The following is a 57,671-nucleotide window of genomic DNA, read 5'->3' as shown; positions in this document are numbered from 1 at the left end:
CTCATGCTATTAAACTTGTAAGTAAGCGTAAGCAGGAAATACCTTTTCAGGGTGTTGTTTTGCACATCGTAAATAGAATTATCGCCGGCATAGCGGTATACGCTGGTATTTTGATTAAACAGATCATAGCCGGTTATTTTTATTTCGCCGCGATCTTTTCTAAGCATTTGCAGCGCTACAGAACTGCTTACTACATTGATACCCTTTTGAAAATTATTACTCACCTGCGAGTTGTAGTTAAAATCCTGCTTGGTTTCCCATATTATTCGTTTGGGCCAGCGTACCACCAGGTTATTACTCATATTAAAGTTATTGCTAAGTACCTTTTTATGATCACCATAATTATACTGTGTATTGTTTGTACGATAACCAACATTTGTGTTCAGCTCTATCTTATCATTCCAGTTTACGTTGATAAATTGACCAATTCCCGGCGAATAGCTTTTCTGCCAGCCATCTACACCGTTAATAATATTAAGGTTACGGCGAAAGTATCCGTTTAGCGAGGAGTTGGCGTTTAACGTCCATTTACCCATTTTTTTAAATTGCTTATACAAACCCATGGATAGGTTTACATTGAGTTGCCCATCGCGGTTTACAAAATTTGTAGCCTGTGCTCCATTAGCGGTGCTAATCTGCGTTTGCACAACCGCATTTTGCTCGGTTGAAAAGCTGCCATAAAAATAAATATTCACCTGCGATGCCTGGAAATACTTGTTATAGTTTGCATTTAAATTATCATAAGTAGTAGGCTTTAACAATGGGTTGCCGGTAAAGGTGTACAACGGGCTGTAAACAATGCTTTGAGGTTGTAATGACGATAAGCTGGGCAAATTGGCCGACCGGCTATAGCCAATAGATGCAGAGCCCAGTTCCAGCCTTACAGTTGGCAGCACAAAAAGATAATTATGATAATTGGTTTCGGTTATAAATTTATTTTCGGCCTGTTGCCAGTTAAATGACACGCCTGCAATTAGCGATATACTTTTGGTAGCCTGGTATGTTATACCCGGTTTCACATCCTCTGTAAATAAATTCCGTTTAAGATTGGTGCTTTGGCTTGGTAAATATATATCATAAGCCCGTGTGCTTTTATTGTAATCATAAACGTAACTCTCCTCTCCTGATCGGTTGAAATTACCCGACGTAGTGATATCGGCAATTATTTTTTTATTGAACGGATACCGGATACTGCCGTTTAATGCTGCCGAAAAATTAGTGCTTTTACCATTGCCCAGTCGCTTTAAGGTATCTGATTTCAGGTCGGATACAAAAGAGCGAAGATTGTTAACACTAAGGTTTTGTGAGTTATTGGGACTATACGCCAGGTTGTGACCAATATTTATAGATGCCCCTTTTTTGCCTTTAAAACGCGTGTTATAATAAAAATCCTGTTGAAATTCCGCACCATGCCCGCTATTGCTTGAACTACCGCTTGCAGTACTCAAATGACCATCAATATTGTTGAAGTTATCAGAGAACGAAGTACTTGACGAATTATCGCGCCTAAAGATAACTTTTGGCGCGTAGTGGATGGTATTGAGGGTATCGGGATTCCAATCCATTAAGCCGCTTATGGAATGTGAATAATTGTTTGACCGGTATTCACTGTTCGAGGTGGTGTGCAGGGTAGTATCGCCCAAAAACTTCTGCATAAATGCGGAATTTTGCGAGACATTATTTTTTTGACTGTAAAAATAAAGCAGGTTTAGCTTTAACTTTTTGCCGTAATCGGTATTGAGGTTAAAGCCACCCGATGTTATTTTTTCAATACCACCCCAATTTTGGCCACCGGTATTAACCGTGCCATTGTATAAACTGTTACCCCCACTACGGTTAAAGCCACCTTGTGAGTACAGCTCATCGTTTGAAAACGCCGTGCGGTTTAGGTTGTTGCTTAGCCCAATAATACTTACCTGCAAAGTATCGCGAAACAAGTTGAACAGGCCGCCGCTTTCATACCTGTCACGGGTACCTGCACCACCAAATACTTTACCAAACATGCTTCGTTTTATGGCCCTTTTAAGTTTAAGGTTAATTACCTTTTGAACTTTAGTATCGCTTATCAAATGGTCCGGATCATTCTCCCTGTCGTCATAAACCTGTATCAAAGCTACAATTGCGGCATCAAGGTTTTTGGTGGCTATTTTAAGATCACTGCCAAAAAACTGCTTGCCATCAATAAGTACCTTGCTTACCCCCTTCCCATTAACAGTTATGGATCCATCGCCGTTAACCTGCACGCCCGGCAGCTTTTTAAGCAGTTCTTCAACCACGGCATTGGGCCTGGTTTTAAACGCCTCGGCACTAAATTCAATAGTATCTTTTTTTACCGTGATGGGAACGCGCTCGGCCCTAACTACTACTTCGGCCAGCATTTTGTTGCTCAATGAAACGCTGCCCAGATCTACCGCCTCATTTTTTTGAAAGTTGAATACTTTAACAAAGCTTTTATGGGATGTGAAAGAGATAATCAGTTTTAACTTTTTACCGGCTGGCAGGCTACTGAGTTCAAACTCGCCTGTTTTTTTACTTAAAGTATAGGCAATTAACGAGGTATCCTTTACATCAACAGCGGCTACGGTACTAAGTTCTAAAGGTTTTCCATCAAGGGAATCAATAACCCGACCTTTAATGGACGCGTGATTTTGGGCAAAACCGATGGACACACCGGTTACAAGGAATAATAAGGTAAACAGGAATTTCATGCAGGTGAAAGGTGTTATAAGGTAGATAAGGCAAGGTGAAGCAAGGTATTCTGATCGAAATTTTTATGTCATAAATGAGGAAAAAAGATTTGATTACGTGAAGCAAAAATATCCCGGCAGGTATAATAAAATGAGGGCAGTTAATGTTTATTTCAAAAATATACGCAATAATCAGCCACAACAATGGATTATGTAGAGATCATAATGGATTATACTATTAATATTTCATCATTAACTACTTCCCGGTACATAATAAATTAGCTTTAGGTATTTTATAAATAAACTGGCTATCAAACGCCTATAGTTTCAAAGTATTATCTGTTGAATATTAAATTTTATCTGTTTTAATTATATTAGTTTATCCTATATCGTTAAACTATATATTTATCTATTAAAAAGAAAAACAAATAAACGTCCACCTTCAATTCATGCTTATTTTTCCAGGGAACAATTCTTTTTTACGGCGATTTGGCATAAGCAATTTTTTTGACCGATAATTGTACCGCCAACATCCAGTTACCTATTTAAATGACCGTTAATGACATTGTGCTTTGCGAGCGCCTAAAAGGCGGCGATGTAGATACTTACAGACAAATCTATAGTTACGCAATTGCAGCAGTACCGGAAATTTCTGTTCCTGCTTATTTAAACTTGCCCCCAACACTATATTAGGTTATATTCCATTTAAAAACACCACTATGAAAAAATCGTTATCCTTATTAATTCCCGGGTTGCTTATCTCGTTTGTAAGCTATAGTAAAGACAAAAACATCCCCCCTGCAAAAACCGCTATCGTTAAATCTATTGACAAGAATTTTACTACGAGCGATGCTGACCTTGCCTACAATGCTTTCAACAGTTACTTTTATAACCCCACAGCCAAATTATATTACGGTACAACCAAAAAGGATGGTGTAGCTGCCATTTGGGCGCAAGCTATTTATTGGGATATGGCTATGAATGTATACCAGCGTACCAAAGCCAAATCTCAGCTAACCATGATAAATGATATATACCAGGGCAACTATAATCATTACGATGCCTATAACTGGAGCAATAAGGCAGTATGGTTTATTTATGATGATATGATGTGGTGGATAATGTCGCTGGCCCGTGCCAACCAAATTACCGGTAACGCTATATACCTGGAAAAAGCCAAGGCCGGTTTTGATCATGTTTGGGCAGGCTCATATGATTCCGTTAATGGCGGCATGTATTGGGATTTTAATCACAGCGGTAAAAACTCATGCATTAATTATCCAACGGTTATTGCCGCTATGCGCCTTTATACCATCACCGGCGATGCCTCTTACTTAACCAAGGCTAAATCAATTTATGCCTGGAGCAAAACCAATTTGGTTGATGCATCGGGTAAAGTGAACGATAACAAAATTGGCAACGGTCCGGCAGGTGGCCAGGATTATACTTATAACTCGGGCACGGCTATTGGCGCGGCTTTGGAATTGTACAAGACAACCAAAGATGTTACTTACCTTAACGATGCCAAACTTTATACAGATTATGTTAAGAACAACCTATGCACCAACGGCATACTCCCAGCCGAGGGCGATTTTAATGAGCAAGGCGTGCTAAAAGCTATTTTTGCCCAATATGTGATGCAGTTAATAAAGGAGGGCGGCCAAACCCAATATTTAAGCTGGATACAGAACAATATAAATACCGCCTGGAAAAACCGCGATGCAAAGCGTAATCTTACTTATCGTAATTACGCGGTAAGCTGCCCTACCGGCGATATACAATCATACGAGGCCAGCAGCATAGTAACCTTTATGCAGCTTTGCCCACCCACAAAGTAACACGCTATCTGCACCTAAGATATAAACCAACGCAAAAAGCCTCCCGATAAATCGGGAGGCTTTTAAATAACCTGTGTTTAACAGGATTTTACTATTAATATAAAGTGAACTCAACCCTACGGTTAGCCTGACGACCAGCTGCAGTTTTGTTAGTTGCAATTGGTTGTGTTTCGCCATAACCTGTAGCTTCAATTCGTGATGCATTTGCACCTTTACTTACCAGGTAAGCTTTAATTGATTCTGCACGGTCTTTTGATAAACGCATGTTTAATTCATCAGCACCTGTGTTATCTGTATGTCCGGCTAATTTCAAGCTGAAGTTTTTGTCAACCAATAATCCGGCAACCCTATCAAGACTTGGAAATGAGTGCGCGCGGATTGTAGCTTTGCCTAAATCAAATTCCAGGTTTTTGATAGCATCTTTAACTACTTTCTTATCCTCTTCGGTAACATAAACCTTAACTTCTGGTTTTGCAAGCGGGCATCCAGAACCATCAACCTTTGTACCGGCTGGTGTGTTAGGGCATTTGTCATTTACATCTACAACACCGTCTCCGTCGCTATCAGTTGTTAATTTAGCAAGGTTTGCGTTAGTAGTGTTCAAATCATTCCTTAATTCATCATTTTTAGCTTTCTCTGCATCAATTTGTTTTTGCAAAGCAGTTTTAGTTTGTTCATTTTCCCATAAATACTCTGTACGCATAGATGCTACCGGGTTATGAGTAGCCATTTGTGGCTTTTTACGGCTGCCTAAAGCAAACTCTAAACCAATGTGTGCATAAGAGAATCTGTCATTTGTAGCTCCGAATTTGTAGCCATCAAAATTATCAGAGTTTACAAAATTAACCTGGTAACCTAAATCAAGGTTTACGCCTGGTGCAAGGTCGAATTTTAAACCAAGACCAACCGGAATAAACACTTCGTTTATTGATCCGTTGCCAGTGGTTTTAAAATTAGTTTGCTGGCCGCCGGTTTCAGTAATTTTAGGGGTGTAATTCATAGTACCAGCACCTACCGTTAAATACGGCTGGATAAATGGCTTTTCATGACGCCAGTTAATATTAGCCAATGTAATGTTGGCACTTAAACTTGCAGACCAGTTAATATTGGTTTCATACTGCGAGTAGGTAGATTGGCCTAAAGCATTTGTTTGGCTGCTGGTACCTTTAACTTTACCGCGAAGGAAATCTGCCTGCAGGCCAAAAGAAGGCAATATTTGCTTTTTAATATAAGCCCCATATCCTATTTGCTCTTGCGGATGGGTAAAATCCTGTTTGTTGTTACTGCCAAAAATAGTGAACGGAGTTAATAAACCGCCGTTAACACCTATTGACCAGGTGCGTAATTGATTGCCACCTGAGAACGGTTTAACATAGTCTTTTGCGGCTGTAGTATCAGGACTTTGAGCGAATAATCTACCACCTACCATAATTCCGGTAAGGAGTAAGGTGGCTTTTTTTAAATTTGTTTTCATATTATCATGTTTAATTATTAGTTTACTTTTCAGTAAAACATAACAACATGTTTTCAACATTAATGCCGCATATAATTTCCTCAGAGATAAAGGGAGTATCAACTTCCTAAATTGCAACAGGCCAAACATTTGCATAAGGCAACAGTAACAAATTTAACTTTTTGTACAAAACGGTTAATGGGTCAAAAACAGTACAATTTTGTATCATCGGTAATACTAAATGGCATTTTACCATAACAATTGTTTAAACCTTTAGGAAACTAATTAGTGAAAAACAACGTATACAAATCATTATAATCTTACTGTTTCTGCAGTATTTTCAATGTTAAATCACGTTCTATGCTAAGGTTGTTCCAAAACTATAAACTCATTGTTTGCTCTTTATTTTTAATTTGCATCCTAATGCCGTTTAATGGTTATGCACAAAACGAAAGCCTTAAGTTTTTGCATGTAGGTACTGCCGAAGGCTTATCGCAGATTAATATTAACTCCATTTTTCAGGATAGCCGGGGGTTTATGTGGATAGGTACCCGTAATGGTTTAAACAGGTATGATGGATACCAGTTTATAAAATACCGCTATGACTCCAAAGATAGTACATCCTTAAGTAACAACACGATAACCGATATTGCCGAAGATGACAATGGCAATATCTGGCTATCAACATCGGGCGGTTTAAACACGTACCAAAGAAGCACAGGCCGCTTTGTACGATATTTCCATGACGATAAAAACCCTAAAAGCATCATCAATAACATTATCAACCGCTTACTTTATGATAATGGCAACTTATGGGTGGCAACTCAAAACGGAGGCATTGACCGTTACAATCTGAAACGTAATATATTTGAGCATCATATGCATTCTGATAAGGATGCAGGCACTCTTAGCGATAATAACGCGCGCACTGTTTACAAGGATTCACAGCACAATATATGGGTAGGCACCGGTGGCGGGGGCTTAAACCTTTACAACAGCAAAACCAACAAGTTTTCAAATTTTCCCTATTATGACCCGGCGACTAAAGCGATCCGGGGTAACAACGTTGTAGCTATTTTTGAAGATAAGTTCCATCAGCTATGGATTGGTACGCAAGCCGATGGACTGTACTTATTTAACCGAACAGATAAAACATTCAAACGTTTTCTGCACGATAAAAATGATGCTGGCAGCATTTCAAGCAACACCATTTACAGCCTTAATAACGATGAGGATGGAAACCTATGGATTGGCACTGAAAATGGCGGCTTATGCGTATTAAATAGAAAAACCGGCAAATTTGTTTCCTATCAGCATGACGAGATTGATAACAATAGCATCAACGGAAATTCGGTTTATGGTATTTGCAGAGACCGGTCTGGAAACATGTGGGTTGGCGCGTTTGGCGGCGGCATCAATCTATCAAAAAAAACTACGGCAAGTTTCAACCTATACCGGCACAACAGTCACCAGGAAAGCCTGTCCAATAATTACGTACTTGACCTGGCCGAGGATAAAGACCATAAAATATGGATTGGGACAGATGGCGGCGGTTTAAATAAATTTGACCCGATAAGTAAAACATTTTCAAGCTTTAAACAACCAACCGATGGCAAAAATGGCATTACGGGCAACTACGTACTTACCGTAAAACCCGACGCCGAAGGCAAATTATGGATTGGCACCTGGGGAGATGGGTTCAGCATACTTGATCCTAAAACCGGCATTTTCACCAACTTTAAGCATAATCCGGCTAAGCCACAGGGAATAGGCGGCGATAATATTTATTTCATTTTACATACCCGCGATAAAAAAACCTGGTTAAGCACTTTTAACGATGGATTGGATTGTTATGATGACAAAACAAAAGTTTTTACCCACTATAAGTTCAACTTATATGATCCAAACAGCATTAGCAGCGACAGGATCTATTCGTTATTGGAAGACAGCAAAAACAATCTGTGGATTGGAACCTCTGATGGCGGCTTAAATTTATTTGATCGTAAAACAGGCAAGTTTAAACGTTTTGTTCATGACGAAAAAACCAATAGCATCAGTAATAATGGCGTAACCGATATTTTTGAAGATAGTAAAGGCCGGTTATGGCTCACTACCCTATCGGGCCTTGATCTTTTTGATCCGCTAAAAAAGCATTTCACAACTTTTACAAAAAAAGATGGCTTGCCAAGTGATATCATTTACTCCGTAAGAGAGGATGATTATGGCAAACTTTGGGTAAGCAGCAATGGCGGCTTATCTAAATTAGACCCCGACACAAAGTCTTTTTTTAATTATACCGTTGAAGATGGCTTGCAGGGTGATGAGTATAAACCACATTCGGCGTTAAAAACTTATGATGGAAAAATGTATTTTGGTGGTATTAATGGGTTCAATGAATTTACTCCAGACCAGATATTAAAAAAAGTGGGGTTTGCACCATTAGTCATTACCTCTTTCCAGGTATTTAACAAGCCGCTTTCCATTGCTGTAAATCCACAAGACCCCTCGCCATTAAAAAATGATGTTACCGATACCCGGAAACTGGTGCTTTCCTATAAACAATCTGTTTTTTCGTTTGAGTTCTCGGCCCTGGATTACGCCTCTCCTGATAGGAAACAATATGCCTATTATTTAGAAGGATTTGATAAGGAATGGAACTATATAGGTAATCACAACACAGCCTCGTACACCAATCTTTCGCACGGCACTTATCATGTACTGCTAAAATACAGAAACAGCCAGGGCTTGTGGTCGCCGGTTACCTCCCCGCTACAGATAACCATCGTGCCACCATTCTGGTTAACCTGGTGGTTTGAGTTGCTGGTTGTTTTATCTGTTGTGGCTGCCATTTACGGCTTTTTCAAATACCGCATGCGCACGGTGAGGCGGCAAAAAGAGCATCTTGAACAATTGGTAAAAGAACGTACAGAAAGTATTACACAGCTTACTATTGAAGAAAGAATATCACGTGAAGCGGCAGAGAAAGCCCGTGAGGAAGCCGAAAATGCCAACAAGGCCAAAAGCATTTTCCTAGCCACTATGAGCCATGAAATACGCACCCCAATGAACGGCGTTATTGGCATGGCTACCTTATTGGCCAATACCGACCTTACCGATGAACAGGCTGAGTATACAGAAACCATTAAGCACTCGGGCGATGCCTTGTTAACCGTTATCAATGATATCCTTGATTTTTCAAAGATCGAATCGGGTAATATGGAGCTGGAAGAGCATGACTTTAATATCAGGGATTGTGTAGAAAGCGTACTGGACCTTTTTGCTGATAAGGCATCGAAACTTAACATCGACCTGATTTACCAGATAGAACCCGGCGTGCCTGAACATATCATTGCCGATTCGATGCGCTTAAGGCAGATATTAATAAATTTAGTGGGAAACGCCATTAAGTTTACCCACGAAGGTGAAATATTTATTGATGTAATTGAAAACACCTTAAATAACAATGAGCTCGACCTGCTATTTACTGTTCGCGATACAGGCATTGGCATTCCGGAAGATAAATTATCAAGACTTTTTAAAGCATTTTCGCAGGTTGACTCCAGTACAACCCGCAAATATGGCGGTACCGGCCTTGGTTTAGTCATCAGCGAAAAACTGATCCATTTAATGGGAGGCGAAATTAATGTAACAAGCAAATTAGGATCTGGTACAACTTTTAGCTTTAATATTAAAACAAGCGTTGGCATAAAAACCCCAACTGCCTATTTCAATTTAGATGCAGCCGGCCTGGAAAATAAACAAATATTGGCTGTTGATGATAATGCTACCAACCGCAACATTATGGAAACCCAGCTAAGGCATTGGAAATTTACTCCTATAATTGCCCAATCGGGCGCCGAAGCATTAGCAATTTTAGAGGCTAACAACCAGGTTGCACTGGTAATTACAGATATGTATATGCCCGAAATGGACGGTGCCGACCTGGCCCGTAAAATAAAAGCCCTATATCCAGCAATGCCGCTGATATTGCTTAGCTCTGTTGATAAGCAAGGCAAAAGCGAGGCTAATTTATTTAATACGGTACTTACAAAACCGGCAAAACACAATGTTTTGTTAAAACACATTATTGATCACTTAAAAAATGATAGAAACACCCTTACAGAACATAAACTAAAAAAAGAGTTTTTATCAAAAGATCTGGCTATCCAATACCCTCTAAGCATTTTGATTGCAGAAGATAATATGATCAATCAAAAGGTAGCCAAACAAATTCTTCAAAAAATGGGTTACCTGCCCGATATCGCTATCAATGGCCTTGAGGTGTTGGATGCCGTGGCCGTAAGGAAGTATGATATCATCTTCATGGACGTTCAAATGCCCGAAATGGATGGCCTTGAAACTACCCGGTACATCAGGAAACACCTGCCAAGTCAGCCAATTATTGTGGCCATGACCGCCAATGCTATGGTTGAAGATAGAGAAGCCTGCATGCAGGCCGGTATGGATGATTATTTGAGCAAACCCATGAAACTGACAGAGATCATCGGTATTCTTGAAAAGTATGGAAAGAAGGTGAATGTACAGGCTTAACCTCTAAAACAAAAAAAAACTACCTTTTGTCCTATATTGAATTTCCCGGTCGTCATAGGGTTTTAATTCAATAAATTTGTAAAAAACAACACTTATGGCCCTACCCAATATTTTTACTAAACCGGTTGCTGATAGTATAATTAAAAGAATCAATACCCTTACACCAACAACAAGCCCGCAATGGGGCAAAATGGCTGTAGCGCAAATGCTTGCACATTGTTGCGTATCCTATGAGATGACTTATGAAGATAAGCATCCCAAACCAAAGGGCTTTATGAAGTTTGTACTGAAACTACTTGTAAAAAACAAGGTAGTAAGCGAAACACCCTATAAACACAACGGCCCTACTGCACCTGCATTTATCATTACAACGGCTAAAGATTTTGAGGAAGAAAAGGCCAGGCTGATAGCCTTTATCCAAAAAACACAGCAGTTAGGCGAGAAAGAGTTCGATGGCAGAATGTCACATTCCTTTGGCTCGTTAAGCATAACCGAATGGAACAATATGTTTTATAAACACCTGGACCATCACCTTACTCAGTTTGGGTGTTGATTGCTTTAGGTTGAAAAGTTTTAAAAGCATCATCGTCGGCTTTTCCTTTACATCTCCCCTGGTTTTATTAAAAAAGGCCAGGGGATTTTTGTTTAGGCACAGCCAAATACCATAAGTTTATGTATCGAGGCAACCCCATGAATACGGCAAACGTAGTTTATATAACGCCCTTAATAACAATGGGGTTATATTCATTAAAATATTAAAAAATAAATCTCTTATGAAAAAGACCATGTATCCCTTACTAATGCTGCTTATCATCAGCATTTCGGCTTTTGCTTTCACATTAATAAACTACAAGGTTAAAAGCCCATACGAAGTGAAATTTGCAGGCGGCAAGATCCACGGCATATTTGAAACACTAAGGGCCAATATCCAGTTTGATAAAACAGATCCCGAGCAATCAAAAATTTCTGCAACCATTGATGTTGAAAGCATTGCTACAGGTTTTTTCTTAAAAAATATGCATGCCAAAAGTGCGTTGGATGCCGATAATCATCCAACCATTACATTTGTGGCCTCGTCGGTTACTAAAAGTAGCAGTGGTTACCAGGCCGCGGGCAAACTCACCATTAAAGGAATTACAAAACCTGTTACCATCAGTTTCACTTTTGATGATAAAGGCAATGAAGGCCTCTTTAAAGGTAGTTTTAAAATAATACCCAAGGATTTTAACATCACCCGCAGCGGCACCCCCGATGAACTTACCATCAGCCTTACTGTTCCGGTTACTAAAGCCTGATCCCGGCGCAACTCATAAACCAGTTTTTAATTAAACTAAAAAGGGCAAATGATATAATGATCATTTGCCCTTTTTAGTTTAATTATTCGTCTTTGTGTTGGAACTATAACCCTATCCCGTAAGCTAAGCGCAGACCTACTAAACCAGAATGATAATCTTTCATATAAAAATCTTCATACCTTACGCCAATATCCCAGTGCTTAGTGGCATAACCCACCCCACCTGATAGGTCGCGTCTGTGAAATGGTGCCCAACCCTGGCCAGCCTCCAACTTTTCCCAGACAAGGCCGCCTTCTGCAGCAACATATATGTTTGGCACAAAAAACTGCTTAATACCAATTTTAACAGGGATCTCACCATAGCTTTCGTACCTTTTATTTGTGCCCGGTTTTATTTTTTGAAAAAAGTGATAACCACCTGTAGTAAGCATCAGTGCAAAATTATCGGTTAAACCATATTGCAACCGGCCGGTAGCGCCTAATGTAAAATTTGTGCCCAGTCGCGATACACCGGTTGGTACACCAACTTCGGCACCTAGGCCAAGGTTAAATTGGTTTTTCGCTGTAGTTTGAGCTTTTAGGTTTGTTGCAAAAAACATAGCTGATGCCGTAATTGAAACGGCTATTAATCTTTGTAAAATTTTCATTTTTTTGATTTTAGTTAATAATCACTTATAGATATTACAGTGACTTTGACAAATACGTTGCCTCTGATGTTAATTTTTTCTGGTTAAAGGCTTATCATTATAATAAGCTAATAATTAGGCAACATTGGACAGGTAATTTTGTGGAAACAAAAAAGTTATCGATGCCAACAGCATTTTATTGCCCCAAGCACCTTAAATTCTTGTTCCTGTTTCTGCTGATCTCCCTCGGTTATAACTCCTACTCCCAAAATTTAAGGCTTGTAAATGGATTTGCCCACAATGATTACTGGCATAAACGGCCTTTGTATGACGCCCTTGATAACGGGTTTACCCATATTGAAGCCGATATATATTTAAGAGGGAACAAACTCATCGTAGCACACATCCTCCCCATTTTTAAAAAACAACGAACGCTGGAGCGCCTCTATTTTAAACCGTTGATGGAATGTATTGAGGGTAATAACAAAGAAATTAAATGCCCGGTTTACCCGCTTACATTAATGATTGATATAAAATCTGATGCAGATAAAACTTACCAGGCGCTTGAAATTTTACTTGAAAAATATCGGCCAATATTATCAGGCTACAATAATGGGGTTTATACTCAAAGGCAGGTAACCGTAGTTATAACCGGGCATAAACCCTCTGAAATGATTAAAACGCAGCAAAACCGCTTAGCTTTTATTGATGAGGACCTGATGCAGTTAAAACAAGATACCATTTCAAAAAATCTATATCAAACGGCAAGCTGCAAATACTCGCACTTATTAAAATGGGATGGCAGAGGCGATTTCTCGCCTATTGAAAAGAAACGTTTGTGTACATATGTGATGCTGGCGCACAGGTTTGGTAAAAAAGTAAGGCTTTGGGCTTCGCCAGAAAATGAAGCCGTATGGAAAGAATTACTGAATTGTGGTGTTGATCTCATCAACACCGATAAACTGGTGGAGCTCAAGAATTTCCTGACTTCGGGCCCTAAAAGTTATGCAAAGGTTGATTAAACTTTACTGATGTAAAAAAAACAGCACTAAAAACTTACTCCTTAATAATTTGATAACGTTGGCTTCTCTTTATCTAAAAGTAGCGGGGTTACTTTTAACAAAAAGTAAAACTTTGTAACAGCGGCCCGATATAATTGAAAGTTAAAGGATGAAGAAAATATTATTCATTACGGGTTCAATTAACCAAACAACCCAAATGCACCAGATTGCAAATGAGTTACCCGGGTATGATTGCTGGTTTAGCCAGTTGTTTACAGATAATGCACCGCTTAAATACCTGTTAACCAAAACACCGATATTCAACGGCACGGTGCTCTCACGCAAATTCAAGCTAAAATCTGAAAGATACCTGTACCAAAACTCACTGCAAATTGATTTCGGTGCTAAAAAAAACAAATACGACCTGGTAGTTTATTGTACAGATATGATCATTCCTAAACGGATGAGGCAATACAAAACCATTTGGGTACAAGAGGGAATGATTGACCGGTATACCCTGTGGAGTAAAATAGTGAGAACGCTAAGGTTACCATCTACCCTTTGTGGCAATACCTCCTTAAACGGTGCATCAAATATCTGCGATGTTTACTGCGCTGCTTCCGAAGGTTACAAACTGCAATTTGCCGGTAAAGGTACAGAGCAACGGAAGATTGTGGTTACCGGGATGCCAAATTATGATAACCAGCAACAGCATCTGAATAATGATTTCCCCCATCATAATTATGTATTGGTTGCCACTACAGATATGCGGGAAACCTTTAGACTGGAGAATAGGGTAGCATTTATAAAAAAAGCTGTAAAAATAGCCAACGGAAGGCCTTTGCTATTTAAACTTCATCCCAACGAAAACTTTAAAAGGGCCGAAAAAGAGATTCTTAAGTATGCTCCGGCTGGTACCATGATATATAAGCAAGGCAACACCAGCCACATGATAGCCAATTGCTGCGAGCTGATAACCCAATACTCAACAGTAGTATATACGGGTATAGCTTTAGGTAAAAAGGTACACTCCTGGTTTAATATCGATGAGCTTATAGGGCTTGCCCCGATACAAAATGAAGGCACATCTGCCAAAACAATTGCAGCGCTATGCCGCGATTATTTAAACCACAAGGGTGATAAGAAAAGTTTTGATCCGCAAATGTCCATGTCTGAATTTCAGCGTCAGGAAGCGGAGCCGGAACTAAGCAACGAATTAATAGCAAACTGGTAATAAAATTTAATACCATGACAGAAAAAATTGTAATTATAGTACAGGCCCGCATGGCATCAAGCCGTTTACCGGGCAAAGTAATGCTTCCTATACTGGGTAAAAGCCTTTTGGCCAGAATGATTGAGCGTTTACAGATGATTCAGCATAAAGCTGATATCATTATTGCCACCTCAGAAAACCAGGAAGATGACGTTATAGTAAATGAAGCTTTGGCTATGGATATTCCCTATTATCGTGGAAGCCTGGGCAATGTACTCGATAGGCACTACCAGGCGGCAAAGTTGTTTAAAGCCGATGTTGTACTCAAGATCCCGTCTGACTGCCCGCTGATTGATCCGCGTATTGTTGATTATACGCTCGAATACTTTTTTGACAACCGGGGTAAATACGATTATGTAAGCAACCTGCACCCTGCTACTTATCCCGATGGCAATGATGTAGAAATAATGACGATGGCCTGCCTGAGGCAGGCATGGGAAAATGCCGGCAGGCCTTTAGAGCTCGAACATACCACGCCTTATATATGGGAAAACCCGCTTATATTTAGTGTTGGCAATGTAACCTGGCCAACCGGTATGGATTTCTCCATGTCGCACCGTTTTACTATTGATTACCCGGAAGATTATTATTTTATTGAAAGGGTATTCGCTGAGCTTTATCCCATCTGTAACCAGTTTTCGTGCCAGGATATCCTTAACCTTTTAAACCGCAAGCCCGAAATTTATCAGCTTAATGCGCAGTATGCAGGTGTAAACTGGTATCGTCATCACCTGGGCGAATTACAAACTATCTGGCCCGATCAAACCAGGCGGGCACCGCAGGAAAATTCATCCTTGTTACAACAAAGCGAAGCATAGCCATGAATAATTTTGACCAACAGGAACTTAAGGCTATAGCTTTAAAGGTCCGGGAACATATCGTGCGCATGTCAACAGATGGTGGGTGCTTTACAGGAGCATCCCTATCGGCGGTCGACTTGATCGTTTACCTATATACCAACTTTTTAAACATCAATCCATCAAACCTTAATGATCCCGGGCGTGATTACCTTTTCCTTTCAAAAGGCCATGACGTACCCGCTTTATATGGCACACTCGCAGAGCTGGGCCTTTTAGAAAAAGAGCGCCTTAAAAATCATCTTTCGCTTAATGATCATATTTACTGGCACCCCAATACTAACATTCCCGGCATAGAATTTCATTCGGGTTCGTTAGGGCACTTGCCATCAGTAGCTATTGGTGTTGCTATGGATCTTAAAATAAGCGGCAGCAACAACAAAGTGGTGTGCATTTTAGGCGATGGTGAGCTAAACGAAGGCACCTGCTGGGAAGCTATTTTAGTAGCAAACGCCTATAAACTGGACAACCTTCTTTTTGTAATCGATCGTAACCAGTTCCAGGCTAATGTACGTACCGAGGACTTGATTCCCCTGGAACCTCTTGCAGATAAATTTAAAGCTTTTGGCGCTGCCGTTATACGTATAGACGGGCACAACTTTACCGACCTGCACCAGGCCTTCACTGCCTACCCATTTCAACAAGATAAACTTAATGTAATTATTGCCGATACGGTAAGAGGCAAAGGCCTGCCGAGCATTGAGGAACGGGCCGACCGCTGGTTCTGCAATTTTAATGCCGGCGAAATTGGCCAGCTATTGCTTGAATTACATGGCGAACACGATACCTTATTAACATCAGAAACTTTAGTAGTGAGATAATATGACCTACGAAGAACTATTAACAGAGATGGCCCTGGCCAACGAAAGGATTATTGTGATGACGGCCGAAAACCGTGCGCTGGTACGCAACCTGCCGGGCATATTAGGCAAACGTTTTATTGATACCGGCATTACCGAGCAAACCATGATCGGCGCATCTGCCGGTTTGGCTCTGCGTGGCCGCGTACCCGTAGTGCATGCGCTGGCAGCGTTTTTAACCATGCGTGCCTTTGAGTTTGTGCGCACCGATTTAGGTATAGCAAACCTGCCGGTTAAGCTAAGCGGATTTATCCCCGGCCTTTTATCTGATGGTAACGGCCCTACTCACCAGGCAATTGAAGATATTTCTATCATGAGGGGCATCCCCAATGTAACCGTATTTGCGCCTGCCGATGAAGATGACCTTGTTAAAATGCTGCCGCAGATATGGCAAAGCAAACAACCAGCCTATACCCGCATAAATACCCGTAAAACAGGTTATGAGCATGAGCCTTTTACTATGGGCAAAGCCGAAGTTATTACCGAAGGCAACGATGTTACCATTTTAACCTATGGTTTACTTTTTGAACAGGCACTTATCGCGGTTGAGATTCTGAAAAGCGAGGGCCTTTCTGTAGGATTGGTTAACATGCGCAGTCTTAAACCCGTTGATGAGCAGGCTATATTAAAAGCATCGGCCCAAAGTAACCTGGTGGTAACGCTCGAAGATCATTTTTTAACAGGTGGCCTTTACAGTATTGTTGCTGAGGTGTTATTGAAACATCAAACAACGGCAAACGTATTGCCCATCGCCCTCAACGAAAAATGGTTCAGACCGGCATTACTGCCTGACGTTTTGCAGCACGAAGGTTTCACAGGCAAACAAATTGCCGAAAGGATATTAGGTTATAAAACCACCTACCATCAACCACAAATTTTAACACCTGAATTTTCAGAATAAAACACGACTCCAATGGCTAATAAAATAGCATTCAACAATAATTTTCCCAACATCAGCGAGTCTGATAAAATATATGACCGCGCTTTAAAGGTACAAAAGCCGGTTACTCAAACATTAGCCAAAGGGCCTGGGCAATTTACCAAAGGCGTGGCCCCCAAGTATATTGTTAAAGGCAAAGGATCACATGTGTGGGATGCCGATGGCAATGAATTCATCGACCTGAATTCTGCTATTGGTCCTATATCTTTAGGATATGCCTACCCGGTGGTTGATGATGCCATCCGCAGGCAACTGAATGATGGAATTACCTTTTCGCTGATGCACCCCTTAGAGGTTGAACTGGCAGAGCTGGTGCAGGAAGTTGTACCTAATGCAGAAGCGGTAAAGATCTCAAAAACTGGGGCTGATGTATGTTCGGCTGCCATACGTGTTGCCCGCGCCTTTACCGGCAGGGATAAAATATTTTGCTGTGGCTACCATGGCTGGCATGATTGGTACATAGGCATCACCAGCCGTAACGCCGGTGTGCCCGAAGCTATTCAGGATTTAACCTACACTTTTGAGTATAACGACATTGAGGCCGTAAAAGCCGCGTTGGATGAAACTGTTGCTGCTGTAATCCTGGAACCATTTATTTTTGAAGCCCCAAAGCCCGGCTATTTACAGGAACTTGCCGAAGTATGCAAAGCAAACGGCACCCTGTTGATATTTGATGAAATGTGGACTGGCTTCCGCGTGGCCCTTGGCGGCGCGCAGGAATACTTTAATGTTAAAGCAGATTTGGCTGTATTTTCAAAGGCATGCGCCAACGGTATGCCTATAGCCTTGCTTACCGGTCGCGCCGATGTAATGGAGCTCTTTAACTCCGCGGTATTTAGCTATACAACATTTGGCGGCGAAGCATTATCATTGGCAGCCTGCATTGCTACCATAAATGAGCTACGCGATAAAAACGTACCACAATACCTGGATGAGAATGGCGCATTGCTAAAAAATGGCTACAACCACATTGCCATTGAAACCGGGATGGATAAGTACACCCAATGTGTAGGTTTTAACTGCCGCAGCATGGTAACCTTTAGGCCAGAGGCCGGTAACGCCCTGGAAGTTAAAACGCTAATGCAACAGGAAATGATAAAACGAGGTGTATTGTGGGCAGGTTTTCATAACATGTGCTACAGCCACACTACCGAAGATATTGATTACATTTTATTGGCATACCGCGATGTTTTGCCTTTAGTAAAAGAAGCTATAGAAAGTGGCAATATTAAAAATTATTTAAAGGGCGAGGTGCTGGAAGCTGTTTTCCGCAAGGTGAGCAACTACAATATTAAACCTAAAAGCATCATAGCCGACTAATGATGAACCTTTTTGCATTAAACCAAAAAACGGCTTTAGTTACAGGTGCGCTGGGGCTTATCGGAAAAAAACATTGCGAAGCGCTTGCAGCAGCCGGGGCCAATGTAATAGTTGCCGATATTAATGTTGACGAAGTACAGCAATTTGCACAACAATTGGGTGATAACCATTTAGGATTAGCGGTAGATGTTACCAGCAAGCAATCGCTGATAGATGCGCTTAATACTATCCTGGATAAATACGATTCGCTTGATATATTGGTGAACAACGCGGCCATCAACGATAAATTTGAAGACCCGGCCATGGCTAAGGAGCTATCGGCCTTTGAAAATTATCCCCTGGAAGCTTTCCAGCGGTCACTAAATGTAAATATTACGGGCGTATTTTTAAGCTCGCAGATATTGGGTACGCATATGGCGCTTCAGGGAAGTGGCAGCATCATCAATATTGCCTCAACTTATGGCATGGTTGGTCCCGATCAATCCATATACCGCAACGCCAAAGGCGAGCAAACCTTTTACAAATCGGCTGCTTACCCCGTAACCAAGGGGGCTATTATCAATTTTACGCGCTTTTTGGCGGCTTACTGGGGCAATACCGGTGTAAGGGTAAATACACTATCGCCGGGCGGAGTTGAAAACGGACAAACCGAAGATTTTATAGGTAACTATTCAGCAAAAACATTATTAGGCCGTATGGCCAAAGCATCTGATTACCAGGGCGCACTTGTATTTCTTGCCAGTGAGGCATCGGCTTACATGACGGGGGCTAACCTGGTGGTAGATGGAGGATGGACAGCAATTTAATTCACACATAATTATGAATGAAATTTTAAAACAAAAAGCGGCCGGCATTAAACTATTGCTAACCGATAACGATGGTGTATTAACAGATGCAGGTGTTTATTACAACACCGATGGCGAGTTGTTAAAAAAATTCAACATGCGCGATGGTATGGGTGTGGAGCGTTTGCGAAAATTGGCAAATGTTGATACCGGTATTATAACCGGTGAACATTCTCCTTCGTTGATTAAACGGGCCGAAAAACTTCAGATAACTGAACTGCATTTAGGTATAAAGGATAAGGTTTCTACTTTTAACGAAATCTGCCACCGTTTAAATTTATCCGCACACGAAGTTGCCTATATAGGCGATGACTATAACGACCTGGAAGTTTTGAAACTTGCCGGATTAACCGCCTGCCCTGCCGATGCATTGCCATTGGTTAAAGCGCAAGCCGATTTTGTAAGCTCACTAAACGGTGGCGAAGGTTGTTTCAGGGAGTTTGCTGAATTTATCATCGAATCAAAGAATACCGCTATTACATCCGGTAACCGCAACGGCACAATAACATTACAAAACGGTCGTGTAATAGGTAAAGGACAGGCCAGCTACATCATAGCCGAAATTGGTATTAACCACAACGGATCATTGGAAACCTGCAAAAAACTGATTGACGAGGCTGTTGCAGCCAAAGCCGACGCGGTTAAGTTTCAGAAAAGGACACCTGAAATTTGCGTACCCAAAGACCAATGGGAAATAATGCGTGATACCCCCTGGGGAAGAATCACTTATATAGATTATAAACGCAAAACTGAGTTTGGCATTGCCGAATATGCTACAATTGATCAATATTGCAAAAAGTTAGGCATTGATTGGTTCGTTTCAGCCTGGGATGTTCCATCGGTTGATTTTATGGAAAGGTTTGATACTATATTGTACAAACTGGCATCAGCTTCATTAACAGATTTTGATCTGATACAACGCATCCTGGAAACCGGTAAACCTTTAATGCTGTCAACAGGGATGTCAACCATGAAAGAGATTGAAGCGACCATGAACTTTGCGAACGCGTTTGATGAAAACTATCCTTTGTTCATCGCTCATTCAACCTCAGCCTACCCATGTAGCCCCCAGGAGCTTAACCTTAAAATGATCCAAACGCTTGAGGCCAAATATCCGGGCATTCCAATTGGCTACTCGGGTCATGAAACCGGACTGGCCACTACTGTAGCCGCTGTAAGCCTGGGCGCTACTTTTGTTGAACGCCACTTTACACTTGACCGTGCCATGTGGGGATCAGATCACGCTGCATCAGTTGAGCCGCAGGGCTTACAACGCATGGTACGCGATATCAGGGATGTAGAAATCGCTACCGGCGATGGTTTTAAGCGGGTTTATGAATCTGAACTGGCACCTATGAAAAGGTTAAGGGTAAACATAAGTGATGAATATAAAGAAAAGCCTTTAGTTTAGCAATGCCACAGGAAAACGTACTTACCATTACTTCCATTATCCTTGCCTGCTGGGTAACTTTTATCATCGGTTGGGAGCGGATCTCCCCCTATCGTAAAGGTTTAGCCTTTTTTAGGGAAGGGTTTTGGATTGATCTGGTATGGTACACCCTGATACAAAGCTATTTTTTGAAGATCCTTATTTTTGATTATATAATTATGCCGCTGCAAAGGCATTTTGATCTATCACATCTTCAACTTATTACACATTGGCCAATTGCTTTACAGGTATTGTTTTTTGTGGTTACACATGATCTTTATATCTACCTGTTCCATCGCTTTCAGCACTCCAATAAGGTTTTCTGGCGCATCCATGAAGCGCATCATTCTGGTAAGGAAGTTGATTTTTTAGCCGGATCAAGATCGCACATCATGGAGATCATTATTAACCAAACTATCGAGTTTGCTCCTATTATACTTTTAGGAGCAAACCCGGTTGTTGTGCCTATCAAAGCTTTGATAGATGCCATGTTCGGTATGTTTATCCATGCCAACGTTAAGGTAAATATGGGCAAGCTTAAATACCTCATCAATTCGCCCCAATTACATTTGTGGCACCATGCCAATTACCAGGAGGTTTTCCACGCCAACTTTGCAACCAAGTTAGCGGTATGGGATTACCTTTTCGGCACCGTTTATGATCCCGGTCATGCCCCGGGTAATAAGCCCGAAAACTGGGGGCTTTACTATGATTATCCTAAAGATTACTTTTTACAGCATGCCTTCTCGATAAAGCGTTTTGATGAAAAAAGTTTGCTTAAATATTCCTGGTTTAAATGGTATTATACATTAAGATTCAGGGTCATGGACCAGCTTAAAAAATTATTCCCTACAAAATCCGAAGAGCCCGAAATTCATTTCCAGCCTACTTTACCATCAAATAAAGTGCACGAAGAAGATAACATATTACAATAAAACTTAAAAATTTGGCCTGGTTATATCTCATTATCGCGGCTGGCTTTGAAGCCGCCTGGACATTTTCGCTTAAACTGATGAAATTCAGTGACTTGAAAGCATTGCGATGGAACTCTGCCTTAAGTATGCAGCAGGGCTTACCAGCATGGATACCCTTTGCAGGTTATATTCTTTTCGGAATTGGAAATATCTATTTCTTTTCCTTAGCGATAAAACTGGTACCAACAGCCATTGCCTATGCCGTTTGGACAGCCGTAACTTTAGTATTAATTAAGGTATGCGAAATGACTTTATTTGATCAAAAACTATCATGGCAGGAGTTTCTCTTTATGCTCATGATCATGACCGGTATCCTGGGATTGAAATTTTACGGAACAGAAATAAAGTAATAAGCAGAGTCCAAAACAGTTTGCTAAGAGACTGTCTAATACGTCCAATGAAACACATATTTACGCGTCATTGCGAGGAACGAAGCAATCTCTACATAGGCAAATCGACCCTGCAAAGCCTCTCTGTACAGCAAAGAGATTGCTTCGTACCTCGCAATGACGGTCGTTTTTTTTGCAAACACCCTCGCAATGACGATCTATTTGTTTTTTTGAAACCCTCTAAGATTTTACCAGGTATTTATCAACTGCCACTTCCTTAAAATCATCTTTGCCGGCTCCGCAAGTTGGGCATTCATAGCTATTTAAAGCGGCAAATGCCGTGCCCGGCAAAACACCGCCTTGTTCATCTCCATATGTTTCATCATAAATGGTAAAGCAGTTGATGCATTGATAAACATGTTTTTGGCTAACGGGTTCCGCATCGTCTTTAATAATAGTTACAGGTGCCTGGCGCGCGGTACTTTGTAATTCATAAAATGCATCACAAAGAGCTATCAGATGCCCGCTCAAATCTGCCTTTGCTACCCCTTGCTTATAAACCACAAATTCACGCGTATTATGGTTAAAATCACGGGTGTGCACAATCTCAAATTTATCAGGCTTACGTTCACGAATCACGATGGAAGCATAGATACCTGATTGTGGCGTTCTTTTGATGGCAAAGCTTAAGCGATAAGTGCGTAAATCAGCCTCCTCAAATTCGCGAACCAGCTGTTGTTTAAGATCCAGGCATTGGTTGCATAGGTCTTCTACCTGCCAGTTTAGCTCGTTTGATGCATGCCTGATATTAACCCTGTATTTATTTAACAGGTTTCCCCATAAAGGCCTGTGTTTGGCCTCAATATTTTTTATCAATAATGATTTCCACGGACTGATGTAAAGCTGCCCTACCCTGGTTTGCATACACAGGTTGCAGATCTCCTTTAAAAACTCAATATCAAATAACTCATTGCGCCTGTATACGCCTAACCAATATTTGTTCCCCTGCTTATTAAAACCCTCGTAATAAGGCAACTGAAATTCAGGTATCTGCAATGGCTGCTCTATTTGCTGAATAACAAACTGGTTCCCGGGAGTAACAAGCTGATGCAGCAAATCGGGATTAACCTCGGCCTGGTTATAAAACAATTGTTTATTGGCAAAGATCACGTCCTGTATAACTTTGCTTATGGCCGGGATATCATCAGAATAAACCAACACGGGCCAGCAATACAGGATATTAGTTTTTGGAAATCTTACATACAAATACCAATAATTACTCACCGGCGATGAGATAAAATTAAGATTCCCGGTAAAAAACGGAACAAAGGTTTGGTTGCTATCAACCAAATTAATTTTAAGTAATGGCTGATGATCAAACAGGTCGAAAATATCTTTATAAACCCCTTCTTTAAGCCAGTTTTCCTGGTTAAAAATACCATCGGCGATGTATGAGCTGGTAATATTGGGGTTAATATCGGCATCAATTTCATAGTCGATACCAGCGCCCAGCATATCAAATTCCAGGTCTTCTAAATGTTCGGCATCGGTTTCAAAATAAAGCTGCTGCCGGTTACCAAAACGAATGTGTTTTGCACCAGCGTTTTGCGCTATGATAAGTATCTCGTAAAAATCGCCTGCAGATGCTACCCCTCCCGGTAAGTTTATCTTGATCAATTGCCTGCCTTTATCTTTCATATTTTTAAGCATTCATTAATTGTTGCTTTAAAACTTCATCCATCAAACGTTTAACCTCTGGCTTGCATGAACCGCAGCCTGTTCCAGCTCCTGTTGATGAACAAACATCTGCCAATTGGGAACAACCAGAAGCTACCTTGTTGCGGATATTATCGGCACCCACATTATTGCAGCTGCACACCAGCTTACCCAACACAGGCTGGGCGGTTTTGCCGCTGCGCAATAGCTTAAGGCGCTTATCGCTTAGCTCTGTTTTGTTGGCTATCAACTCCTTAAATTCCTGGAACTCGCCCTTATCTCCTATCAAAATAGTACCTACCAGCCTGTCCTGGTGAATGATGCATTTTTTATAATAACGTTTGGCTTTGTCAATAAATACGATCTCTTCATAATCCTTATCATCAGGGCATTCTGACAGACCGATACTGCACAAATCAAACCCATGAATTTTGATGATGTTCATGAACAGGCTGCCTTTATAATAGCTGGCAATATCACCGTTCATATAACCGGCTACTACCGCGGCCTGTTGCTCGGCAGCGGCGGTTATTCCATATAGTGTTCCGTTAAACTCCGCAATTTCACCTATAGCATATATAGATGGATCGCTGGTGAGCAGCCGCTCGTTCACGATAACGCCGCGTTTGCAATCCAATCCACTCTCTTTGGCAATTTCAAGGTTGGGGGTTGTACCTATTGCCAGGATCATGGCATCGCAATCAATTTTGCGGCCACTTTTTAAACCGATACCGGTTAATTTAGACCGGCCATAAAAAAGCTGTACCTCATCGTCATAAAAAATATCGCAACCCTGATCGGCCATCTCCTCGTGCAACAACCTGCTGCCCAACTCATCAAGCTGCCGGTTCAAAAACCTTGATGTACGCTGAATAATGGTGATGGTGATGCCCATTTCGCGCAGGGAGGCAGCCATCTCCAGGCCCAACAGGCCTCCACCAACAATAACAACATGCCCATTCTTGGGCAGATGTTTTTTAAAGTTATCGGCATCATTTCGGCTACGCATACTAAAAATACCCTGCAAGGCAGGTACGTTTTTAGGTATGGCCGCCCTGCTGCCGGTAGCAAGCAGCAAAACATCATAATAAGTTTTTACCCCGCGGCTATCCAGTACGTATTTATTAACTCGGTCAATTTTCTCGATGCTAACACCGCGGAGTAATCTTATTTTAAATTCGGGTTCCTCTTCATCAGTCATTTTCACCAGCTGTTCCCAACTTTGTTCGCCGCTGATGTAATCGGGCAGCATTACACGGTTATAAAATGGGTGGTCCTCTTTGCTAAAAATGGTAATTTCATCATCCTTGTTCAGCTCACGGTATGATCGTACAAAGCCGTGCGCCCCTGCTCCTGCACCAACAACTACGATGCGCTGAAATGGCTTTTTATATTTTTGAACGCTTACCGCGCAGTATTTAAAATCCGGTTCTTTTGATATTGGGTCAAGTATATCATTGGTAACATTGTTAACCCGGTGCATATCATTATTTAAAATTTTTCCCCAATGCATCGGCATAAAAACAACACCCTGTTTTATTGCTGTTGACATTTTGGCCTTTACCCTTACCTCTCCTCTGCGCGATGTAATGATGGTAACATCGCCCTCCTGTATGTTCAGCTTAATGGCATCCAGGGGGTTTATCTCCATAAAAGATTCCTTGATATGTTGGTTTAGCTTATTTACCTTACCTGTTTTGCTCATGGTATGCCACTGATCGCGAATGCGGCCGGTAGTCAGGATAAACGGATAATCATCATTAGGCATTTCGCTGGTAAGCTTATCAGGCACAGCGCTGATCAAGGCATTGCCGCTTTCAGTATAAAATTGCTTATCAGTAAATAAACGGGGGGTACCAATGCTTACATTCCTCTTTTTATATGGCCATTGTACAGATCCCTGTTGTTTGATGATATCATAGCTTAATCCGCTGATATCAATATTGGTTTTGGTTGTGAGTTTAGCATGCTCGGCATAAATTTCGGCAGCATTTTTAAAGTCGAAGCCTTTATAACCCATTTTTTTGGCAAAGCGGCAAATGATCTCGCTATCGGCGATAGCCTCGCCGGGGGGGTCCAGTACTTTATTCAGATAGCTAATGCGCCTTTCAGAATTGGTCATGGTGCCTTCCTTTTCGGCCCAGGCGGCGGCGGGGAGTATTACATCGGCGTAAGCCAAAGTTTCTGGCTTATTGCTGATCTCCTGCACTACCACAAATTTTGCTTTTTTTAGCGCCTCCTCTGCCAAACGTACATTGGGCAAACTGGTTAGTGGGTTGGTACACATAATCCAGATGGCTTTTAAGCGGCCATCGTTCAATGCCTCAAACATTTCGGTAGCGGTTAGGCCAGGCTTTGCGGCAATTTCTGTTCCGCCCCAAAACTTTTGTACCTCTGCCCGGTGCAGCGGATTTGCCAAATTGCGATGGGCCGGCAGCAGGTTGGCTAAACCACCAACTTCGCGCCCACCCATAGCATTTGGTTGCCCGGTTAATGATAGCGGGCCCGAGCCCGGCTTACCAATATGACCAGTTATTAAATTGAGGTTTATAAGGCTTAAATTTTTGTTTACCCCAATGGAACTTTGGTTAAGCCCCATTGTCCACATAGAGATAAATCCCTTTGCTTCGCCGATGTATTTGGCGGCAAGGCAAATATCACTTTCGCTCACACCACATATCAGGGCCGATTCGGCCAGGGTGCGTTCAAATACTATTTTACTGTATTGTTCAAAACCATCGGCATGGTGGGTTACAAAATCAATATCAATATCGCCATTTTCTATCAATACCCTGCCAATGGCATGGTTAAGGGTGATATCGGTACCGGGGTTTATTTGCAGATGCAAATCGGCAATGCTGCAGGTATCTGTAGCCCGCGGGTCAACCACTATGATCTTTACATGCGGGTTTGCTGCTTTATGGGCCTCAACCCTCCGCCATAAAATAGGATGGCACCAGGCCGGGTTGGCTCCGGTAACATAAAAGCAATCGGCCAGTTCAATATCGTCATAGCAAAGCGGCACGCTGTCTTCTCCCAGCGCTATCTTGTATGCCGCTACTGCGCTACTCATGCAAAGGCGCGAATTGGTATCAATATTATTACTACCGATGAAACCCTTCATCAGCTTGTTTACTACGTAGTACTCCTCGGTAAGGCATTGCCCCGATGCATAAAACGCTACCGAGTCTGGCCCGTATTTATTGATAAAAGTTTTAAAAACGGCTGCTGTACGCTCCAATGCATCATCCCAGCTTACCCTTTGCATAGGCATGCTTTTGTTGTAACGCATCTGTGGGTACAACAACCTGTCTGTTTTATCATTTGCCGTGTAGTGCAGGTTTAATCCCTTGCTGCACAGCATCCCCTTGTTTACCGGGTAATTTTTATCACCCTCAAGGGTAATACTTCCATTTTTCTCTTTATTTATAACAACGCCGCAGCCCACCCCGCAATAACAGCAGGTACTTTTGTAGGCATTACCAGATCGTTTGTTTATTGACATCTTTTTATAGCTAAAAGCTTAAGGCCTAAGGCCAAAAGCTTTATTTGAGCTGAAAGCTAAAAGCCTTCTTAAATTCTATTTTTATTTGAAGCTTAAACTAAAAGCTTTGAGCTTTCCGCCTTTAGCTTTTAGCCTTTTAGCTTACACTATGCTACCGCGATCATTGGTTCTTCGACCTCTTCTAAAACCGGTTGTTTTTGGAAACGCGTTAATAATACAATTACCGATACCACCATAACCATAATGCCGATATAGGTAAATGCCTGTACATAAGTAATGGTAGATGATTTGAATAAAAAGCCGAACATCATACCACCCAGGTTACCACCTGCGCCAACTATACCGCTTACCATACCAACATTTTTACTGTTGATGAACGGTACAATACCATAAGTAGCACCGTTTGACATTTTAAGGAAAAGCGCGAATGAAAGCATAGAAATAATAGCAGCAGTAAGGTTGCCAGAGCTGGCAAACAGAATAAGCCCTGCACCTTCTAATAGCAATACGCCGGCAAGCAACAAACCTTTGCCGCGCATCCCGAATTTGCCGCCTACTTTATCTGATACAATACCACCTAAAGCACGGGCAAAAATGTTCATGAACCCAAAAATACCGGCCCAAAAACCTGCCGAACTTTGCGACAGATGAAATGTATCTACAAAATGTAGTGAGGCCACGTTATCAAAAGTGATTTCCATACCAAAGCACATCGCATAAGCAAGGGTCAGTGCCCAAACGCGCCAGTCGCTCAATATGGACCAATCTGTTTTGGTAGAGTTGGTTTTAGAATAGCCTACTTCATCGTAGTTTCCATTGGGGGTATCCTTGGTATATTTCCAGTATAAAAAGGCAATAACCAGCATCATTACACCTGGAAATATCATTGCATAGCGCCATGCTTCGGCTTTGGTATAGCCAAAACCTACTATCGCAGCAAAGATCAATGGCATCACCATATTGGTAACACCTCCGCCCAAATTGCCCCAGCCACCGGTTACCGCGTTTGCCGTACCTTTTATATTAGGTGCAAACATCATAGAGGTATGAAACTGCGTGATTACGAACGATGCCCCAATTACACCTATTGCTAATCTGAATAACAAAAACGAGGTATAATCATGCGCCAGGCCTACAAAAAACACAGGTAATGAGCCTACCAGCAATAGCCTGATGGCCGTTTTGCGTGGGCCCCATGTATCGCAAAGTTTACCTATAATTAAGCGTGCTATAATGGTAGCCGCTACAGAAGCTATAATGGTATTACCTACCTGCCCTTTGCTTAGGTGCAATTCTGCACGGATGGTAGGCATCAGTGGCGCCAGGCCAAACCAACCAAAAAAGCACACAAAAAACATGAGCCATGTGGTGTGGAAGGTGCGCATTTGTACACCTTTTAATGAAAATATATTGAGTTTGGTAAGTTGTTTTTCCATGATCGTTTTAAATAAAAGCAGGGATTACTAATAAATTAATGGTCAATATTTGCTTCCGGCTTTGTGCCTTCGGCTTTTAGCTCACAGGTTACTTATTCAAAAATTCGGGTTTAATATTCAATTGCAAATAAGCCCAAACCGGATGAAGCCTGGAGCTTCCGGGTGTTAAAGCCTTGGCATATTCCATACTGCTTGTTGCAGCCATGTATGACAGGCCCAGATCAACAGCGGTAAACTTGTTAAGCTTATAGCTGTTGGTTAAATCAAACTCGGTACCCAGGTATTTGCCAATAGCCTGGCCCGTTGCATTCTTTTGATCTTTAGCCAGCAGAAAATAATGATTGGCCAGTTCGGTACTGAAACGTTTGTTATCAGATGCGTACTTTATTTTTAAATAAGGATTGCTTAAGCCGCCTGTAGGTGAACCACTGCCCGCATAAAAATAATCCATAGATCCCCAAAACTTGTGCGGCGTTCCGTATAATGGATCAAACCGGTGATTGGTTTTTGAAGTTGATAACGCATCATTGCCCGATAAATAATCCCAGCCAGCGGTATAACTAAGGTTGCTGCCTTTATATAATAAAGCTATAGTATAGGTATAAGCACTCAAGTCAAGGCCATCCTTATCATGGCCGCCCTGGTAGTAAAAACCACCGTTTACACCCCATTGATCTTTATCGCCAAATACCGGGTTTACCAGTAAGCCGGTAGTATATCGTGTGTTTACGCCAGCCTGATTAAAGCGGCGGCCGTAAATGTAACCTTCGTCTGTGCCAGATACATTTTTTACCGAATCGAGCTTATACTTGCCAAATTGGTCTGCCAAAAACAGACCTGATATTTTTGTTTTGTTGATTTTTTTGGCAACATATAAATATTCAAGCGACTTATAATTTTGATTTAAGCCGTTGGTTCCCGGTGGGTTTAAAAATGATGGGCTTCCTGTTTTTGAGCTGATACCAGCGGCATTAAGCAGCGGGATAAGTCCGGCGGGGGTATTTGCCAAATTGCCTTTGCTATCCTTTACCGTAGCAGGCACATTTGCCGGAGTGTAATAGGTACCATTATAATTTATAGCATCTGAACTTTGATTAAAAGCTAAGCCGAGATCCAATTGCCATCCCGATTGCAGCAGTTTAAAAACAAGGGCATCGTGTCGGCGGCCTTGCTGTAACCAGTCTAATCCTCCCAATAGGCGTTCATCGTCATAAACAAGCTCCTGACGACCTGCCTTAATTGCGAAATAATCAAATGGGGATGATTTGAAAGAAGTATCTTTTTTGTTGGATAAGATTAGCTCGGCCCAGGCTTCATGTAATCCTAAACGATTACCATCGTTTATAGTAATGGTTGATGCATCCTGCCCCCAAAGCCTTACATCCTGTACAGATGCCTGAAAAATAAGCCGGCTGCTTTTATAATTAAAGGTAAGCCTCGTTCGTTGTGAAACAAAGGCGGCATTTTTGTTACCTATTGGCTCTAAAGTTCCATAACCATCACGTAATTCGCCCCTTGTTTTTAACTGTCCTGTAATGGATAGCTGTGCAGAGGCATTGTATGAAATAAAACATGATATAATTAATAGAATTTTGCCGATAGTGTGTTGATTACATACATTTTTGTACATTTGAATTGGTTTTTTATTTGTTAAAGCGATTAAAAACTGTTTAACCCTGTCTGGGAATGCGACCTCCCGGCAGGGCTTTTTTTATATATTTTTTATTTTCATCATAGGCACAAGTTTTTTTTTAATAACTAAGCATTTAATTAGCATAAATATATCTTATTTAATGAATAAATACAAATAACAACACTTTAAAGTTAATTTTTATGATTAAAATCATGTAAATATGCTTTTTTTATGAAAAACTTAAATTTTACCAACTTAAAAAATGCCAAAATGCGCTTTTGATAATTTTTAAATCAACATAAAATGATTTATTCTCAATTAAATCGATATAAAATCAATATTTTTCAAAAAAAATCTACTTAAATCTTAAAAAAATCACAACAAACGCAATTCACATCGTTATTTTTAATAAAATCAACAGATATTTACGCAGCAAATGAAAAAAAATACCCCATGCGATAATCAAACTTGTTTTTTATGCAAAAGCTGCATTAAAGAATGGCTACCCGCCGTTGCAGCTAACAAAAAAAACCTTAGCGTAAAAAAGGGACAAGTTATTTTTAAAGAAGGCGATCCGGTTAAAGGGATATACTTTGTATACGAGGGAATTGTAAAGGTCCATAAAAAATGGGGCGCCGATAAAGAACTCATTATTCGCTTTGCCAATAAGGGAGCCATATTTGGACACAGGGCATTAGGCAAAAAAGCCACCCATTACCCTATTTCGGCAACAGCACTTGAAGCAGGAGTTATATGCTATATGGATATGGATTTTTTTGAGGCCACCCTGAAGGTTAACCCTAATTTCACTTATCAGCTTATGTTGTTTTTTGCTGACGAACTACAGGAGGCAGAAAAGAAGATGCGCAACCTGGCGCATATGCCCGTTAAAGGCCGCGTTGCTCACGCTTTAATATCACTAAAAAATCAGTTTGGTATTAATCCCGACGGGCACATTGGTATTGAATTAACCCGCCAGGACCTGGCTTCATTTACAGGAGCAACCTACGAAACCGTTTTTAGAGTAGTAAACGAAATGATACAGGAAAGCATCATTACCACCAATAGCAAAAAAATAATTATTATTGATGGAGAAAAATTATTTGCATTAACCCAGGATACTAACCTGTAACTTAGGCAATACCTACAAAAACTTTACCATCAGCCACTTTTACAGGGTAGGTTTTAATAACAAGCTCCTCCTCACCCAAACATTCGCCCGTAAGTAAAGAGAATGCCTTTTTATGAAACGGGCAAGCTACCTTTGGCTCGCAGCTCTCTCCGGCGCTACCTATCATTCCCCGCGAAATAGCCATTTGCTGTTTATGCGGACAAAGATTTTGGGTAGCATACCATTCGCCCCTGCGGGTAAAGTTAAAAATAGCTATCTGCTCCTCGCCATGCTTTACGCATGATCCACCATTTTCGGGCACATCATCTACATAACAGGCCATAATCCATTGTGTTGCTATTGTTGTTTCCATTGTGTTATATTTTTATCAGCTCAACACGCCTTTATAAAACATGCCCGCCTTTTTTTTTGACTTTTGACTTTTACCTTAAAAACCTACCATTCTTTAGCCCGTACCTGCTCGCGCATTGGTTCAAACTGCGCATGCGGGTCTTTTTCTTCGGGAGCATTTATGAAGTGAGCAAAACGCTTACGCATTCCAGGACTTTCAATAACTTCTTTCCACTCACAGTGATAAGTATCTACAAGGGCCTGCATTTCTTCTTCCAATTGCCCGGCCAAACCAAGACTATCATTTACAATTACATTTTTCAGATAGCTCATACCGCCATCCAGCTTATTTAACCAGGTTGCGGTACGCGTTAACTGATCGGCAGTTTTGATGTAAAACATCAGGAATCTATCCAGGTATTTAATACAAGTTGCACTATCAATATCGGTAGCCAGCAATTGCGCATGCTGTGGCTTTGAACCACCGTTACCGCATACATATAAATTCCAGCCTTTTTCTGTAGCTATAATTCCAAAATCCTTTGATTGCGCCTCGGCACACTCCCGCACACAACCGCTTACACCGCCCTTAAGTTTATGCGGGGCGCGAATCCCTTTATACCTGTCCTCTATCTCAATTGCAAAAGTTACACTATCATGCAAACCAAACCTGCACCAGGTGCTACCCACACAGCTTTTCACTGTACGCAGCGCTTTACCATAAGCATGCCCGCTCTCAAAACCGGCATCTATCAGCTCCTCCCATATTAAAGGCAGATCGCTCAAATGCGCGCCGAACATATCTATACGTTGCCCGCCGGTTATTTTTGTATACAGGCCATATTTTTTGGCCACCTGGCCTATCACGATCAGTTTATCCGGCGTTATCTCGCCGCCAGGAATACGTGGCACTACGGAGTATGTACCACCTTTTTGAATATTAGCTAAAAACCTATCGTTACTATCCTGAATAACTTCCTGTTTAACAATTACATCATTCCAGAGACTTGACATAATACTGGCTACAACCGGCTTACAAACCTCGCAACCATCACCTTTGCCATAATGGTCAAGCACCAGGTCGTAATTTTTAAGTCCGTTTATTTTTACCAGATCAAATAACTCCTGGCGCGAGTAATCAAAATGCTCACAGATCACATTTTTAACATACTGGCCATTTGCTTTCATGGTGCCGGCAATCAGATCTTTCACCATTGGCACGCAGCCACCGCAACCCGTCCCGGCCTTGGTGCATTTTTTCATGCCATCTATACCGGTTACGCCACCTTCACTTACCGCCGAGCAGATTGCCGATTTGGTCACCGCCTCGCACGAACAAATAAGCGCATCATCGGGCAAACTCATTACACCCGCACCCTCACTTGCAGCTCCACCTCTTGAACCCAGGATAAGGTCTTCAGGATCTGGCGGAAGAACAATTTTATTATTTACCGTTTGCAACAGCATATTGTAAGCATCGGCATCACCAATTAATATACCCCCCAATAAATTTTTACCATCATTGGTAATGTTTATCCTTTTATAAATACCCTTATGGGTATCCTCAAACAAAATAGTGCGACAATCAGGCTCGGTTATAAATGCATCGCCAAAACTGGCCACATCAACACCTATAAGCTTTAACTTGGTACTCATATCGTACCCGTAGAATGATTTATCAGCCTCGGTTAAATGAGCGGCCACAATATCAGCCATCTCATAACCGGGCGCAACCAAACCATATATCATTCCATCATACAAAGCACATTCGCCAATGGCGTAAATGCTTTCATCGCTGGTTTGCATTTTTTCGTTTACAACAATACCGCCACGGGTACCTACATGCAAACCGGCAAGCTTTGCCAATTCATCGCGAGGACGGATACCGGCAGAGATCACCAGCATATCAACCGGAAGTTGACTATCATCATTAAAGCGAAGCGATTCGATCTTTTTTTCGCCAACAATAGCTGCTGTACTTTTATTTAAGTGAATATGCAGCCCCAGCTGACTCAGCTTCAACTGCAGCATATTACTACCGGCCGAATCTATTTGCCTCGGCATTAATCGCGGAGCAAATTCAATAACATGCGTTTCGGCAATACCAAGATCTATCAAAGCCTTAGCCGCTTCCAACCCAAGTAACCCGCCACCCATCACTGCACCACACTTTGCGTTGGTAGCGCAAGCCTTTATCAATTCCAGATCCTCAATGGTACGATAAACAAATACACCTTCTTTTTCAATCCCCGGAATATCGGGCACAAAAGCCGATGAACCGGTAGCTAAAACCAGGCAATCATATTTCAGCGTTACGCCTTTTAAGGAGTGGATAGTTTTTTGGGAACGATTGATTTCCTGGATAGGATCATCAAGATGAAGCGCGATACCATTATCGGCATACCACGATAAAGTGGAGAGCGACAGATCATCGGCGGTTTTACCATTAAAATACTCGCTCAGATGCACCCTGTCATAAGCATGGCGGAGCTCTTCACCAAAAACAATTATTTGGAACTGGGTTGATCTGGCTAAAAGTTTCTCACAAAACTTATAACCTACCATACCGTTGCCAACAACAATAATGGTTGGTTTTGACATATCGAAATTTTTTAAATGTTAAAGCAATTTTCAAACTAAATACACTCAACTGCGACCCTGATTGTATTTCATTACAATTATAACTCAAAAAAACATCAAATAAAAATTTAAATTCATTTTTTTATTAAATAAATCATGTTTATTGGCATTATAATTCATAATTTAGTGCTATTGATATAATATAAATCAATATTTAACCTTAATTTATTGATGATTTTACAATTTAAGCAAAAATCATTAAAACAAAACGGGCAAATACTTGATTTTTTAACGTCAAATTTGAAAATATGCAAAATAAAATACAAATTCCGGAATTATTTGTGATTGGAGCAGGTCCAGGAGACCCAGAATTGATAACAATGAAAGGATATAAGGCACTTCAACAAGCAAATGTGATATTATATGATAACCTTGCCAATAAAGAGTTGCTGGATATAAGCCGGGAGGATTGCGAAAAAGTATATGTTGGCAAACAACCCTATGGCGATTATACCCCCCAGGAAACCATTCACGAACTGATAAAACATTACGCATTTACCAAAGGCAGTGTGGTAAGATTAAAAGGCGGCGATCCATTTATATTCGGGCGCGGGTTTGAGGAGATCATTTACGCCCGCCAGCATGGCATTACTACACACTATATACCGGGCATTACCAGTATGCAGGCATCCGGCCTGGAAGATATTCCTTTAACCCACCGCCTGGTAAGTGAAAGCGTATGGATGGTTACGGGCACTAAAAAGGACGGACGACTATCTGCCGATCTTGCCTGCGCCATGCAAAGTAATGCCACTGTAGTTATATATATGGGCATGAAAAAACTCGCGGAAATTGCACTTACTTATGTAACTGCTGGCAAGGGCGATACGCCGGCAGCTATTATACAACATGCTTCGCTGTCAAAACAAAAATCGGCAAAGGGAATGGCTAAGGACCTTGTGGCAATTGCCGCAGAACACCAACTTACCTACCCGGCCATCATCATTATTGGCGATGTGGTTAACATAAAAAACTAAGAATCAGGTATGAAGATCAGGATAAAAGGAAATTCCCTACGGTACAGGCTTACCAAAACCGATGTTGAACAATTTAACAGGGATGGCTATGTTGAAGAAACAACCACTTTTGGCACACAACTATTTAAATATGCCTTGCAACGCTCCAATGCCGAAGTTTTAACTGCGAGCTTTAATAATAACACTATTACCATGTACATGCCGGCAACTATGGCCAACCAATGGACAAGTACCGACCGCGTAGGATATGAAAGCAACATCAATTCCTTATACCTACTGATTGAAAAGGATTTTAAATGCCTGGACAATGTAGCCGAAGACCAGAGCGACAATTACCCAAACCCTTTAGCCTTTAAAGGCTAAAACCGCTATTTAGAATAGTAAACAGATCAGGGAAGTTTAACAGCCTGCCGGGCCAATAATTGCCATTCGGATTTATTTTTTACCCATACCAGCAATATTCCAATTTTAACCTTGCCGGGGCCTTTACCGGCATCGTTGGTAGTTGCCGACAAAACATGCCTCACAATGGCCGTATTACCTGACAGGGTGATCTTTTGCTCAGACAGATCGATGGTAACAAAATCCGACACCCCACTGGCTATACTATGTATAAATTCCGCTTTACTTTGCAGTACACCACTCGAATGACCATAACTCAGACCACCTGCTGTTAACTTATCAAGCGCCAGGCTATCAGCATCAACCATTGCTTTACGCAAACTCTCTACCACTACGGCAACCTCATCAACTGATTTTTTCGACTGGGCTTTTACCAGTTGTGGCTTTACGCTGTTTATCATAATCAAGCAAAACAAAAATTTAATTCCCGAACTAATTTTCATGGCCTTATAAATTGGTTAATAAAATTTTCAAAACGATGTACTATTCTTTCCTACCTGCCGGAACCTGCTTTAAAAGCCATGCCGATATATCGTTTGCCGCCTTATCGTTTTCGTATCCAACGGGTAAACGCCCGTTTGTATATTCATTATAAAGCCAGGGATCGCCAATGGCTAAAACTGTTCCCTTACCATACTTTGTCATAGCAATTAATGCAAATGAATTTTTACTTAAAACAGCCTTCGCCCGTCCTTGTAACGTAATAGAACAAACATCTTTCATAAATATCTGGTTGGCGGTTTTAAAAATAGGGTTCCCCCTGGTTTCAATGGCTCCATCTGCAAAATGACTATCATCAATAACATGATTTTGCAGATCGTTATTAAAATGCATACCAAATTTTGCTGCCAGCAGATTAAAATGAGGTAACTCCACATTGGCGCTATCATTAGCCAGCATTACCAGCACACCACCGTTTTTCACCCATAAAGCTACAGCTTCCGCATCTGTTTCGGTTATATAATTAGGGTTTGGATTTTCCTTTTTGGTATCGGGATCAACAATAATGTATATAGCAGTTCCCTTTAAATTAGCCTGAGTGGGTGCCGACGTAAGTGAATCTAAGGTCGCACCACATTTCTTAAATGCATCTCCCCATATGGAATAGCCGGTATTTTCTTTTTCATCCCACAGGTAATGAAATCGCTGCGATTTCCCGGCAACTTGATGCACCTCATGATTATAATAATAATCTAATTTAACAACCTGCGATTTTGCTTCATATACCGCCGGACAGAGCAGCAATATGCATATCAACCTTTTTATAAACATCCTGTAACCCATCATAATTAAAAAAGCGTTAACCCCTGTTGTTGATTAATAATTGGTTACCAAATGTATTGCCGAATGCCGTTTTTTACATCATCAGGACAAAAAATATTTACTACATCGATGGAGTAAAAAATAATGAGTAGTTGGAGGCAGTAAAATAATAACAAAGTTAAAAGCAAAGCCTATGGCTATTGGCTAATTGGGCTTGATGAATTGCGTATAAAAACCTGGGTAGGCAATACTACAGTTTCAAATCCGGTGACATTTCTTCTGCTTTCAATTAAGCTAATAAGCATTTCTGTTGCTTTTTTACCCATCTCAAAGCCGGGTTGGTAAACCGTACTTAATGAGGGGCTTAATACATCAGCCAGTTGTGTATTGGTAAAGCCAAGCAAGGCAATATCTTCGGGGATTTTAAAACCTAATTTATGCAGCAACAGCAAGGTTGTAGTGGTAATCCTGTCCGAAGCGGTAAAAATAGCATCGGGACGGTTTGGCGACAGTAAAAGCTCATTAAGCGCCTTTTCTATTTCATCAAGATCCTTACCGCCGTGAAGGCAATATTTTATATATCGTTCATCAGGTTTAATGTCATTCTCTTCGAGCGCCAGCAGGTAACCCTTTAATCTTTCGGCGGTGATAGATACGTTTACAGAACTTGTAATGTGCGCGATTTTCCGGTATCCGGCATTTATCAATGCTATAGTAGCTTCATAGGCGCCCTGAAAATTATCCGCAATCACTTTGTGGGTTTCAATTTCATCACTTACCCTATCAAAAAAAACAATGGGCAGGCCCTTTTCGTGGAGCTTTTTAAGATGATCAACATTATTTGTTTCTGTGGATAAGGATATCAGCAACCCATCAATTGAGCGGTAGATTAAATGATTTACATTTAACATCTCCAGATCATAGGATTCGTGGGTTTGCGTGATAAATACATTGTAGCCTTTGCTATGCGCAATAAATTCTATCCCGTTAATAACCTGGGAAAAAAAATGATTATCAATGGTAGATACCACAATTCCTAAAGACCTACTGTTTCCCTGCTTTAAGCTTTGGGCCATGGGGTTAGGCTGATAATTGAGCCTTTTAGCACATTCCAGGACCCGTTGTTTGGTTTTCTCCCCAATTTCATGACTATCCTTTAACGCTTTGGATACTGCTGAAGTGGAAATCCCCAATTCTTTGGCAATATCTTTTATAGTGACCGCCCCCAAATTCATACTTATGCAATTACTTAGCTATGTTTACTACAGTTAACAAACTAATCTGTAGTAAACATAGGTAAATTAACGAAAATATAAATCCGGCATTGGCCAGGAATTAAACAAACTGATTAAACGCCACCAAAAATAGAAAACCCGCCATCTACACAAATCATAGATCCGGTTACAAATTTGGATGCATCACTTAACAGCCACACCAGCGCGCCTATCAATTCATCAGGATGACCGAAACGCTTGAATGGGGTTTGCTTTATCACCAGCTCCCCTCTCTCTGTATATCCGCCCTCGGGTTTGGTAAGCAAGTTCCGATTTTGCTCGGTGAGGAAAAAACCAGGCGCCAAAGCATTCATTCTGATGGAATCGCCATACCGGTTGGCTAATTCCACCGCGAACCATTGGTTATAACAATCAACCGCAGCTTTGCCAATATTATAGCCCAATACCTTGGTAATGGCTCGTTTGGAGTTCATAGAAGAAATATTGACGATGCTGCCTTTACCCGTTTGCGCAATGGCCTCGCCAAATACCTGTGTAGGGATAATAGTTCCCCAGGTATTTAGATCCATTACGGATTTCATACCGGCAATATTCATTTTAAAAATATCCTCATCGGGTTGCAAAACGCCTTGCGGCATGTTACCACCTGCACCATTCACCAATCCATCCAGCCTGCCGAAAGTATCCATCAGCTTAACCTTCGCTGTTTGCAATTCCGCTTCGTTTAAAACATCAGCCACCAGCGCAACCGCTTTGCCGCCATTTTGGTTTATGGCAGCTGCACGCTCCTCGGCTATATCTGCATTTCTGCCTAATATGCCCACCGCGCCCCCTGCCTCTACAATACCGTTTATAAACGAATTACCTAATATGCCTGTACCGCCCGTAACTACAATTACTTTACCGGCCAATGAGAAATTGTTTTCCAATGTATTATTCTTTTTTAATTGATTATCGGATATCTGGAATAGCAATGGGGTCCATATCGGTGTAATCGAGATTTTCCCCTGCCATTCCCCATATAAAGCTATAGCTTGCTGTTCCACTGCCTGCGTGAATACTCCAGGGTGGCGAAACCACCGCGTCGTAATTATTCATAGTGATATGACGGGTTTCCTGCCCCTCACCCATATAATGAAATATTTTTTGCCCCTGTGGTACATCAAAATAAAAATAGGCTTCCATACGGCGGTCATGTACATGGGGCGGCATAGTATTCCATACGCTGCCATCATGCAAAATGGTTAAACCCATTACCAGCTGGCAACTTTTTATACCCTCCAGGTGGATGTACTTATTGATAGTACGATGATTGGCTGTGGATGCTGAGCCCAGCGTAACTTTTACCGCATCGGCATGTGTTAACAGGGTTGTTGGATGCTGCGCATGTGCCGGTGCCGAAAGCATATAGAACACGGCTGGCTCATCGGCGTTTTTACTGGCGAAATGCACACTTTTTATGCCTTTTCCAATATACAAACAATCCTGTTTTTTAACGTCGAATGATTGCCCGTCAGCTACGATAACACCGTCACCGGCAACGTTGATAATACCCATTTCCCGGCGTTCCAAAAAATATTCAGCCCTAAGGTTGGGGTAATTTGGCAACAAGACTTCTGTATTCACCGGGTTGGCAAAACCAACAATCATCCTGTCGTAATGTGTATAAGTGCAATTAATATCACCGGGCTGCACCTGGTTTTCTATTAAAAAACGACTTCGCATGGTTGCTGTATCGTAGCGTTTAAAATCCTCCGGATGTACACTGTGTAATACTTTCAAGGTTATATATTTTAGTTTAAATCTCTGCAATTCTACAACCCAAACCACGCATTTTAAAAAAATAGCGCGCTTATTTTTACTTCAACGTTGTAGTAAAAAAGAATATTTCAATGGTTTAAAGCCGCTAAAGTTGGCATAGAAAAATTCCTGGTGGTGAATTTAGGCAAAAAAAAACGGGACAAACGATCAAAATTTGATGTTGTCCCGTTTAAGTTTTCCCACATGGACTCGAACCACGATTGTCTGAACCAGAATCAGAAGTGCTACCATTACACCATAGGAAAATACATAATCAGCAGGATCTGGCATCCCGTTTCAAATGCAAATATAATACGTAATGCCTTATTTAACAAAAAATAGTTTCCATTACCCTTTCCCAATTTATGCCTTTGACGCCTGTCCGGTGCTTTCTATTCCGATGCAAACTCTTTTTTCATCACTTATTTGCTTCGGCATATTTTTTAAAGTTGTCAAGAATTGCCTGCCATCCTCCCCGTTGCATTTCTATGGGATTGGTAGTTTCGGGCTCAAATGCTTCTATTACCCGGGTTGAACCATCCTGGCTAATGAAATCAATTTTCACTTTCCGGTCATCATCCATTGTGTACTCAATCAGGCTGTATTCCTTTACGTTAGTATAAACGCCTCCAAAATCAAAACTGAAACTACCATCTTTGGCAGCCATGGTAGTTTTAAACTTACCATCCTTGCGCAGGTCATTATCGGCGTAAGGAGCATGCCAATCGTCAGATGCATTACACCATTTGGTAATGTGTTCTGGTTTTGCCCAAAATTCCCAAACTTTTTCAACAGGAGCGTTTACTATGCACTCCACTGTGATGGCTGTTTTATTTAACGTTTCCATTTTTCAATTTATTAAGATGATTTTCCTTTTGATAAAATTAGGGCATTTTTTCAAAGTCTTAAAGTGCAAATGCGACATTTAGGGGGTGTAAATTACCATGGGGGAAAACACATAAACATCCGTTATTGCGAGTCATGAAGTAATCTCTACGTAGGCAGATCAGCTTCAAAAATTTAACTTATTAGCAACAAAAAAGCCGCCTGTAAAAACAAGCGGCTTTCTTAATACAAGTGAATACTCCTTAGTCCTCGTTTACAAACGAGCGCAGCATCCAGGTATTTTTTTCGTTGAATTGCATAAAGCGGTTCACCATATCGTTGGTGCCATCGTCACCTGCTTCGGCGGTGATGTCTAATATTTCTCTTTCTTTAGCAATTAAAGCAGCCAGGTCTTCAATAATGGCTTTCACCATCAAGGTGTCTTTTAAGCCTATGGTTTGTATTTCTTTAATCTGTGATGTGGTGATATAATCTTTAAAAGTACTATAGGGAGGCTTACCTAATGACAGGATTCTTTCGGCCAGCTCATCAATAGTTAGTAAAGCCGCGGTGTACAGTTCCTCAAACTTTATGTGCAGGGTAAAAAAGCTTGGGCCTTTTACATTCCAATGGCAACCGCGCAGTTTCTGATAATGAATATGGTAGTTAGCCAACAGATCATTAAGATGGTCAACAACGGGTTTTACTTTTACTTCTTCTAAGCTTATTTCTTCAGCATTCATATTAATAGTGATTTAGTTTTTTAACACAGGCGTGGTAGCATTGTTTGGTAAAATTAAACAGTTTTGAATATAATAAATCATATTTGTAAACTTTATGACAAAGCTGCTACCATTCATACAACATCAATGTAAACACCCCATCTGGCGTATGGAAATTGATGAAATAAGCAACATTATATTCCTTGAAGTACGGAGCAGCGAGGATAAAAAAGTAAGTTTCACCTCAATAGATCTGGGCGATGGACGCATCCACTTTACAGAGCTTAGCACGCCAGAACGCTGGCTCACCGGTATCGAGGCTGCTCACAATGGCGTGCTGCTCACCCACAATTACCAGTCAGAAAAAGGACCGGTACACAAAGGCCTGGTCAGCATTGATGGGGTTGGCGGGCAAACGCTTTGGAGTAATTACACTTTGGCCTTTGACCACCTCTCGGTAAACGGACCAGTAGTTTACAACGCACAAATTCAGCCTAAGAAATTATTTTTGGCTGATATAAAAACCGGATCAACGTTAAGGGCTTATCAACCCGTTATCGATACACAATTGGATAACCATATTGTAAGCGCCCAATTACTGCCTTATTCGTTTTTAAAACACATTGCTTTGCCCGCAGAGCCTTACGGAAATACCGTGCACTACATGGAGCACAATAATTATAGAATTGTATCTTTGCACACATTTTTGGATGAACAACTGGAGCAGCATCTTTATATTTATAATGATGAAGATGTTATTGTTTATCACGATTTGTTGCAAACCAATATACAAAAATTGCAGCCCGAGGCGTTTGTATTGAATAAGAATAAACTGATCTACCTCAAAAACAGGTCGGAATTAATTGTTTTAAATTTATAAAATACTGTATTATAACATATTATGAAATTAAAGATCCTTTTATCGATCGCTCCCCTACTCACATTTTCTTTATCCGTTTTAGCAAATACCGCCGTTGATTCTCTAGGCGTTGAAAACCTTAACGGCAAAAAAATCATCCTTCACAAACTTGATCCAAAAGACAATTATTACTCCATAGGCAGACGCTATAATGTAAGCCCAAAAACTATTATACAGTTTAACAATAACGCCACGCTAAAAATTGGCGGCACTATTAAAGTACCTACCGAGCGACCATTTGTTGAAACAACCGCACAAACACCGGCTCCTGTACAACAAACTAAGCCAGTCATTCAAACTCCTGTTGTGCAACAAAAAACACAGGTACAACAACCTGTTGCCAAACCACAGGTGCAAGCCCCGGTAACACAGCAACCCGTTACCCAACAAGCATCACCTGTTGTGCAGCAACCCGTAAGCAATGCCCCAAAAACAGCTGCACCTGCCCCTCAGCAAGCTACTGATACTAATATGGATAACGTTCAACAGTACAAAGTATCTGCAGGCGAAACGTTAACTTCAATAGCCAAACGCTTTAATACTTCAGTTGATGACATTAAGACCCTTAATAACCTGAGCGCTGATGATCTTAAACCAAACCAGATCATTAAAGTACGTACCGGTTTGCCTCCCGAAGACAGGACTGTGGCCAAACAGGATGCGCTGAAAACAGATTCATCAACCATGGCAATTGATAGTGCTGATGCTAAGTTTAAGGCCAACCGTTTTGGATTGTATGAAAAAAACGAAAAGGGTGTAGCAACCTGGGTTGATGATACCAGCCTTGACCCTAAAAAAGAATTGGTTTTACACCGTACAGCCCCTATTGGTACCGTTATTAAGATCACCAACCCAATGAATAACCACACCACCTATGCCAAAGTTGTTGGCAGATTTACGGATAGCGAAGCTACCAAGAACGTGCTTATTGTAATGACCAAGAACACCGCCGATGCTTTGGGTGCTTTGGATAAACGTATTAATGTAAATATCAGCTACGGCAGCCCGAATGAATAAACCTTATATTGTTGGAATTGCCGGTGGAAGTGGCTCTGGTAAAACCTTTTTTTTGAAATGTTTCCTGGAGCATTTTACACAGGATGAGGTGTGCCTGGTATCACAGGATGATTATTATATTCCTGTGGCCCATAAGATGACCAAAGAGGAGAACAAACTGTACAATTTTGATTTGCCAGATACTATTGACCATCAGCACTTTCAGGAAGATATCAGCAAATTATTAAATAAGGAAACCATTCTTAAGCACGAGTATACTTTCAATAATCCTGATGCTATTCCCAAAGTGCTTGAAATTAAGCCTGCTCCAATTTTAATAGTGGAAGGCTTGTTCATCCTGCATTTTAAAGATATAGCCCAACTATTGGATATGAAGGTGTTTATTGAAGCAGATGAAGATATAGCGCTACAACGCCGCCTTAAACGTGATTTGATTGAACGTGGTTACTCGCACGATGACGTGATGTATAAATGGCTTAACCATGTAGTGCCCGCATATAAAGAATACCTGCTGCCTTACAAAAACGAATGCCACCCGATTATTACTAATAATAAGCATGTGGCTGATGATATTATGGCTGTAACAGAGGAAATCTCTGCAAACTTGAGGGCAAGGTTATTTTGATTTGAAGATTGAGTCATTTGAAGATTTGAAAATGCTTTTCCGCTTTAATTTTCAAATCTTCAAATGGCATTTATTTCATATTAGCTACCTATAATTTTCCTGGTTTGGTCGTAGTAATCGTCTTTGGTAATTACGCCGGCATTGAACAGGTCTTGGAGCTTTACCAATTCGGCTTCTATTTTAGGGCAGCAATCAGATGTGCCTAACCTATACATTTTCAAGGGATCTTTCACCGTTTTAAGTCCCCATATTAAGGAAACTATCCAACCTATGATTGTCCATCCTAAAAAAATATTAAGTAACAATACAGATTTGTAATTGCATTTTTCGCAAGCTAATATTGATGGCAGGAAATATATTGGTGTTGCAATTACTAAAAATATAAAAAGCAGTATCAATTCGGGATAACCTATCATATAAATTAAACTAAGGGACTTATTATGCAATATAACAATTTAATGACAATTGTGTTGTGAAATAAACAATTATCATTAAATTTTTACATTAGAGAATAATTTCCGGAATCTCACCCTCTACTATAAGCTTGCCGGCTGTCGCCGATTTTATTTCTTCAATAGTTACTCCGGGCGCACGTTCCAGCAGTTTGAATCCTCCATCGGGCAATACGTCAAAAACCCCCAGCTCGGTTACAATCTTTTTAACACAATGAACACCGGTTAAAGGCAAACTACATTGGGGCAATAGTTTTGATTCGCCTGCCTTGTTTACGTGCTGCATGGCTACGATTATATTTTCCGCCGATGCCACCAGGTCCATAGCGCCGCCCATGCCTTTTACCATTTTACCGGGAATCTTCCAGTTGGCGATGTCACCATTTTCGGATACCTCCATGGCACCCAGGATGGTTAAGTTAACTTTCCTGGCCCTGATCATCCCAAAGCTCATAGCCGAATCAAAAGTAGCCGAACCGGGCAACATGGTAATAGTTTGCTTACCCGCGTTTATTAAATCCGCGTCTTCCTCACCCTCAAACGGAAACGGCCCCATCCCAAGCAAGCCATTTTCTGACTGTAATACCACATCCATAGTTTCTGGAATATAATTGGCCACCAGCGTAGGAATGCCAATACCGAGGTTAACATAATAGCCGTCTTTAATTTCTTTAGCAATACGTTTTGCTATTCCTTGCTTGTCTAACATCTGTTCAATTTGAAAATTTATCAACCCGTCATTGCGAGGCACGAAGCAATCCCAAACTAAACAGATCGGCTCTGTAAATCGGGGATTGCTTCGTACCTCGCAATGACGACCATTTTATAGCTTCTTTCAATCCTTACTCCTTTATCCTTACTCCTTTATCTCCCAGTCTCTTACTCTTTTGACCTCACCGTCCGGTGCTCTATCCTCTTTTCGTAATCTTTACCCTGAAAAATCCTGTGCACGTAAATTCCGGGTGTATGTATATGATCGGGCTCTAATTCGCCTGCCTCAACAAGTTCTTCTACCTCTGCAATGGTTATTTTACCGGCCATTGCCATTACGGGGTTAAAGTTGCGGGCAGTTGATTTATAAATAAGATTGCCCATCGTATCTCCTTTCCAGGCTTTTACTATGGCAAAATCGGCATCAAAGGCCATTTCTATCAGGTAGTCCTTCCCATTAAAGTTACGAACCTCTTTACCTATCGCTACTTCTGTACCTACGCCGGCAGGCGTAAAAATAGCAGGCATCCCATAACCGGCAGCCATGCAGCGCGTGGCCAGGGTTCCTTGCGGTATCAAGTCAACCTCCAACTCACCGCTCAGCAACTGGCGTTCAAACTCAGCGTTCTCGCCTACATAAGATGATATCATTTTTTTTACCTGTCTTTGTTTTAGCATAAGGCCTATACCAAAATCATCAACCCCGGCATTGTTGGATATGCAGGTGAGCTGCTTTACCCCTTTTTTAACAAGGGCTGCTATGCAATTTTCTGGCAAACCGCATAAACCAAAGCCACCCAACATCAGGGTCATACCGTCTTCAATATCGCGGATGGCCTCATCGGCATCAGTAACTACTTTATTCATGTTCAATAATTGGTTAACCAAAACTACTTAAAATAAGCTAAGAAAGACGAAGGATGGAGGGACAAAGGATAAAAGAAATATTTGATAATTGGCACTCCCTTAATACCCTTGACTTAGGGCCTATTCTCTTACAAATTAAACAATCAAAAACAATTAGAAAAATATGGTATTATATATTTATCAACTTATAAAACTATGGCACTAAACGACAAAGAGTTTTTGAGTGAAGACAGCAACCATTCAGAACAGCAGGGCAAAAAGCCCAATGCTTACCGTGTGGATGATGATAATAATTTGACAGAGAAGGACCTGCAACATGGCTTCCCTGCATCAAAAAACGATATGAAAAAACAGGATGCCCCCGGAATGGAAGGGCATGGAATGGGCGGACAAAACTTTGGAGAGAACAGCCTCACACCTTCCGGTGATGATGAGGCAAATCCATTGCTAAAGGCCGCATATATCAACGCTCATTTCAAACAGACCCAACCAATTGAGGAGCACCTGGAGAATAGCCATTTTAAAGATCCAGACCAGTTGGGCCAATTAAACGATGATGCGGCTGTAGTGGCGGCTGCAAACAGGCGGCCCGATGAGGGCGGTGATGAAACTACAAACGTTTGCGATCACATTGTACAAACCCGGCAAACTTACCAGCAAGGCACTGCTGATAGCGATGGCAATAATAATGGGTGAAAAATTGGTATCAGACAAAAGACAAGCAGGTAAAAATCCTGTCCATCCTGCTAAATCCTTAAATCGTGTTACCACTTCACCGTTTTATCCATAAACGCTACTAGGTCATCAGCCATTGCTTGCTGCTCTTTTACGCTTGGGTGGCCGTTGGTATTTTTGTAGGGGATCATGTGGGTATAAATCGACTTATCATTTAAGCCTGCAACCGCCTTTTCAATATATCCCGGCCATGGAGAGCCCTCTTTGGTAGCATCCATACTGCCCAGGATACAAAGGATCTGCGCTTTGGGATATTTTTTACGGATGTTTTTTACCATTTCGCGATAGGCTTTCACAATCTGTTCCTCTTCTGGTTTTTTTGTACCAAAACGCTCCTTAAACTGTGGATTATCGGGCAGTTTCACTATCCACGAATCATTTTGGAATAGGTTGATCACTACCACATCCGGCGTGTATTTGGTAAAATTCCATAAACTCGTCGGATCGGTTGGATCTAAACGGTTATACATCTCTGGCATAATCAGCGGGAACCAGCTTACCATTACCCCAATACCACTTTTAGCTGTACAAACATATGCAGCATTATAATGGCGGGCGGTTATAGCGGCATAACTGACGTAGCCATTTTCATAAGGGGCGGTACCTCTATCCTGCCCGGTAGTGTCTTCCACGGCGTACCCACAAGTTATGGAGTTGCCAAAAAATTCAATCTTGCGTTTTTTAACGGGTGGAGCCGGCAAGACGGAAGCACCTTTATCTAAAATAAACTGGTAAAAAGTGGTTTTACCCATCTCCCACTCCGTACGTTTAAATATTTCCAAACTATGAGGGCCAGCCGGTAATCCCTCGGCCAGCGTGTAGGTTTTTTTTACGTTTTCCAGGTGAATAGTGCCACTTACTTTACCGTCCAATACAACGGTAAAATAATTATCTCCGCGTTCGTCCTGCAAAATAACAGATGCGCCGGTGCCATCAAAATTAATCATAGCAGATGAGCCGGTCCAGTAAAATTCAGCAGCCTCATCCGTCATGTTGATACGACCTGTATAGCGGATGTGCAGATCCTTGCTTTTAAGTACTAAGCTTTGGGCTGTACAGTTGGATAATGTTCCTACAGAAAGCAGGAACAGAACAATAAGGTATAGTTTACGCATTTTGAAAAAACGGTTTACAGCTTTAAATTTATGAAACTTAATAACGCAAAGCAAATGACCACCGTTGCTGACTACCTGTCCCAATACTTAATCAACAGGCATACCAAATTGCAACAGGTAGCCATTATAATCATAAACAGCAAATTCGCGCATGCCGTAATCAAAGGTTTCCAGGGGGTAGCATATAATAGCCTTTCCTTTTAGTTCATTCCAGATGTCTTCTACTTTATCTGTACGGATATAAAAGGAACCGGTAAATTTGGGAATACTAAATGTGGTATGATCATTTGGCAGGGCAAACATAATCTCTACCCCGTCCCGGCTTACCGTGGCCCAGCCCCAATCTTCATCATACCCCACACAAGTAAAACCCAGGTTTTCAATATAAAAATCAACACTGGCCCTCACCTGCCGCGTGTATAACATTGGAGTAAGATTTTTTAGGGGCATGAGTATATTTTTATTTCAAATATACATAAGTCTGCCGTAGGCATGCTCGCCTTGCGCGCGGTTAACCCACACGTAACATAATTTATACAAAATAAATATATTACGGATACGTTTTGTGAAAATTTTCAGGTCTTCTTATTCAGCCCCTTTTATAGCCTATTTAAAATATACATAAGTTATTCCATCACCCCCTCTATCGGCATGTTCATCTTCCATACGGTCAACCTGATCATACTTTTTAAGGTATTGCCTTATCATTTTCCGCAAGATGCCATCTCCCTTGCCATGAATTATTTTCAGGTTATTAAAGCCCATCATCAGCGCCCGGTCAAACAGTTTTTCAATGGCGTGCAGGGCATCTTCGGTACGTTGCCCGCGCACATCAATCTCCGGACTAAAATTGGCAAAATCGCTGGTATGCGAATTCATTGTCCGCCTGATCTCTTTAGGGACTGATGATTTTGACACTTTTTCCACCCGTTTCTTTTTGGCAACGGTACGCAAATCGCCAATAGCAATTACCACGTTATCGCGGATGACTTCTATCACCTGGCCCGTTGTTTCAGAATCGGTTAGTTTTACCCAATCGCCTGGTTTTATTTCTTCATCTGCAGTTGCGGGGTTGGGCTTTACCGGTTCAATTTTAACCGTATTCTTCTTTAACTCCACATTCAGGTTCTCGCGAAGGTTACGCGTTGTTTCCTTATCGGCATTGCTGCTTTTTATCTCTGATATGGTATTTTCAACCAGTTTATTGGCGTTAAGGATAATGTTTTTAGCCTGATCTTTGGCATCTCTTATCAACGCCTTTTTGTTTTCGTCGAGATAGCTTTTCAGCTTTTCATTCTCAGCCTGCAGCTCGTTTACACGGCGCTGTTGTTTATCCAGTTTTTGCTTTGTCTCGAAGATCTCGCGTTTTTCACGTTCCAAATCAACCAACAATGTATCTACCTTTTTTTGCCCTTCGCTTATTTTATTTTTCGCAAGATTGAGCACATTTAGCGGCAAACCTATCTTTTGAGCTATCTCGAAAGCGTATGAACTGCCCGGCTTACCAACTTCCAGCCGGTAAAGCGGTTTCATCTCTACGTTGTTAAAAAGCATCGAGGCATTCTCTATTCCCTCTGTATTGCTGGCAAATATCTTAAGGTTGGAGTAGTGGGTGGTAACCATACCCTTCACTTTTTTATGGTTGAGTGATTCCAGCACCGCTTCGGCAATAGGGCCGCCAAATTGAGGGTCGGTACCGGTACCAAACTCATCTATCAGTATCAGTGTTTTACCATTTGCCTGCTCAACAAAATTCTTCATTTTGGATAGATGGGCGCTGTATGTACTCAGGTCACTTTCTATTGATTGGTCATCACCAATATCAACAAACAGTTGCTTAAACACCCCCACTACGCTGGCTTCGGCTGCAGGTATCAATAAACCCGCCTGCACCATCATTTGCAGCAAACCTACCGTTTTCATACAAACTGATTTACCACCCGCGTTAGGGCCGGATACTACGATGATCCTGGTGCCCTCATCAATCTGCACATTTAACGGCACTACGGTTTTTTGTTCCTTTTTAAAATTGAGGAACAACAGCGGATGCCGCGCGTTAAATAATTTCAGCTTAGGCTCGTTGATCACCTGGGGCATTTCGCCCTCTATATCTATGGCAAACAGCGCCTTGGCGCGCACAAAATCAAGCTTGGTTAACAGGCTGTGGTACGATAACAAAAGCGGCGCATAAGGCCTCAGTTCGGTTGTTAAGGCCGTTAATATTTTCACTATCTCCCGCCGGCGCTCAAATTCAAGGTCGCGAACGCGGTTATTGAGTGTAAATACCTCTTCAGGTTCCATATAAACTGTTTGGCCCGAGGCAGATTCGTCATGAATAAAACCTTTAAGCTTGCGCTTATTTTCGGCCAGCAGCGGGATACATAACCGGCCATCGCGTACGGTAAGCGAGCCATCAGCCGTCCACCCACTCGATGAAGCATTTTTAAATATCTGGTCTATCTTTTTACGTGCTTCCTGCTCAGCTTTGGCAATGCCCGCTGTTATCTCCTGCAAATCGCGTGATGCATTGGGCCTGATCTTTCCTTTGGCATCAATAACCATGTCTATCTTTTTCAGGATAGCTTTTTCTATAGGCAGGTGCTCAAACAGCGCTTCCAGGTTGGGATACAATCCCTCGCGTTCACTAAAATAGGCAATAACCGCAAATACGGTTTGCAGCGAAGCCTGTACCTGGTAAAACTCTTCCTCGCTTAAAAAAACGCCCTCAATACGGGCTTTATTAGCGAGCGACTTGATATCGAAAAAATGATGGATGGGCAGGGCGGCATCGTTTACCAGTATATTTTTAAACTCATTTGCCTGGCTTAAAAACTTGGCTATCTGGTCAAAATTGCTCATCACCTGGATCTTATCAACCATCTGCTGCCCCATTTCACTCAGGCAATGCGCTTTTATTAATTCTTTAACTTCGGTAAACCCAAGCTTATCAACACTATTAATTGGGTACAGCATTACGCTTTGATCTATGTTTTAATTTTTTAAATTTCTTATTTTGAATTGAATCGCGTTTTGCATACTGCGCTTTTCTTGTCTTCAATTCCTTAAGAGAATCGGCCTTTTGAGCCAATGTTTTTGGTTTTTTATTTGCTTTTTTCGCAGAATCAATTTTCAATGAATCAATTTTTTGCGAAGCCAGGCGGTTTTTGGTTTGTACAAGATTTACAGAATCCATCAAGGCTTTAATACGCAAATCAACCTTATCATATATAGCCGAAAGCTTATCTGGCTCCTCGCTGTAATAATTCAAACTTTTCCTGAACTGTGCCGAATCGACACCGATTTTTTTAAATACAGCCAAATATTTGCCCATACCATATTTATACAAGCTATCTGGAACTTGTGTACCATTGTATAATGAGCCATCTACCAGGTGAATTTGCACCAGCAAAGCAGCCATAACGTTGGGCTGAATAAACTTATTGGGGACACTATCGCTTTTACAACCGCACAAAAAAAGCGTAACTGAAAAAAACAAGATCAAGTATTTATACATTCTGTAATTTAGCGGCTAATTAATTAAGCAAATTTACGGATAAATGAGCATTGCAGATAACATCAAAAGCTTAAAAAAAGAAACGGAAGCCAACAACGTTATATTGTTGGCCGTATCGAAAACAAAACCAGCCTCAGAACTGCAGGAAGCCTATGACGCCGGACAGCGTTTATTTGGCGAAAACCAGGTGCAGGAACTGGTTGAAAAATATGAGCAATTGCCTAAAGATATTGAGTGGCACCTGATAGGGCACCTTCAAAGCAACAAGGTAAAGTATATTGCCCCCTTTGTGAGTATGATACAATCTGTTGATAGTATTAAGCTGTTACAGGAGATAAACAAACATGCTTTAAAAGCCAACCGGGTAATTGATTGCCTGCTACAAATTTACATTGCCGATGAGGAAACTAAGTTTGGGCTGGGGTTTGATGAAGCGATTGAACTGCTGCGGTCTGATGAATTTGGTACTTTTAAAAACATCAGGATCCGCGGGTTAATGGGGATTGCTACTAATACCGATAATGAAAAGCAGATAAAAGATGAATATTACGAGCTGAAGACATTTTTTGACGGAATAAAGCAAAGCTATTTCAGAAAAGATGATAGTTTTAGCATTTTATCGATGGGCATGTCAAGCGATTATAAAGTGGCGATTGAACAGGGCAGTAATATGGTACGCCTGGGCAGCACCATTTTTGGCACCCGGGTGATAAAGCATTGGAAGAATAATTAAGGTGTTGCGAGGATTGGGGGTGCGTGGTGCGGGTATTTGAATCAGAAGTTTTTATAATTAAGAAATTACAAAGTTGAAAACAAACAATACAATAAACAATACCAATCAAAAACTCCCTCTTCAAGGGACTGGAGGGATTCGTGTTGCTGTTAAAGAAGATTGCCCGCGCTTAATGGAACTGGTGAACGAACTGGCTCTGTATGAAAAGGCGCCTGAAGAAGTAACCGTTACTTTAGATGAATTTATAGATGCAGGTTTTGGCGATAAGCCCGTATGGAAAGCTTTTGTGGCCGAGGTTGACGGCATAATAGTAGGCTTTGCTGTTTATTACATTCGCTACTCTACATGGAAGGGTAACCGCATGTACCTGGAAGACCTGATTGTGACCGAAGAATATCGCGGCAAGAAAATAGGCAGACTACTGTTTGATCGCCTGATTGCCGAGGCCAAAGAACTTGGCTTTAGCGGTATGGTATGGCAGGTTTTAGACTGGAATGAACCCGCCCTTAACTTTTACAACAAATACGAAGCTAATATTGAAGCCGGTTGGCTAAACGCCTCCTTATCAAAAGAACAGCTTCAAAATTATTAAGAAGCTGTTTGAAACTATAAGCAGACTGTCATTGTGAGGTATAAAATTCCGGGGATTCAGAAAGAAAAATAACCTTTTAAAAGGTTTGTCATCCTGAGGAACGAAGGATCTATTCGCAGGCTATACAGGGCGAAGAAGCATAGCGAATAATAGATCCTTCACTCCGTTCAGGATGACAAAAAGTTTTTTAGTTAATACGTCATAGGTAGGAACGAAGGATCTATTCTTAAACTGTACAAGGCGAAGAAGCATGGTGTAGAGTAGATCCTTCGTCCCTCAGGATGACAAAAGGGGTTATTTAATAAATTTAAACACCTGTAAGGGATGAAAAATATCATTAGGCTTTGTTTTGCATGTGTTGGGTTTGCCTTTGCATCGTGCCAGTGGGGTGTCCCATCAAAAAAAATAAACGAAACGGTAAAGGATACATTGGCCTACACCTATAAAACCATCCATGAACGCGCTGCCGATTGCGGCAACAAGCCCGATAGCACCTGCACTGTGGTAAAAGTTAAATACGCTGTTTTCACAGGCCAAAAAATACTCAACGATTCGGTTACCCGGAAGCTGACCAGCATGTTTGCAATGGATGGTAAACCAGATAGCAGCGTTGAACTGATGAGTAAAAACTTTTTAAAGACCTATACCGATTTCAGGAAAACCGATCCTCGATCGGCCATGTATTTTACGCTTGATAGCCACGCCAAAGTGCTAATGCAGGATTCGGGCATTACTACGCTGGAGGTCGGCGGTTATAACTTCCAGGGTGGCGCTCATGGTGCATCAGCCACTTTTTTTATTAACTGGAATACCAAAGACAACAAAAGCATCACCCTGGATGACCTTTTTGTAGCCGATTACCCTGATAAATTAAAAGCCATCGCCGAAAGGATTTTTCGCAAAGAAGAAAAACTAAGCGACACCTCTTCACTGGCCCGCGATTATTTTTTCAAGGATAATAAATTCGCTTTGAACAACAACTTTTCTGTTACCCCGATTGGGCTTAAATTCATATATAATCAGTACGAGATAAAGCCTTATGCAGCGGGCATCACCGAACTGTTTATCCCCTATTCACAAATAAAATCATTACTGCGGCCAAATACCGTGGTTAGTCAATATATTAAATAAATGCTTGTATTTAAATTCGGAGGGGCATCGGTTAAGGATGCCAGTGGTATCATTAATTTGGCCAGTGTTGTTAAAAAGTATGCTGGTGAGCAATTACTCATCGTAGTATCGGCCATGGGTAAAACCACCAACGCGTTGGAGAAACTTACCAAAGCTTATGTAGATCAGACTGATGATATGCATGAAATTTTTGATGGTATTAAGCAATACCATTTTGATATTTTGCATGAACTGTTTGAAACCGGTCACCCGGTGTTTGATGATGTAGCCAATACCTTTGTGGAGATTGACTGGGCCATTGAAGATGAACCGCACGACAGCTATGATTTTATTTACGACCAGATCGTATCCATCGGCGAACTGGTATCAACCCGCATTGTTACCGCATATTTAAATAAAGAAGGCATAAAAAGCCAGTGGCTTGATGTACGCAGTTATATCCATACTGATAATACTTACCGCGAAGGCATCGTGCAGTGGGATAAAACAAAGGCAAGCATCAGCAACGATATCCCGGCCATGCTACAGAAAGGTGCAGTAATAACCCAGGGCTTTTTAGGCGGCACATCCGAGAATTTCACTACCACCCTGGGCAGAGAAGGTTCTGATTATACGGCATCTATATTTGCCGCATGCTTGGGTGCCGAATCGGTTACAACCTGGAAAGATGTACCCGGCATACTCAATGCCGACCCTAAGTTTTTCCCTGATACTGTAAAGTTTGATGAGTTATCCTATTCCGAGGCCATCGAGATGACCTATTATGGCGCAAGCGTTATCCACCCTAAAACCATAAAGCCACTGCAAAACGCCAATATACCATTGCTGGTAAAACCCTTCACCCAACCTGATGCACCCGGAACGGTGATCAAAGAAGACGGCATCAATAAATTTGAAAAACCGGTTATCATCCTGAAACAAAACCAGGTGCTTTTATCTATCTCCACAAAAGATTATTCCTTTATTACTGAGGATCATTTGAGCGGAATTTTCGGGTTGTTTGCTCAAAGCCAGGTTAAAGTGAATGTAATGCAAACATCGGCACTTAGTTTTTCGGTATGCTTTGATTTTTATGAAGAACGCTTTGAAAACTTGTTAACCAACCTTAAACAGGAGTTTAAAGTAAAATATAATACCGGCCTTACCCTGATTACCATAAGGCACTACACCCAAAATTCATTGAAGGAGTTAACCGCCGATAAAACTATTTTATTAGAACAGATCAGCAGGAATACAGCACAGGTGGTAGTGAGGTAATTAGGATATGTTGCTTCACATTAGCTAAGTCTCTTTTTTATTTATATTATATTTGAGCATGAAGGTAATGACGATCATCAAGGACTCCGTAACTATCGGGGTAGGAATTTTATCGGCTGGATTTGGCCTCAAGGGTTTTTTGCTATCCAGCCATTTTATTGATGGCGGGGTAACAGGCGTATCTATGCTCGTTGCCGATCTATCGGCTATCCCTATCTCCGTGCTCATATTTGTTATTAACGTACCTTTCCTGTGGTTGGGCTATAAAAAACTGGGCCTTGGGTTTGCCATAAAAAGCACCATAGCCATTGGCTTATTATCAGTAAGCTTAGTAGTTATCCATTTCCCTGATGTTACACATGATAAATTGCTTACGGCAGTTTTTGGAGGGGTGTTTATTGGTACCGGCAGTGGCCTGGCCATTCGTGGTGGTGCAGTGCTTGATGGTACCGAAATAGCAGCAGTACTTGTGAGCAAAAAAACACAGTTACTTAAGGTGAGCGATTTTATCTTACTGCTTAATGTGTTGATTTTTGGTCTGGCGGCATTTTTTTTAGGTGTGGAGCCGGCAATGTATTCTATACTAACCTATATGGCTGCCGCCAAGATGATTGATTTTATATTGAATGGTATTGAGCAATACTCGGGCATTACGGTTATATCTACCCATAGCGAGGCTATCCGCAGGGCTATTACTATTAATCTTGGCCGTGGTGTTACCATTTACCAGGGTAAAAGCGGTTACGGTAAAGATGGGCATGTGAATGATCCGCGGGATATTGTTTTTACCGTTGCCACCCGTTTAGAGATCCCTTCATTAAAACACACCATCCTGAGTATTGATCCTAAAGCGTTCATTGTTCAACAAAGTGTTGATGATACTACAGGCGGGCTATTAAAACGTAAGGGACTGCATTAATATTGATCTGAATGAGCAAATCAACACCTTTCCATGTTGCGGTACCGGTTTATGACCTGGACGAAGCACGCAAATTTTATCGTGAAGTATTAGGCTGTAGCGAAGGCCGAAGCGATACCAATTGGACCGACTTTAATTTATATGGTCACCAATTTGTGATCCACCTAAAACCTAAACCCGTAACAGAGATTAAACCACATTTTAACCCTGTAGACGGGCATGATGTACCCGTGCCACACTTTGGCGTTGTGCTTGAATGGGATGACTGGACCACCCTGGAAGCCAGGCTAAAAAGCCACGACATTAAATTTGTAATTGAACCTTACATCCGCTTTAAAGGCCTACCGGGCGAACAGGCCACCATGTTCCTCTTTGATCCTTCGGGCAATGCGCTTGAATTTAAGGCTTTTAAAGATCTTGGGCAGTTGTTTGCAGTATAATACTGAGCAGAAAGCGGAAGGCTCAAGGCTTAAAGCTTTTTTGTAACGGCTTTCCGCTTTGAGCCTTTTGCTTTAAGCTAACACCCCTACCGGATGCTTATGCTCGTCAATAGCCACGAAGGTAAAAGTACCGGTAATGGCTTTTTCGCGCACAAAGGAGTACATCTCTTCAATAAATATCTCTACCAAAACTTTCATACTGGTATTGCCAATGTGCGATACAGTGCCCACCAGCTCAATAATGGTACCTGCGGGTATAGGTTTGTTAAAGTCTATCCTGTCGGATGATACGGTGACCATTCTTTTACGGGTGAAACGGGTAGCGGTAATAAAAGCCACCTCATCCATCATAGCCATAGCCGAGCCGCCAAAAAGGGTATCGTAATGGTTGGTATTATTAGGGAACACGGTTTTAAATATCCGTGTTTCGGATGCTTTAATTCTTTCTTCTGTGGTCATGATGATTTTATTGAAATAGATCTTTTAGCCTACATAAAAATGCGTCATTGCTGTAAGGGTTTAGTAATTCGGTAACAGAATCAGGTATTTTTATTTGTTGTTTAGGGTGACCATATCGATAGGTTTTTTACCATTGATGCCCTGATGTGGCCGTTCCCAGTTATAATAAACAAGATATTTGAGGAGTTCATCTTCCAGCTCTTCAAAGCTGTCGAAATCGGTATCTTCAATAAGGTCTTCTTTAAGGGTCCTCCAAAAGCGTTCCACCTTGCCGTTCGTTTGCGGCCGATAA

Annotated in this window: 52 protein-coding genes (1 of these 52 running past the window's edge); 27 read left to right on the top strand and 25 right to left on the bottom strand. The window is 41.3% G+C overall.

The genetic code is table 11. The features are described from left to right. On the bottom strand, positions 1–2,708 hold the 5' portion of the coding sequence (locus AC1DYB_RS11320) for an outer membrane beta-barrel protein (RefSeq protein ID WP_477434950.1). Its footprint begins 10 nt before the window's first position; the window shows 2,708 of its 2,718 coding nt (coding positions 1–2,708); it begins with the start codon at positions 2,706–2,708; its stop codon lies beyond the left edge, outside the window. A gap of 698 nt (positions 2,709–3,406) precedes the next feature. Between AC1DYB_RS11320 and AC1DYB_RS11315 the strand changes: the two genes are divergently transcribed. Beyond that, complete coding sequence (locus AC1DYB_RS11315) at positions 3,407–4,525, top strand: glycoside hydrolase family 76 protein (RefSeq protein ID WP_477434948.1); 1,119 nt, start codon at positions 3,407–3,409, stop codon at positions 4,523–4,525. 94 nt (positions 4,526–4,619) lie between these two features. On the opposite strand, the gene AC1DYB_RS11310 is transcribed toward AC1DYB_RS11315, so the two are convergent. Then, the gene (locus AC1DYB_RS11310; RefSeq protein ID WP_295711216.1) at positions 4,620–5,999 is read right to left on the bottom strand and encodes an OmpA family protein; all 1,380 of its coding nucleotides are present in this window, start codon (positions 5,997–5,999) and stop codon (positions 4,620–4,622) included. 402 nt (positions 6,000–6,401) lie between these two features. On the opposite strand from AC1DYB_RS11310, the gene AC1DYB_RS11305 reads away from it, so the two are divergent. The 3 genes from AC1DYB_RS11305 to AC1DYB_RS11295 all read left to right on the top strand — a co-directional run bounded on the left by AC1DYB_RS11305 (position 6,402) and on the right by AC1DYB_RS11295 (position 11,824). Then, positions 6,402–10,529: a hybrid sensor histidine kinase/response regulator gene (locus AC1DYB_RS11305; RefSeq protein ID WP_477434945.1), complete on the top strand. Its 4,128-nt coding sequence runs from the start codon at positions 6,402–6,404 to the stop codon at positions 10,527–10,529. A 94-nt stretch (positions 10,530–10,623) separates the two neighbouring features. Beyond that, on the top strand, positions 10,624–11,082 hold the full coding sequence (locus AC1DYB_RS11300; protein ID WP_477393614.1) for a DUF1569 domain-containing protein: 459 nt from the start codon (positions 10,624–10,626) through the stop codon (positions 11,080–11,082). 220 nt (positions 11,083–11,302) lie between these two features. Beyond that, a complete protein-coding gene (locus AC1DYB_RS11295; protein WP_477434943.1) occupies positions 11,303–11,824 on the top strand; it encodes a YceI family protein in 522 nt (173 codons plus the stop codon). A gap of 103 nt (positions 11,825–11,927) precedes the next feature. Here AC1DYB_RS11295 and AC1DYB_RS11290 read toward each other — a convergent pair whose 3' ends face one another. Then, entirely contained in the window at positions 11,928–12,470 is a 543-nt protein-coding gene (locus AC1DYB_RS11290; RefSeq protein WP_477434941.1) for a hypothetical protein, read from the bottom strand. A gap of 161 nt (positions 12,471–12,631) precedes the next feature. Here AC1DYB_RS11290 and AC1DYB_RS11285 point away from each other — a divergent pair, with 161 nt between their 5' ends. The 10 genes from AC1DYB_RS11285 (at position 12,632) to AC1DYB_RS11240 (ending at position 22,298) form a co-directional block, all read left to right on the top strand. Further along, on the top strand, positions 12,632–13,471 hold the full coding sequence (locus AC1DYB_RS11285) for a phosphatidylinositol-specific phospholipase C/glycerophosphodiester phosphodiesterase family protein (RefSeq protein WP_477434939.1): 840 nt from the start codon (positions 12,632–12,634) through the stop codon (positions 13,469–13,471). 148 nt (positions 13,472–13,619) lie between these two features. Further along, on the top strand, positions 13,620–14,684 hold the full coding sequence (locus AC1DYB_RS11280) for a hypothetical protein (RefSeq protein WP_477434937.1): 1,065 nt from the start codon (positions 13,620–13,622) through the stop codon (positions 14,682–14,684). Between the two features lie 14 nt (positions 14,685–14,698). Next, the gene (locus AC1DYB_RS11275; protein WP_295711229.1) at positions 14,699–15,541 is read left to right on the top strand and encodes a cytidylyltransferase domain-containing protein; all 843 of its coding nucleotides are present in this window, start codon (positions 14,699–14,701) and stop codon (positions 15,539–15,541) included. Between the two features lie 2 nt (positions 15,542–15,543). After that, positions 15,544–16,401, top strand: coding sequence for a transketolase (locus AC1DYB_RS11270; RefSeq protein ID WP_477434934.1), 858 nt, complete (start codon positions 15,544–15,546; stop codon positions 16,399–16,401). Position 16,402: 1 nt separating this feature from the next. After that, positions 16,403–17,341 (top strand): transketolase family protein, encoded by a 939-nt coding sequence (locus AC1DYB_RS11265; RefSeq protein WP_477434932.1) that lies wholly within the window; start codon positions 16,403–16,405, stop codon positions 17,339–17,341. Positions 17,342–17,353: 12 nt separating this feature from the next. Then, positions 17,354–18,700 (top strand): aminotransferase class III-fold pyridoxal phosphate-dependent enzyme, encoded by a 1,347-nt coding sequence (locus AC1DYB_RS11260; protein ID WP_477434930.1) that lies wholly within the window; start codon positions 17,354–17,356, stop codon positions 18,698–18,700. After that, positions 18,700–19,506 carry an SDR family oxidoreductase gene (locus AC1DYB_RS11255; RefSeq protein WP_295711235.1) on the top strand — a complete coding sequence of 269 codons (807 nt, stop codon included), beginning with the start codon at positions 18,700–18,702 and terminating at the stop codon, positions 19,504–19,506. The genes AC1DYB_RS11260 and AC1DYB_RS11255 overlap by 1 nt, the downstream gene beginning before the upstream one ends. A gap of 13 nt (positions 19,507–19,519) precedes the next feature. Next, on the top strand, positions 19,520–20,956 hold the full coding sequence (locus AC1DYB_RS11250) for an N-acetylneuraminate synthase family protein (protein ID WP_477434927.1): 1,437 nt from the start codon (positions 19,520–19,522) through the stop codon (positions 20,954–20,956). A gap of 2 nt (positions 20,957–20,958) precedes the next feature. Then, positions 20,959–21,909 (top strand): sterol desaturase family protein, encoded by a 951-nt coding sequence (locus AC1DYB_RS11245; protein ID WP_477434925.1) that lies wholly within the window; start codon positions 20,959–20,961, stop codon positions 21,907–21,909. Between the two features lie 11 nt (positions 21,910–21,920). Continuing rightward, on the top strand, positions 21,921–22,298 hold the full coding sequence (locus tag AC1DYB_RS11240) for a DMT family transporter (RefSeq protein WP_295711240.1): 378 nt from the start codon (positions 21,921–21,923) through the stop codon (positions 22,296–22,298). Positions 22,299–22,517: 219 nt separating this feature from the next. Here the strand turns inward: AC1DYB_RS11240 and AC1DYB_RS11235 are convergent, their stop codons facing one another. The 4 genes from AC1DYB_RS11235 to AC1DYB_RS11220 all read right to left on the bottom strand — a co-directional run bounded on the left by AC1DYB_RS11235 (position 22,518) and on the right by AC1DYB_RS11220 (position 30,564). Further along, positions 22,518–23,975: a rubredoxin gene (locus tag AC1DYB_RS11235; RefSeq protein ID WP_477434923.1), complete on the bottom strand. Its 1,458-nt coding sequence runs from the start codon at positions 23,973–23,975 to the stop codon at positions 22,518–22,520. Between the two features lie 4 nt (positions 23,976–23,979). Beyond that, positions 23,980–27,498: a molybdopterin-dependent oxidoreductase gene (locus AC1DYB_RS11230; RefSeq protein ID WP_477434921.1), complete on the bottom strand. Its 3,519-nt coding sequence runs from the start codon at positions 27,496–27,498 to the stop codon at positions 23,980–23,982. Between the two features lie 146 nt (positions 27,499–27,644). After that, positions 27,645–28,934 carry an MFS transporter gene (locus tag AC1DYB_RS11225; RefSeq protein WP_477434919.1) on the bottom strand — a complete coding sequence of 430 codons (1,290 nt, stop codon included), beginning with the start codon at positions 28,932–28,934 and terminating at the stop codon, positions 27,645–27,647. Between the two features lie 88 nt (positions 28,935–29,022). Then, entirely contained in the window at positions 29,023–30,564 is a 1,542-nt protein-coding gene (locus tag AC1DYB_RS11220) for an alginate export family protein (RefSeq protein ID WP_477434917.1), read from the bottom strand. 439 nt (positions 30,565–31,003) lie between these two features. On the opposite strand from AC1DYB_RS11220, the gene AC1DYB_RS11215 reads away from it, so the two are divergent. After that, the gene (locus AC1DYB_RS11215; RefSeq protein WP_477434915.1) at positions 31,004–31,699 is read left to right on the top strand and encodes a Crp/Fnr family transcriptional regulator; all 696 of its coding nucleotides are present in this window, start codon (positions 31,004–31,006) and stop codon (positions 31,697–31,699) included. 1 nt (position 31,700) lies between these two features. On the opposite strand, the gene nirD is transcribed toward AC1DYB_RS11215, so the two are convergent. Both nirD and nirB read right to left on the bottom strand, forming a co-directional pair. After that, positions 31,701–32,051 (bottom strand): nitrite reductase small subunit NirD, encoded by a 351-nt coding sequence (nirD, locus tag AC1DYB_RS11210; protein ID WP_295711250.1) that lies wholly within the window; start codon positions 32,049–32,051, stop codon positions 31,701–31,703. Between the two features lie 83 nt (positions 32,052–32,134). Further along, positions 32,135–34,630, bottom strand: a complete 2,496-nt coding sequence (gene nirB / locus AC1DYB_RS11205; protein WP_477434913.1) for a nitrite reductase large subunit NirB — start codon at positions 34,628–34,630, stop codon at positions 32,135–32,137. Positions 34,631–34,917: 287 nt separating this feature from the next. Here nirB and cobA point away from each other — a divergent pair, with 287 nt between their 5' ends. Both cobA and AC1DYB_RS11195 read left to right on the top strand, forming a co-directional pair. After that, positions 34,918–35,646, top strand: a complete 729-nt coding sequence (gene cobA, locus AC1DYB_RS11200; RefSeq protein ID WP_477434910.1) for a uroporphyrinogen-III C-methyltransferase — start codon at positions 34,918–34,920, stop codon at positions 35,644–35,646. 9 nt (positions 35,647–35,655) lie between these two features. Further along, positions 35,656–36,009 carry a DUF7009 family protein gene (locus AC1DYB_RS11195; protein WP_477434908.1) on the top strand — a complete coding sequence of 118 codons (354 nt, stop codon included), beginning with the start codon at positions 35,656–35,658 and terminating at the stop codon, positions 36,007–36,009. A 26-nt stretch (positions 36,010–36,035) separates the two neighbouring features. On the opposite strand, the gene AC1DYB_RS11190 is transcribed toward AC1DYB_RS11195, so the two are convergent. The 7 genes from AC1DYB_RS11190 to AC1DYB_RS11160 all read right to left on the bottom strand — a co-directional run bounded on the left by AC1DYB_RS11190 (position 36,036) and on the right by AC1DYB_RS11160 (position 41,914). Then, the gene (locus AC1DYB_RS11190) at positions 36,036–36,449 is read right to left on the bottom strand and encodes a nuclear transport factor 2 family protein (RefSeq protein WP_477434906.1); all 414 of its coding nucleotides are present in this window, start codon (positions 36,447–36,449) and stop codon (positions 36,036–36,038) included. Positions 36,450–36,531: 82 nt separating this feature from the next. Then, complete coding sequence (locus AC1DYB_RS11185) at positions 36,532–37,335, bottom strand: DUF4350 domain-containing protein (RefSeq protein WP_477434904.1); 804 nt, start codon at positions 37,333–37,335, stop codon at positions 36,532–36,534. Between the two features lie 173 nt (positions 37,336–37,508). After that, positions 37,509–38,546 carry a LacI family DNA-binding transcriptional regulator gene (locus AC1DYB_RS11180; protein WP_477434902.1) on the bottom strand — a complete coding sequence of 346 codons (1,038 nt, stop codon included), beginning with the start codon at positions 38,544–38,546 and terminating at the stop codon, positions 37,509–37,511. A gap of 113 nt (positions 38,547–38,659) precedes the next feature. Beyond that, positions 38,660–39,475: an SDR family oxidoreductase gene (locus AC1DYB_RS11175; protein ID WP_477434900.1), complete on the bottom strand. Its 816-nt coding sequence runs from the start codon at positions 39,473–39,475 to the stop codon at positions 38,660–38,662. 22 nt (positions 39,476–39,497) lie between these two features. Beyond that, entirely contained in the window at positions 39,498–40,328 is an 831-nt protein-coding gene (gene kduI, locus AC1DYB_RS11170) for a 5-dehydro-4-deoxy-D-glucuronate isomerase (RefSeq protein WP_477434897.1), read from the bottom strand. Positions 40,329–40,764: 436 nt separating this feature from the next. Beyond that, complete coding sequence (locus AC1DYB_RS11165; RefSeq protein WP_477434895.1) at positions 40,765–41,193, bottom strand: SRPBCC family protein; 429 nt, start codon at positions 41,191–41,193, stop codon at positions 40,765–40,767. Positions 41,194–41,434: 241 nt separating this feature from the next. After that, complete coding sequence (locus tag AC1DYB_RS11160; protein WP_295713909.1) at positions 41,435–41,914, bottom strand: Dps family protein; 480 nt, start codon at positions 41,912–41,914, stop codon at positions 41,435–41,437. A 94-nt stretch (positions 41,915–42,008) separates the two neighbouring features. On the opposite strand from AC1DYB_RS11160, the gene AC1DYB_RS11155 reads away from it, so the two are divergent. The 3 genes from AC1DYB_RS11155 to AC1DYB_RS11145 are packed head-to-tail and all read left to right on the top strand — an operon-like array spanning position 42,009 to position 44,454. Next, on the top strand, positions 42,009–42,773 hold the full coding sequence (locus AC1DYB_RS11155; RefSeq protein ID WP_477434893.1) for a DUF4905 domain-containing protein: 765 nt from the start codon (positions 42,009–42,011) through the stop codon (positions 42,771–42,773). Positions 42,774–42,794: 21 nt separating this feature from the next. Further along, entirely contained in the window at positions 42,795–43,829 is a 1,035-nt protein-coding gene (locus tag AC1DYB_RS11150; RefSeq protein WP_477434891.1) for a DPBB and LysM peptidoglycan-binding domain-containing protein, read from the top strand. After that, positions 43,822–44,454 (top strand): uridine kinase family protein, encoded by a 633-nt coding sequence (locus AC1DYB_RS11145; RefSeq protein WP_477434889.1) that lies wholly within the window; start codon positions 43,822–43,824, stop codon positions 44,452–44,454. Before AC1DYB_RS11150 ends, AC1DYB_RS11145 begins: the two co-directional genes overlap by 8 nt. A gap of 80 nt (positions 44,455–44,534) precedes the next feature. Here AC1DYB_RS11145 and AC1DYB_RS11140 read toward each other — a convergent pair whose 3' ends face one another. From AC1DYB_RS11140 to AC1DYB_RS11130, 3 genes are all read right to left on the bottom strand, one after another. Then, positions 44,535–44,870, bottom strand: coding sequence for a superinfection immunity protein (locus tag AC1DYB_RS11140; protein WP_477434887.1), 336 nt, complete (start codon positions 44,868–44,870; stop codon positions 44,535–44,537). Positions 44,871–44,958: 88 nt separating this feature from the next. Continuing rightward, positions 44,959–45,615, bottom strand: a complete 657-nt coding sequence (locus AC1DYB_RS11135; protein WP_477434885.1) for a 3-oxoacid CoA-transferase subunit B — start codon at positions 45,613–45,615, stop codon at positions 44,959–44,961. 170 nt (positions 45,616–45,785) lie between these two features. Then, positions 45,786–46,484 carry a CoA transferase subunit A gene (locus AC1DYB_RS11130; RefSeq protein ID WP_477434883.1) on the bottom strand — a complete coding sequence of 233 codons (699 nt, stop codon included), beginning with the start codon at positions 46,482–46,484 and terminating at the stop codon, positions 45,786–45,788. A gap of 195 nt (positions 46,485–46,679) precedes the next feature. On the opposite strand from AC1DYB_RS11130, the gene AC1DYB_RS11125 reads away from it, so the two are divergent. Beyond that, complete coding sequence (locus AC1DYB_RS11125) at positions 46,680–47,180, top strand: hypothetical protein (protein WP_477434881.1); 501 nt, start codon at positions 46,680–46,682, stop codon at positions 47,178–47,180. A 68-nt stretch (positions 47,181–47,248) separates the two neighbouring features. On the opposite strand, the gene AC1DYB_RS11120 is transcribed toward AC1DYB_RS11125, so the two are convergent. The 4 genes from AC1DYB_RS11120 to AC1DYB_RS11105 all read right to left on the bottom strand — a co-directional run bounded on the left by AC1DYB_RS11120 (position 47,249) and on the right by AC1DYB_RS11105 (position 51,848). Then, positions 47,249–48,334, bottom strand: a complete 1,086-nt coding sequence (locus tag AC1DYB_RS11120) for an SGNH/GDSL hydrolase family protein (protein ID WP_477434879.1) — start codon at positions 48,332–48,334, stop codon at positions 47,249–47,251. 87 nt (positions 48,335–48,421) lie between these two features. Beyond that, positions 48,422–48,760: a VOC family protein gene (locus tag AC1DYB_RS11115; RefSeq protein WP_477434877.1), complete on the bottom strand. Its 339-nt coding sequence runs from the start codon at positions 48,758–48,760 to the stop codon at positions 48,422–48,424. A 180-nt stretch (positions 48,761–48,940) separates the two neighbouring features. Next, positions 48,941–51,307, bottom strand: a complete 2,367-nt coding sequence (locus tag AC1DYB_RS11110) for an endonuclease MutS2 (protein WP_477434875.1) — start codon at positions 51,305–51,307, stop codon at positions 48,941–48,943. Further along, positions 51,291–51,848: a DUF4296 domain-containing protein gene (locus AC1DYB_RS11105; RefSeq protein WP_477434873.1), complete on the bottom strand. Its 558-nt coding sequence runs from the start codon at positions 51,846–51,848 to the stop codon at positions 51,291–51,293. Before AC1DYB_RS11105 ends, AC1DYB_RS11110 begins: the two co-directional genes overlap by 17 nt. A 43-nt stretch (positions 51,849–51,891) precedes the next feature. Between AC1DYB_RS11105 and AC1DYB_RS11100 the strand changes: the two genes are divergently transcribed. The 6 genes from AC1DYB_RS11100 (at position 51,892) to AC1DYB_RS11075 (ending at position 56,920) form a co-directional block, all read left to right on the top strand. Then, entirely contained in the window at positions 51,892–52,581 is a 690-nt protein-coding gene (locus tag AC1DYB_RS11100; RefSeq protein ID WP_295713943.1) for a YggS family pyridoxal phosphate-dependent enzyme, read from the top strand. Between the two features lie 172 nt (positions 52,582–52,753). Further along, positions 52,754–53,173 carry an N-acetyltransferase family protein gene (locus tag AC1DYB_RS11095; protein WP_477435349.1) on the top strand — a complete coding sequence of 140 codons (420 nt, stop codon included), beginning with the start codon at positions 52,754–52,756 and terminating at the stop codon, positions 53,171–53,173. Between the two features lie 324 nt (positions 53,174–53,497). Further along, a complete protein-coding gene (locus AC1DYB_RS11090; RefSeq protein WP_477434870.1) occupies positions 53,498–54,304 on the top strand; it encodes an RsiV family protein in 807 nt (268 codons plus the stop codon). Further along, complete coding sequence (locus AC1DYB_RS11085) at positions 54,305–55,561, top strand: aspartate kinase (RefSeq protein WP_477434868.1); 1,257 nt, start codon at positions 54,305–54,307, stop codon at positions 55,559–55,561. A 67-nt stretch (positions 55,562–55,628) separates the two neighbouring features. Continuing rightward, a complete protein-coding gene (locus tag AC1DYB_RS11080; protein ID WP_295713953.1) occupies positions 55,629–56,480 on the top strand; it encodes a YitT family protein in 852 nt (283 codons plus the stop codon). Between the two features lie 11 nt (positions 56,481–56,491). Beyond that, positions 56,492–56,920 carry a VOC family protein gene (locus AC1DYB_RS11075; protein ID WP_477434866.1) on the top strand — a complete coding sequence of 143 codons (429 nt, stop codon included), beginning with the start codon at positions 56,492–56,494 and terminating at the stop codon, positions 56,918–56,920. Positions 56,921–56,992: 72 nt separating this feature from the next. Here the strand turns inward: AC1DYB_RS11075 and AC1DYB_RS11070 are convergent, their stop codons facing one another. Together AC1DYB_RS11070 and AC1DYB_RS11065 are read right to left on the bottom strand one after the other, a co-directional pair. Then, positions 56,993–57,379 carry an acyl-CoA thioesterase gene (locus AC1DYB_RS11070; RefSeq protein ID WP_295713958.1) on the bottom strand — a complete coding sequence of 129 codons (387 nt, stop codon included), beginning with the start codon at positions 57,377–57,379 and terminating at the stop codon, positions 56,993–56,995. Between the two features lie 90 nt (positions 57,380–57,469). Next, the coding region (locus AC1DYB_RS11065; protein WP_477434864.1) for an integrase core domain-containing protein at positions 57,470–57,671 on the bottom strand (202 nt) is incomplete at its 5' end.

The sequence above is a fragment of the Mucilaginibacter sp. P2_A4 genome (assembly GCF_056405015.1).
The sequence above is the reverse complement of the archived record's forward strand: the minus strand, read 5'-3'. Positions and strand labels throughout refer to the sequence as shown.

Excerpts from the sequence above, each read along its gene's own strand:
- AC1DYB_RS11315 (WP_477434948.1), top strand. The coding sequence starts at position 3,407 with ATGAAAAAATCGTTATCCTTATTAATTCCCGGGTTGCTTATCTCGTTT.
- AC1DYB_RS11310 (WP_295711216.1), bottom strand. The coding sequence starts at position 5,999 with ATGAAAACAAATTTAAAAAAAGCCACCTTACTCCTTACCGGAATTATG.
- AC1DYB_RS11305 (WP_477434945.1), top strand. The coding sequence starts at position 6,402 with ATGCCGTTTAATGGTTATGCACAAAACGAAAGCCTTAAGTTTTTGCAT.
- AC1DYB_RS11300 (WP_477393614.1), top strand. The coding sequence starts at position 10,624 with ATGGCCCTACCCAATATTTTTACTAAACCGGTTGCTGATAGTATAATT.
- AC1DYB_RS11295 (WP_477434943.1), top strand. The coding sequence starts at position 11,303 with ATGAAAAAGACCATGTATCCCTTACTAATGCTGCTTATCATCAGCATT.
- AC1DYB_RS11290 (WP_477434941.1), bottom strand. The coding sequence starts at position 12,470 with ATGAAAATTTTACAAAGATTAATAGCCGTTTCAATTACGGCATCAGCT.
- AC1DYB_RS11285 (WP_477434939.1), top strand. The coding sequence starts at position 12,632 with ATGCCAACAGCATTTTATTGCCCCAAGCACCTTAAATTCTTGTTCCTG.
- AC1DYB_RS11280 (WP_477434937.1), top strand. The coding sequence starts at position 13,620 with ATGAAGAAAATATTATTCATTACGGGTTCAATTAACCAAACAACCCAA.
- AC1DYB_RS11275 (WP_295711229.1), top strand. The coding sequence starts at position 14,699 with ATGACAGAAAAAATTGTAATTATAGTACAGGCCCGCATGGCATCAAGC.
- AC1DYB_RS11270 (WP_477434934.1), top strand. The coding sequence starts at position 15,544 with ATGAATAATTTTGACCAACAGGAACTTAAGGCTATAGCTTTAAAGGTC.
- AC1DYB_RS11265 (WP_477434932.1), top strand. The coding sequence starts at position 16,403 with ATGACCTACGAAGAACTATTAACAGAGATGGCCCTGGCCAACGAAAGG.
- AC1DYB_RS11260 (WP_477434930.1), top strand. The coding sequence starts at position 17,354 with ATGGCTAATAAAATAGCATTCAACAATAATTTTCCCAACATCAGCGAG.
- AC1DYB_RS11255 (WP_295711235.1), top strand. The coding sequence starts at position 18,700 with ATGATGAACCTTTTTGCATTAAACCAAAAAACGGCTTTAGTTACAGGT.
- AC1DYB_RS11250 (WP_477434927.1), top strand. The coding sequence starts at position 19,520 with ATGAATGAAATTTTAAAACAAAAAGCGGCCGGCATTAAACTATTGCTA.
- AC1DYB_RS11245 (WP_477434925.1), top strand. The coding sequence starts at position 20,959 with ATGCCACAGGAAAACGTACTTACCATTACTTCCATTATCCTTGCCTGC.
- AC1DYB_RS11235 (WP_477434923.1), bottom strand. The coding sequence starts at position 23,975 with ATGAAAGATAAAGGCAGGCAATTGATCAAGATAAACTTACCGGGAGGG.
- AC1DYB_RS11230 (WP_477434921.1), bottom strand. The coding sequence starts at position 27,498 with ATGTCAATAAACAAACGATCTGGTAATGCCTACAAAAGTACCTGCTGT.
- AC1DYB_RS11225 (WP_477434919.1), bottom strand. The coding sequence starts at position 28,934 with ATGGAAAAACAACTTACCAAACTCAATATATTTTCATTAAAAGGTGTA.
- AC1DYB_RS11220 (WP_477434917.1), bottom strand. The coding sequence starts at position 30,564 with ATGTACAAAAATGTATGTAATCAACACACTATCGGCAAAATTCTATTA.
- AC1DYB_RS11215 (WP_477434915.1), top strand. The coding sequence starts at position 31,004 with ATGAAAAAAAATACCCCATGCGATAATCAAACTTGTTTTTTATGCAAA.
- nirD (WP_295711250.1), bottom strand. The coding sequence starts at position 32,051 with ATGGAAACAACAATAGCAACACAATGGATTATGGCCTGTTATGTAGAT.
- nirB (WP_477434913.1), bottom strand. The coding sequence starts at position 34,630 with ATGTCAAAACCAACCATTATTGTTGTTGGCAACGGTATGGTAGGTTAT.
- cobA (WP_477434910.1), top strand. The coding sequence starts at position 34,918 with ATGCAAAATAAAATACAAATTCCGGAATTATTTGTGATTGGAGCAGGT.
- AC1DYB_RS11195 (WP_477434908.1), top strand. The coding sequence starts at position 35,656 with ATGAAGATCAGGATAAAAGGAAATTCCCTACGGTACAGGCTTACCAAA.
- AC1DYB_RS11190 (WP_477434906.1), bottom strand. The coding sequence starts at position 36,449 with ATGATAAACAGCGTAAAGCCACAACTGGTAAAAGCCCAGTCGAAAAAA.
- AC1DYB_RS11185 (WP_477434904.1), bottom strand. The coding sequence starts at position 37,335 with ATGATGGGTTACAGGATGTTTATAAAAAGGTTGATATGCATATTGCTG.
- AC1DYB_RS11180 (WP_477434902.1), bottom strand. The coding sequence starts at position 38,546 with ATGAATTTGGGGGCGGTCACTATAAAAGATATTGCCAAAGAATTGGGG.
- AC1DYB_RS11165 (WP_477434895.1), bottom strand. The coding sequence starts at position 41,193 with ATGGAAACGTTAAATAAAACAGCCATCACAGTGGAGTGCATAGTAAAC.
- AC1DYB_RS11160 (WP_295713909.1), bottom strand. The coding sequence starts at position 41,914 with ATGAATGCTGAAGAAATAAGCTTAGAAGAAGTAAAAGTAAAACCCGTT.
- AC1DYB_RS11155 (WP_477434893.1), top strand. The coding sequence starts at position 42,009 with ATGACAAAGCTGCTACCATTCATACAACATCAATGTAAACACCCCATC.
- AC1DYB_RS11150 (WP_477434891.1), top strand. The coding sequence starts at position 42,795 with ATGAAATTAAAGATCCTTTTATCGATCGCTCCCCTACTCACATTTTCT.
- AC1DYB_RS11145 (WP_477434889.1), top strand. The coding sequence starts at position 43,822 with ATGAATAAACCTTATATTGTTGGAATTGCCGGTGGAAGTGGCTCTGGT.
- AC1DYB_RS11140 (WP_477434887.1), bottom strand. The coding sequence starts at position 44,870 with ATGATAGGTTATCCCGAATTGATACTGCTTTTTATATTTTTAGTAATT.
- AC1DYB_RS11135 (WP_477434885.1), bottom strand. The coding sequence starts at position 45,615 with ATGTTAGACAAGCAAGGAATAGCAAAACGTATTGCTAAAGAAATTAAA.
- AC1DYB_RS11130 (WP_477434883.1), bottom strand. The coding sequence starts at position 46,484 with ATGAATAAAGTAGTTACTGATGCCGATGAGGCCATCCGCGATATTGAA.
- AC1DYB_RS11125 (WP_477434881.1), top strand. The coding sequence starts at position 46,680 with ATGGCACTAAACGACAAAGAGTTTTTGAGTGAAGACAGCAACCATTCA.
- AC1DYB_RS11120 (WP_477434879.1), bottom strand. The coding sequence starts at position 48,334 with ATGCGTAAACTATACCTTATTGTTCTGTTCCTGCTTTCTGTAGGAACA.
- AC1DYB_RS11115 (WP_477434877.1), bottom strand. The coding sequence starts at position 48,760 with ATGTTATACACGCGGCAGGTGAGGGCCAGTGTTGATTTTTATATTGAA.
- AC1DYB_RS11110 (WP_477434875.1), bottom strand. The coding sequence starts at position 51,307 with ATGCTGTACCCAATTAATAGTGTTGATAAGCTTGGGTTTACCGAAGTT.
- AC1DYB_RS11105 (WP_477434873.1), bottom strand. The coding sequence starts at position 51,848 with ATGTATAAATACTTGATCTTGTTTTTTTCAGTTACGCTTTTTTTGTGC.
- AC1DYB_RS11100 (WP_295713943.1), top strand. The coding sequence starts at position 51,892 with ATGAGCATTGCAGATAACATCAAAAGCTTAAAAAAAGAAACGGAAGCC.
- AC1DYB_RS11095 (WP_477435349.1), top strand. The coding sequence starts at position 52,754 with ATGGAACTGGTGAACGAACTGGCTCTGTATGAAAAGGCGCCTGAAGAA.
- AC1DYB_RS11090 (WP_477434870.1), top strand. The coding sequence starts at position 53,498 with ATGAAAAATATCATTAGGCTTTGTTTTGCATGTGTTGGGTTTGCCTTT.
- AC1DYB_RS11085 (WP_477434868.1), top strand. The coding sequence starts at position 54,305 with ATGCTTGTATTTAAATTCGGAGGGGCATCGGTTAAGGATGCCAGTGGT.
- AC1DYB_RS11080 (WP_295713953.1), top strand. The coding sequence starts at position 55,629 with ATGACGATCATCAAGGACTCCGTAACTATCGGGGTAGGAATTTTATCG.
- AC1DYB_RS11075 (WP_477434866.1), top strand. The coding sequence starts at position 56,492 with ATGAGCAAATCAACACCTTTCCATGTTGCGGTACCGGTTTATGACCTG.
- AC1DYB_RS11070 (WP_295713958.1), bottom strand. The coding sequence starts at position 57,379 with ATGACCACAGAAGAAAGAATTAAAGCATCCGAAACACGGATATTTAAA.